The following is a 54,689-nucleotide window of genomic DNA, read 5'->3' on the forward strand; positions in this document are numbered from 1 at the left end:
TCGAGGCAGGGCGGGAACAGCGTCGCCTGATCGCGATCGGCGCCGACAACGAAGCGTCCCATGCCATCCTCCAGACCACCCTGAAGAAGATAGCATGAGCAGGGTTTTGACACAGCCAGGGTCGAAAGCGGACGACGAAGAGCTCCAGTTATCGAAGTGTCCTAGCCAGCGATCGTGTCGTCTGGAGCCGGCCTCGCACACAGGGGCGGTCCACCTACGGCGCTTTGAGGAGCGCGGCGGCCCGCCCCTGTGCACGACCCCGGCCGTCGCGGCGGTGGAACCGAACCCGACGTTTGTGACGTCTGGAGCCGGCCTCGCACACAGGGGCGGTCCACCTACAGCGCTATGGGGAGCGCGGTGGCCCGCCCCTATGCACGACCCCGGCCATCGCAGCGGCACTCACTTCTGTGAAGCGAGTGAAAATTCGCATTTTATCAAGTAGATGGAGCGGTTTAGCCACTCGCTTCAGTTTGCCAATATGTGAAAACAGCTTGACGTCACGGTGAAATAGAGCGCGTCGACGTAGCCGGTGAGGCCGGCTCCCTCGCTGAAGAAGAAGGTGTAGACGAAGCCGGTGGCGAGGAAGAGGAAGGTGAGGAGGTTCACCACCGCCCGCGCCGTGTGCTCGATATGGCCGTGGCCGTTGCGCCGCAGCGGCCGCCACAGGATGCCGGTCTGCGACAGCGACCAGAGCCGCAGGACGCGCAGGAAGGACAGGCTCCAGAGCTGCTCGGGAAAGAGCAGCGTCAAAAGGATCGCGACGTCCAGGAAGACGATCGGCTGCGCCAGCCAGCGCCGCTTCTCGCGCGCCGCGAACAGGCGGGCGCCCATGTCGAGCGCCAGGACCGCCGCGACCGTGTAGTCCACGACCAGGAACCAGTCGGTGCCCCGCAGCACCGGTGTCAGGATGAACAGCGCGATGATCGACAGGTCCACCGTCAGCGCCGCCATCTGGAAGCGCAGGGCTTCGGGCGAGTGGCCGTGGTAGAGCTTGCGCAGGTGGACCTGCGCGCGCGCCAGACCCGACCGCGGATGGCCGCGTACGTGGGACACGAGGCCGCGCTTGGCGGGCCGCGCGGTCGAGGGGCGAGCGGGGTCGAGGGCGGGCGGGGCGCTTGGCTTCGGCACGGATAGGGGACCAACGATGACTGACGACGAGAATAGGCCGCGCATCGCGATCCGCTACTGCACGCAGTGCCAATGGCTGCTGCGCGCGGCCTGGATGGCACAGGAGCTCCTGTCCACCTTCGGCCCCGATCTCGGCGAGGTCGCGCTTAGGCCCGGCACCGGCGGCGTCTTCGAGATCACGTATGACGGCGAGACGATCTGGGAGCGCAAGGCTGACGGCGGCTTCCCCGAAGCCAAGGTCCTGAAGCAGCGGGTGCGCGACCGCTTGGACCCGGAGCGCTCCCTCGGCCATTCGGATCGCTGACCGGGAGGCCTGCGTCCCGAGCGGGCCCTAGCGCACCCGGCAGGGGCTGGGCGGGCGCGCCGCATGGGGAGGGCGGAGCGGGCGCAGCGGCGCCCGCCCGGACCGTTTCCTGTGCCGGCATTCGGATGCCGGGCTCGGCCTCAGCCGACGACGACGCGGAAGTAGCGAGGATCGAAGGCCATGTGGCCGGCGATCGCCTCGACGCCCTCGCGCGGGCTCTCATAGGCCCAGATCGCGTCCTGCGCGCCTGCGCCCTCGGCCGAGATCGACCAGTAGCTGGCCTCGCCCTTGAACGGGCAGGTCGTCGTCTTCGGCGTCTTTTCCAGGAAGGCCATCTCGACGTCGCCCATCGGAACGTAGACGACCGGGTCGCGGCCCTTTTCGTTGAGGATCTGCGAGTTCTTCGTCGAGGCGATCACCGCGTCGTGGAAGGTCACCACGACCGGTCGGTCGCTGGGCTCGATGGTGATGCGCTCTCGCGTTTCGGCCGGACTGGCATAGGTCATGGGGGCAGGTCCCGTGTTGGACTGGTTTTCCAACGAAAAGGCGCAGAGCCATCGAGGTTCCGTCCGGCAAGCGGCTATCGGCGCGTTGACAAGGGCGGCGGCACGTTGTTCGGCTCACCGTCGATGAGCCTCGACCTCTCCAGCCGCAACGCCGCCCCGCCGAGCGCCTCCGCCGCCGATCCGGCGCGGGCGCGGCTCGTCCGCTGTCTCGCCGCCGTTGCCGAGGGCGACAGGACGGCGCTGCGCGAGGTCCATGATCTGACCGTGGCGAAGCTTTTCGGCGTCGCTTATCGTATCTTGGGCGACCGCGAGGAAGCCGAGGACGTGGTGCAGGACGTCTACCTCACCGTCTGGAATCGCGCCGACCGCTTCGATCCCGGCCGGGCGAGCCCGATCACCTGGCTCGCCACGATCGCGCGCAACCGGGCGATCGACCGTTTGCGCCAGATCGGCGGGCGCCGGGCCGCGGCCGGCGGCGTTGAGGAGGCGGCCGACCTGCCGGACGGCGCGCCCGACGCGCTCGCGCTCCTCGAAGGCGCCGATGAGAGCCGGCGCCTCGCCGACTGCCTGGGCGGCCTCGACGAGCGGGCGCGGGGCGCCATCACCGCCGCCTTCTTCGGCGGCCTGACCTATGACGAGCTGGCGCGCCGGGACGGCATGCCGCTCGGGACGATGAAGAGCCTCGTTCGCCGGGGTCTGATGAAGCTGAAGGGATGCCTAGGGGAATGAGCGACGGTGCCGGCCTCGATCGCGATGACGAAGCGGACCTCGCCGCCGAATACGCGCTCGGCGTCCTCGACGGTGCCGAGCGCCGCGCCGCCGAGCGCCGCATGGCGCGCGAGCCCGCCTTCGCGCGCGCCGTCGCGGACTGGGAGCGTCGCCTCGGCCCCATGACCGGCGCCGTGCCGGCCGTTTCACCCCCGGCGGATCTCTGGAGCCGCATCGAGGCCGATCTCGCCCGCATGACGCGCGCCGCGCCCCGGACCGCCGCTGCCCCGGTGGTCGCGCCCGAGCAGCCCCGCGGCCGCCGGGTCTCGGCGATCTGGCAGTATATCGGCCTCGCCGGCATGGGGATCGGCGCGGCGAGCGCCGCGGCCCTCATTCTCGTCGTCGCCGGATCGGGCGGTCTTCTCGGCCCGCCGCCGGGCGTTCGCGACGGCGCCATGACCGCGACGCTGGCCGCCGAAAGCGGCGCGCCGCTCTTCACCCTGGTCTACGACGCGGCGAGCGGCATGGCGACGCTGGTTCCGGTCGCCACCGCCTCGAGCGATCCCGCCCACGTCCACGAACTCTGGCTGGTTCCCCCGGGCGGCGCGGCGCCGCGCTCCCTCGGGATTCTGGCGAGCACGGGGCCGATCCGGATGCGCCTCGACGGGCAGGCCGCGGACATGCCGCGCTCGGCGATCGCGGTGTCGCTCGAGCCGGCCGGCGGCTCGCCGACCGGCCTTCCCACCGGCCCGGTGGTGGCGAGCGGCGCCCTGACGGCGCTATGAGGCGGCGCGCGCGCCGAGCGGGCGCCGAAGGAAAAGTCGCGTCGTGACCAAGGTCCTGTCGGTCCTCCTCCTCTTCGTCATGGCTCTGCATATCTGGCGCCCCCTGGGCCTGCCGGGCCTTCGCCGGCGCGCCGACGCCTGGAAGATCGCCGCCTTCGCCTTCGTGGTTTTCGGGCTGACCATCCTGATCCGCCCCGAATGAGCCGCCTTCGTCGCGCAGATTTGAACAGCCGACCTTGCTGGTGTAGAGAGCGCCGTTCCGCGAGGTGGCAGAGTTTTTGGGATACGCGCGGCGCGTTCCCGACATGAACGGGGATACGCATGGACCGGATTCGCATTCGCGGCGGTAACGAGCTGAACGGCACGATCGCGATCTCGGGCGCCAAGAACGCGACGCTTCCCCTGATGATCGCCTCGCTGCTCACCGACGACACGCTGACGCTCGAGAACGTCCCCCACCTCGCCGACGTCGAGCAGCTCATCCGCATCCTCGGCAATCACGGCGTCGACTACGCCGTGTCCGGCAAGCGCCTCAACCAGAGCCGCGCGGGCGGGCGCACCATCCACTTCACCGCCCGCACCATCGTCGACACGACAGCGCCCTACGAGCTCGTCTCCAAGATGCGCGCGAGCTTCTGGGTCATCGGCCCGCTTCTCGCCCGCTGCCACAAGGCGCGCGTCTCGCTGCCGGGCGGCTGCGCCATCGGCACGCGGCCCGTGGACCTCTTCATCGAGGGCCTCCAGGCGCTCGGCGCGACGATCGACATCGACAGCGGCTACGTCGTCGCCGAGGCCAAGGGCGGTCTCGTTGGCAACCGCTACCGCTTCCCCAAGGTCTCGGTCGGCGCGACCCACGTCATGCTGATGGCGGCCTCGCTGGCCAAGGGCGAGACGGTGATCGAGAACGCCGCGCGCGAGCCCGAGATCGCCGATCTCGCCGCCTGCCTCAACGCCATGGGCGCGCGCATCGAGGGCGCCGGCACCTCCACCATCACCATCCAGGGCGTCGACGCCCTGTCGGGCGCGCGCCACCGCGTCCTGCCCGATCGCATCGAGACCGGCACCTACGCCATGGCTGTGGCCATGACCGGCGGCGACGTCACGCTCCAGAACACCAGCGTCGAGCTTCTCGAAAGCGCCCTCGACACGCTGCGCCAGGCGGGCGCCGGCATCGAGGCGGTGCCGGACGGCATCCGCGTCACCCGCAACGGCAACGGAATCCAGCCGGTCGACGTGATGACCGATCCCTATCCCGGCTTCCCGACCGACCTCCAGGCGCAGTTCATGGCGCTGATGACGCGGGCGAACGGCACCGCGCGCATCACCGAGACGATCTTCGAGAACCGCTTCATGCACGTCCAGGAGCTGGCGCGACTCGGCGCGCGCATCTCGCTCTCCGGCCAGGTCGCGACCGTCGAGGGCGTTTCGCGCCTCGCCGGCGCGCCGGTCATGGCGACCGACCTTCGCGCCTCCGTCTCGCTCGTGATCGCCGGCCTCGCGGCGGAAGGCGAGACTACCGTCAACCGCGTCTACCATCTCGACCGCGGCTTCGAGCGGCTGGAGGAGAAGCTCGGCGCCTGCGGCGCGGAGATCGAGCGCATTTCCGGTTGACAACCGGTCGCGCCTTGCTTTTTCGCCTCTTCCGCACGATTTAGAGGCGACAGCCTCATCGGATTCGAATACAGGCCGCCCCATGCCGGCGGCGTAACGCAGCCTCGCGACCCCGTGCCCCGTGCGCCGGTCTCGCGCCACAATCAGGGTACTGCTCACACATGGCCAAGGAAGAAGTTCTCGAGTTTCCGGGGACGGTCACCGAACTGCTCCCCAATGCGACCTTCCGCATCAAGCTCGAGAACGATCACGAGATCATCGCTCACACGGCGGGCCGCATGCGCAAGAACCGCATCCGCGTTCTCACCGGCGACAAGGTGCTGGTCGAGATGACGCCCTACGACCTGTCAAAGGGTCGCATCACCTACCGCTTCAAGTAAGGCGGCGCGAAACGGCACCGCGGGCGACCGGAAGGGCGACGGCATGGCGAAGCGCGCGCTGAAACTCGTTCTCGCCTCGGCGTCGCCGCGGCGGCTCGAACTCCTGCAGCAGGCCGGTATCGAGCCGGACCGGCTGATGCCGGCCGACCTCGACGAGACGCCGAAGAAGAACGAGCATCCCCGCGCGCTCGCCAAGCGCCTGGCGCGCGAGAAGGCCGAGCATATCCTGTCGCTGCTCGCCGCGCGGGGCGAGGCGGAGGACCGCCTCGTGCTCGCGGCGGACACGGTGGTTTCCGTCAGCCGGCAGATCCTGCCCAAGCCCGAGCTCTCCGAGGACGCGGTCTCGAACCTGCGCATCCTGTCGGGCCGCACGCACCGCGTCTACACCGGCCTCTGCGTCCTCGGCGCCTCCGGTCGGGCCCGCCTGCGCCTCGTCGAGACGCGGGTCCGCTTCAAGCGCCTGTCGCGCGAGGACATCGAGGCCTACGTCGCGTCGGGCGAATGGCGCGGCAAGGCCGGCGGCTACGCCATCCAGGGCCTGGCCGGCTCCTTCGTGGTGCGCCTCGTCGGCTCCTACACCAACGTCGTCGGCCTGCCGCTTGCCGAAAGCGTCGACCAGCTCGCCGGCGCCGGCTACGACATCCATGCCCGCTGGCGCGACGGCGGCCTCATCGAGGCGGTCGGCGCGAACGAGGCGGAGCTCGAAGAGGTCACGGCCTGACGCGGATCGCGGGGCCCTGGATGCCGGATCGAGCTGCTTTTTCGGAACTTCGGGATCATGCCAAAGGACGCCATCGTCACGCCCCTGCGCCCCAAGCGCCAGTGCCCGGAATGCGGCCGCCCCTCGGAGCGCGCCGTTTATCCGTTCTGCTCCGTCCGCTGCAAGGACGTCGACCTGCACCGCTGGCTGACCGGCTCCTACGTCATTCCCGGCGAGGACGCCGAGTCGCCGCCTTCGGACGATGGGCGCTGAGCGCTACTTCTTCGTCGCCGCCACGAGCGCGGTCGCGCCGTCGTCGATGATCGCGTCCCAGCGGCCGCCGTTCACCGGGTTCTGCCGCTTGACGAAGGTGTAGGGCGTCTCGCTCCAGAGCTTCACGCGCCAGTCGAGGTTGTCGAGCACGAAGTCGCCTTGCGTGGTCCGCAGCGTCAGCACCGCGTGGCCCTCGCCGTCGCTCTTCTTCACCACGGTCAGGAGGAGGTTGCCGATGTCGATGCCCGCTTCGACCAGGCGCTTGCGCTTGAGGAGGGCGAAGTCCTCGCAGTCGCCGCGGCCGACGTCGGGAAGCGTCCAGCGCTCCTCGACCCCGTAGACGGTCCGATCGGAGGCCGGCTCGATCGCCGCGTTGATCTCGACGTTGAGCCCCGCGATCTTGCCGATCAGCATGGCGTCCAGGGCGACCGGGACGGGCGCTTCCTTGCCGTGGACCGTGCAGTCGGCCTTGGCCTGCCGGCAGTAGTTGAAGTGCCCGATCGGCTGCGACGTCGGCTTGCCGATCGCCATCGCGAGCTCGGTCGCCGATACCGCACCGCTCGAAACGAGCGAGAAGAGCGCGCACGCAATCGCGGCGCGACGAGCGCTGTGTTTGCCCAATGCTGACCCCCGTCAGACCCTGTTTGCCGTCTTTTTCTTGTTGTTGGGGGGATGGTGTAATTGGGAGCCGGACCTGTCAACGATGCTGACCTACCCGGATCGCGCTCCCGGTCAGTCCCGCGTCAGGATCGGTTGCCAAACCTGCTCGTTTTACGAGCAACGGGTTTCTCGAACGCCACGATTCGCGCCATACTGGCCTCGAAACGCCTGCGATTCCGGCAGGTTGAGCCGTCTTGTTGCGGCAAAGTGACAGGCCGTTCGATTCTGTCGCGGCGCTCCTCGCCGCGTGCGAGGCGTGCCCTAGACCGAGGCCGCTTGCGCCGAGAGTTCCTCCGCGGCGCGCAGCATCCGATCGATATCCTGGGGGCGCGACAGGCGATGGTCTCCGTCGCGGATGAGGGTCGTCACCACGTCGTCGAAGGGCATGAGCTCCACGAGGGCCAGGGCGTGCGCGAAGGGGACGTCGGGGTCCTCCATGCCCTGCAGCACGCGCACCGGCGCGCCGACCTTGATCGGCTGCGTCATGACCGCGGCGTCTCGTCCGTCCTCGATGAGCCGCGCCGTGTAGATCGTCGGCTCGGGGCCGTAAGGAGAGGGCACGGCGAAGAAGCCCTGCGCGGCGAGGTCGGCGCGCTCCTTCGGCGTGAGCTTCGGCTCCAGCAGCCGCGCGGTGAAGTCCGGTGCCGGTGCGATGAGGAGGAGGCCCGCGAGGTTCGGCGCCGGCCCGGCTCGCCCGAGCGCCAGGCGCAGGGCGATCCAGGCGCCCATGGAGGAGCCGACGAGCACCACCGGTTCATCCGGCGTCGACACGGCCGCGAGGACGCGCGCCGCGTCGCGCGTCCAGGACGAGATCGTGCCGTCGCGGAAGGCGCCCTCCGACTCGCCGTGCCCGGCATAGTCGAGGCGCAGGAAGGCTTGCCCGCGATCCGCCGCGAAGGTGTCGAGCGCTTCGGCCTTGGTGCCTGCCATGTCGGATCCGTAGCCGCCCAGCCAGACGAGGCGCGGGCCCCGGCCGTCCCGGCGGCGAAAGGCGAGGCGCGGCATCGCCTCGCCCGCCTCGGATGCGAGGAACTCCGTCGGGGAGGGGGGCTGGGGCTCGGTCATGGTGGATCTCGCGGGCTGAACGAAGGGGCTTCGCGCGTGATTCGTCGCTTCCCGCCCCGCGTCAAGCGATTGACCGGGTGAAATCCGCCGCGCGACGTGTTATATCTGAAGCGGGTGGTCGCCGGACCTCGCCGCATTTGCGGAGTGTCCCAGCGTCATCCCGGGAACTTCGTTCCGGCGTCGAGCGTCTGTCTCGTGCCGGCTGACGGTGACCGGGACCCGGCCGTCCGAGGGATTTTACAGGAGAGAACGACCATTCGCAGACCATTTCGCGCGCCGCCGGTCCAGAAGGAAGGACCGCGCTCCAACCGGGAAATTCGCGTTCCGGCGATCCAGCTCATCGATGCCGAGGGGCAGAATCGCGGGCAGGTGCCGACGCCGGAGGCCCTGGCCATGGCGGAGGAGGCGGGACTCGATCTCGTCGAGATCGTCCCCAACGCCAATCCCCCGGTCTGCAAGATTCTCGACCTCGGCAAGCTGAAGTACGAGAACCAGAAAAAGGCCGCCGAGGCGCGCAAGCGCCAGAAGACCATCGAGGTCAAAGAGATCAAGATGCGTCCCAACATCGACGACCACGACTACGAGACCAAGATGAAGGCGGTCCGCCGCTTCTTCGAGGAAGGCGACAAGGTCAAGGTCACGCTCCGCTTCCGCGGTCGCGAGATGGCGCACCAGGAACTCGGCATGCAGCTCCTGAATCGCGTGCGCGAAGAGACCGCCGACATGTCGAAGGTCGAGGCCGAGCCGAAGCTCGAAGGCCGTCAGATGATGATGGTGCTGGCGCCGCGCGCCTGATGCCGGCCTGAGGGCCTGCCGCCGCGGCTTCGCCTCCGAGGCCCTCTCGCGATGGAACAACAAAAAGGCGGCCTTGCGGGCCGCCTTTTTCGTATCCGCCGACGGGCGGCGTCGGAGCCGGTCAGATGGCCGCGTCGAAGGCGTCGCCCGATTCGAAGCCGTCGACCGGCTCAGCTGCGGAGAGCATCGCGTCGCCCGCCGCGACGGGTCTGCGCGCTGCGCGCACCGAACGCCGTCCCTCGTGGCCCGACAGGTCGGCAAGGGTCGCCATGCGGCCGGGCGAGTGGAAGGTCGCGATCAGCCGGTCGTCCGCCCGGCCGTCGCGGCGCAGGAAGGCCGTTTCCGCGTCGCGGCTGAGCGCTTCAAGGCGAATCGTCAGGCGCTCGCTCGACCAGGGCTGGCCGATGTCGAGGCTGGTGCGCGCGCCCGGGTTCTCGAGGATGCGCTCCACCGCCCGCTGCAGGCGCTCGTCGCCCGCCTTGGTTGCCGGACGCAGCCGGCCCGAGCGCCCCATCGGCCCGAAGAGCCCTCGCACCGCGAACAGGTCGTCGGCGATGATGTTGGCGACCACGGGCCGAAGGCAGGTCGTGATCAGGGCGACGCCGAAGGGCGCCTTGTCCCAGCAGCGCCGGATCGCCCCCATGTCGCCGAGCCCGGCGCCGACGACGTTCCGGCAGGCCGCGAAGCTGTCGCGGATGATCGGCGCGAACCGCGCGAGGAGGGCCGCGAGCGGCGCTTCGAGCCCCGGCGCCTCGGCCTCCGGAAGGTGCACGGCGATCGTCCAGAGCCGGTTCGCCTCGCGGTGGATCACGAGGCCCGCCCCGCCGCAGCGCCCGTCGGGCATCTCGCCCCAGGCGAGCGCCTGCGCCTCGGCGATCTCGCGGAGCCGGAAGACCGTCCCGCTCGCCACGTCGTCCAGGCTGCGCCGGCCGAGCGCCCAGGCGGGCGTGTCCATCGCGGTGCGGTCGAGATCGACGGCCCTGAGGGCCGCGGCTCCGCCGGGGAACATCTCGTCGAGGCGCTTCAGCACCGAGCGCCACTCGGACGGCCAGACGGACGCCCGCACGAGGCTGGCCTCGAGGAGATCCGCGCGGGCGGGAAAGCGATGTACGGCCATGAGGAATCCTTAACGCGCCGTCGGGCACGCCTCCCCGATAGTCTCGGCTGTGACGGAGGGCTTTATTGACCAGTCAGTCAACTCGGCCGGTTTCAGCTATGTAAGAAGTCCATTGTTTCGACAAGATTGCGCCGAGCATTTCCTAAGGGTTGCGGAACGTTTCGCGGGCCTGCGGGGCCGGAAGCCGCCTCGCACGGGGTGCGCCCTTGCCATCCTTGGCCCGGCGGGATATAGGCCCCTCGTTCGAAGCGGGTCGGCCGGCAGGGCATGCCGTGCCGATTCTGAATTGCTGCCGCGAGCATCCCTTCTCATCAAAGGGTTCGGCCAGGGTCCGGTTCGTTCCGGGCCGGGCTTCAGGCGTCGCGGCGTTCCTCGCATGGAGAGCCAAATGCCCAAGATGAAGACCAAGTCGAGCGCCAAGAAGCGCTTCAAGATGACGGCGACGGGCAAGGTCAAGGCCCAGGCCGCCGGCAAGCGCCACGGCATGATCAAGCGTTCCAACGACTTCATCCGCAACGCGCGCGGAACGATGGTGCTGTCCGAGCCGGACGCGCGCATCGTGAAGACCTACATGCCCTACGATCGCTGATCGTCAGAGCCCCACGTCTTTATAAGTTTCAGGAGCATCGATCATGGCACGCGTGAAGCGGGGCGTTACGTCCCACGCCAAGCACAAGAAGACGCTGAAGGCCGCCAAGGGCTTCTACGGCCGTCGCAAGAACACGATCCGCGCGGCGAAGGCCGCCGTCGACCGCGCCAAGCAGTTCGCCACGCGCGACCGCCGCGTGAAGAAGCGGAACTTCCGGGCCCTCTGGATCCAGCGCATCAACGCCGCCGTGCGCGAGCACGGCCTGACCTATGGCCGCTTCATCGACGGCCTGAACAAGGCCGGCATCGAGGTGGACCGCAAGGTTCTCTCCGACATCGCCATCCACGAGCCGGAGGCCTTCGCGGCGCTCTGCGAGAAGTCCAAGGACGCGCTCGCCTACATCAAGGACGGGCAGTTTCCGGGATCCTACGAGCGGGCGGTGGGCGAGAAGCGCGCCGCCTGAGCGGCGACACGCTTGCCTCATCGGCCAAAACGATGAAGACAGGCCCGCGCCGCCGGAAGGTGGCGCGGGCCTTTTCGCATTCGCACGACATCAGGACGGAGACGACACGCCGTGACCGAGGCTGCCAACCTTGAAGCCGAACTCATCGAGGCCGTGCGCGCCGCGCCCGACGAGGCGGCGCTGGAAGCGATCCGCGTCGCCGAGCTCGGCAAGAAGGGCCGCATCTCCGAGCTCCTGAAGGGCCTGGGTCGCATGACGCCCGAGGAGCGCCGCGAGGAGGGCCCGCGCCTCAATGGGTTGCGCGATGCCGTGCAGGGCGCGATCCAGGAGCGCCGCGAGGTTCTGGCCGAGGCCGCCACGACCGCGCGCCTCGCCGCCGAGCGCCTCGACGTGACGCTTCCCCTGCGCGCCTCGCCGCTGTCGCGCGGACGCATCCATCCGATCAGCCAGGTCGTCGACGAGATCACCGCGATCTTCGCCGACATGGGCTTCCGCATCGCGGAAGGACCGGACATCGAGACGGACCGCTACAACTTCACCGCCCTGAACTTCCCCGAAGGCCACCCGGCCCGCGAGATGCACGACACCTTCTTCCTGAAGGCGAACGCGGCCGGCGAGAGGAAGCTCCTGCGCACCCACACCTCCCCGGTGCAGATCCGCACCATGGAGGCGATGAAGCCGCCGATCCGCATCGTCATCCCCGGCAAGACCTACCGCCAGGATTCGGACGCGACCCACACGCCGATGTTCCATCAGGTGGAAGGGCTGGTGGTCGACAGGACGGCCAACATCGCCAACATGAAGTGGGTGCTGGAGGAGTTCTGCAAGGCCTTCTTCGAGGTGCCCTCGCTCAACATGCGGTTCCGCCCGAGCTTCTTCCCCTTCACCGAGCCGTCCATGGAGGTTGACATCCAGTGCGACCGATCGGGCTCCGAGGTCCGCTTCGGCCAGGGCACGGACTGGATGGAGATCCTCGGCTGCGGCATGGTCCATCCCAACGTCCTGCGCGGCGTCGGCCTCGATCCGGACGAGTACCAGGGCTTCGCCTGGGGCATGGGCATCGACCGCATCGCCATGCTCAAATACGGCATGCCGGACCTTCGCGCCTTCTTCGACGCGGACGTGCGCTGGCTGGAGCATTACGGCTTCCGCCCGCTCGACATGCCGACGCTGTTCGGTGGGCTCAGCACCTGACGCGACGACACAAGGGCGGCGCGCTCGCCTCGTCCGCGAACCAGCACGCCGCCCGGCCGTTCGGGAACGAGATCCAGTTTCACCAGGAAGGCGCCACCGACATGACAGCCCGCATGACCGTTCTCGAGATCGTCGCAGTCCTCGCCGGTGCCGTCATCGGCACGCTGGTGCTCGATTTCGCGACCTGGCTCCTCGCCGACGGCACCTTCCTGTCGCACTTCGCCTCGCCCGCCTGGCTCGTGCTGGCGCTCGTCACCGTCGCGCTCTACGCGCTGCTCTACCACAAGCTCCCGGCGACGCCGGCCGTTCTCGGCTCGTTCTTCATCGGCATCCTCGTGCCGAGCGTGATCGTGAAGCTCGGCTTCGACTCGGTTCTGTCCTGGTCGACGCTCTTCATGCTCCACGCGATCTTCTCGCTCGCGAGTCTTGCCACCTACCGCTTCGTCCACGCCAACGCCGCCGTCCGCAAGGCCGTCGGCGAGGCCACCGACGCTTCGCGCTGATCCCTCAGACCTCTTCCAAACGCACGGTTCCCATGAAGTTCACCCTGTCCTGGCTGAAGGATCACCTCGACACCGACGCCTCGCTCGCGCAGATCGTCGAGCGGCTGACGGCGATCGGCCTCGAGGTCGAGCACGTCGACGACAAGGCCGCGCTCGCTCCCTTCCGCATCGCCCGCGTCCTCACCGCCGAGAAGCACCCCGACGCCGACAAGCTGCAGAAGCTGACCGTCGATGCCGGCCCGGAGGTCAACGGCGGCAAGCCCGTCCAGGTCGTCTGCGGCGCGCCCAACGCCCGTGCCGGCCTCGTCGGCGTCCTCGGCCTGCCCGGCGCCTTCGTACCCGGCCTCGGCACCACGCTCACTGTGGGCAAGATCCGCGGCGTCGAGAGCTACGGCATGATGTGCTCGGAGCGCGAGCTGGAGCTCTCCGAGGAGCATAACGGCATCATCGACCTCGGCGAGATCGACGCTCCCGCCGGCATGTCCTTCGCCGACTGGGCAGGCCTCGCCGACCCCGTGATCGAGATCAACCTGACGCCCAACCGCCCCGATGCGACGGGCGTCGCGGGCATCGCGCGCGACCTCGCGGCCTCGGGCCTCGGCACCCTCAAGACCCCGCCGGTCGCCGCGATCGAGGGGGAGGGCGACTGCCCGGTCGCCGTCGCGATCGAGAGCCCCGTCTGCCACCGCTTCGCGCTGCGCCGCGTCTCGGGCGTGACGAACGGCGCCTCGCCGGAGTGGATGCGCCGCCGCCTCCAGGCGATCGGCCTTCGCCCGATCAACGCCCTCGTCGACATCACCAACTACATCACCTTCGACCGCGGCCGGCCGCTCCACGTCTTCGACGCGAAGAAGGTCGCGGGCAACCTCGTGGTGCGCGGCGCCAGGGACGGCGAGACCATTCTCGCCCTCGATGGCCGCACGCACACGCTGCCCGAAGGCACCTGCGTCATCGCGGATGCGAACGGCGTGGAATCGATCGCCGGCATCATGGGCGGCGAGCATTCCGGCTGCGACGAGACGACGACCGACGTCCTCATCGAATCGGCGCTCTGGGAGCCGCTGGCCATCGCGCGCACGGGCCGAACGCTCGGCATCATCACCGACGCGCGCTACCGCTTCGAGCGCGGCGTCGATCCCGCCTTCAACGAGCCCGGCCTCGACCTCGCGACGCGGCTCGTGCTCGACCTCTGCGGCGGCACGCCCAGCCGGGCGACGATCGTGGGCGAGACGCCGGACACCCGCCGCGAGATCCGCCTGCCCTTCACCGAGGTGAAGCGCCTCACCGGCCTCGACGTTTCCGCCGACGAGCAGGTCGCGCTTCTCGGCCGCCTCGGCTTCGCCGTCACCCGTGAGGATGACGCCGCCACCGTCGTGCCGCCGACCTGGCGCCCGGACGTCGAGGGCAAGGCCGACCTCGTCGAGGAGGTCATGCGTCTCGTCGGCGTCGACAACATCGCGCCCCAGCCGCTGCCCTCCACGGGCTCGGTGAACGGCCGCATCCTCACGACGGCGCAGGTCCGCGACCGCCTCGCCAAGCGTACGCTCGCCGGGCGCGGCATGGTCGAGAGCGTGTCCTACTCCTTCATCCCCGAAGCCCACGCGAAGGCCTTCGGCGGCGGCGCCGAGGCGCTGCGCCTGGAGAACCCGATCTCGGCGGATCTCTCCGACATGCGTCCCTCGCTGCTGCCCGGCCTCGTCGCCGCGGCGCAGCGCAACGCCGCGCGGGGCTACGGCGACGTCGCGCTCTTCGAGGTCGCGGCCGTCTACCGCTCGGACGAGCCGGACGGCCAGATCCGCGTCGCCGGGGGCGTGCGCCGCGCGACCGCCGGCCATGCCGGTTCGGGACGCTCCTGGGACGCCAAGGGCGCGGCGCCCGTCGGCGTCTTCGACGCCAAGGCCGACGCGCTCGCCGTCCTCGACGCGCTCGGCGCGCCCGTGGCGAACCTCAACGTCGAGGCGGGCGCCAGCCCCTGGTACCATCCGGGCCGCTCGGGAACGATCAAGCTCGGACCCAAGACCGTCCTCGCCGAGTTCGGCGAGTTCCATCCGAACGCGCTCAAGGTCCTCGACGCCTCCGGCCCCTATGCCGGCTTCGAGGTCTTCCTCGACGCCATCCCGGAAGGAAAGCGCAAGGCGACGCGCACCAAGCCGGTGCTCCAGCTTTCGCCCTTCCAGCCGGTGAAGCGCGACTTCGCCTTCGTGGTCGACGAGGCGACGGAGGCGCTGAAGATCGTGCGCGCGGCGGAAGGCGCCGACCGCAAGCTCGTCGGCGAGGTCCGCGTCTTCGACGTCTTCTCCGGCGCCGCCCTGGGCGAGGGCAAGAAGTCCGTCGCGGTCGAAGTGACGCTCAACCCGACCGACAAGACCCTCGCCGAGGCCGACCTCGAGGCGGTCTCGGGAAAAATCGTCGCGGCCGTCGCCAAGGCCACCGGCGGCACGCTGCGCACCTGATGCGGACCTAACCGCCACGATTCCGGCGGGTTCCAAGTCAACTCCTTCCCGTGCCTCGGGTTTTCGCCCCGGGGCGCGGCAAGCTCCGCGCGATGCCCGCCCCTTAGGCTGGCGCCGCGCACCGGCGAAGGAGAACGAGATGCGGTTGAACCGGGCACGGACATCGACGCGCCGCCTGGGCCTCTCCATGGCCCTGGCGGTCACGCTTCTCGACGCCTCCGGCGCGATCGCCGCGCCTGCCGCCAAGGACCTCTTCGGCGCGCAGCACTCGGCCTCGGCGATGCCGACGGAGAGCATCGGCTTCTATTCCAAGGGGTGCCTCGCCGGCGGCGCGCAGCTGCCGACCGACGGGCCGACCTGGCAGGTCATGCGCCTGGAGCGCGACCGGCGCTACGGCCACCCCGCCATGATCGCGCTGCTCCAGCGCTTCGCCGCGGACGTCACGTCCAAGGACGGCTGGTCCGGCCTTCTCGTCGGCGACATCAGCCAAGCGCGGGGCGGCCCGATGGCCTTCGGCCACGCCTCGCACCAGATCGGCCTCGACGCCGACATCTGGCTGACCCCCATGCCGAACCGCCGCCTGTCGCGCGAGGAGCGCGCCGACATGCCCTTCACCTCGGTGCTGAAGGACGGGACGACCAAGGTGGACGAGCGCAAGTGGTCGCCGACGATCTACCGGATCCTGCGCCGCGCCGCCTCCTACGGCGAGGTCGAGCGGATCTTCGTTCATCCGGGCATCAAGCGGAAGCTCTGCAGCACGGCGCCCGCGAGCGATCGCGCCTGGCTCTCCAAGGTGCGCCCGGCCTACGGCCACGACGCCCACTTCCACATCCGCATGAAGTGCCAGCCGGGCTCGCCCAACTGCGAGCCGCAGCGCGAGAACGCCGGCACGGACGATTGCGGCGCGCCGCTCGACTGGTGGTTCAACGTGGCGCTCAAGCCCGCGTCGCCGCCCAAGCCCGGCGCCAAGCCCCCGAAGCCGAAGCCGCCGATGACGCTCGCAGCCCTTCCCCGGGAGTGCCGGGTCGTTCTCGACGCTCCCGGCCGCACGCCGGACGGCGGCTCCGCGCCGGCCATGATCGCGGCGAGCCCGCCCATTGCGCCCGGCGCGCCGACCGCCGCGGGGTTCGCCCCCGATCCCGGCGGCGCCGGCAGCTTTCCGCCCCTGCCGCTGTCCGGCGTCCCGACGCCGAGCGAGCGGCCCTTCAACTGAGGCGCCGCGATCGGTCCTGCCCGTCGAGGTGGCATCGCGCATCGTCGCTTTGCCTTCCCCGGCGCGATGAACTATGGGCAGAGCCGATCACGACAGCCGAGGCACCGGATCTCCCATGTCCACGACGCGCGACGCCGCCGACGCCCTGAAGTTCCCCATTCTGATCGGCGATATCGGGGGGACCAACGCCCGCTTCGCGCTCCTGCTCGACGCCTTCGCGGAGCCGAAGACCTTTCCCGTGGTCCAGACCGCCGACTTCCCGACGCTCGACGCGGCGATCCAGACGGCCGTTCTCGACAAGACCTCGATCCAGCCGAAGTCCGCCGTGCTCGCGGTCGCCGGTCCCGTCGACGGCGACGAGATCGACCTCACCAATTCTCCCTGGGTGGTGCGCCCGCGCCAGCTGATTGCCGAGCTCGGCCTCGAGGACGTGATCGTCCTCAACGACTTCGAGGCGCAGGCCCTCGCCATCTCGTCGCTTCCCGAAAAGTCGCGCGAGGCGATCGGCGGCGGCGTGCCGCACGAGGGCGCCAGCCGCGCCGTGCTCGGCCCCGGCACCGGACTCGGCGTCGCGGGCCTCGTGCGCGCCCGCCGCATGTGGATCCCCGTGGCGGGCGAGGGCGGCCACATCGACCTCGGGCCGCGCACGGCCCGCGACATTGCCATCTGGCCGCACCTCAAGACCATCGAGGGCCGCGTGTCGGCCGAGCAGGTCCTGTGCGGCCGCGGCCTCGTCAACCTCTACGACGCGATCTGCGCGGTGGAGAGCAAGGAGCCCGTCTTCACGACGCCGGCCGAGATCACCGAGGCCGCCATCAACAAGCGCGATGCGCAGGCGTCCGAGGCGGTGGAGCTCTTCGCGGTCTATCTCGGCCGCGTCGCCGGCGACATCGCCCTCGTCTTCATGGCGCGCGGCGGCGTCTTCATCGGCGGCGGCATCTTCCAGCGCATCATCCCGATCCTGAAGGCCGCGACCATCCGCGAGGCCTTCGAGGACAAGGCGCCCCACCGCGCGCTTCTCGCCGAAATCCCGCTCTACGTCGTGACCGAGCCGCTGGCCGCGCTCGCGGGCCTCGCCACCTTCGCCCGTACCCCGCGCTTCTTCGGCCTGGAAACCACGGGCCGGCGCTGGACGGCCGCGTGACGCGCGCCATCTCAGCCACCCCTGATCCGGCGGGCCCGGCGCATTGAAGAAGAAAAAGATCAAGCTGACCGAGCGGAGCCAGCGCGGCCTCGTCGTCCGGCTCCTCAAGCGCATCTTCGCCGAGAACGGGCGCCGCTTCTTCTGGCCCTATGTCTGGGCGGTCGCCTGCCTCGTCGTGGTCTCGGCCACGACCGCCTTCCTCGCCTGGATCATGCGCGACGTGATCGACGGCATCTTCGTGCAGGCCGACCGGACGCTGCTCGTCGTCCTGCCCTTCGCGATCTTCGTGACCTTTCTCGCCCGCGGCTTCGCCAGCTACTGGCAGGGCGTGATCCTGGCGCGCATCGGCAACAACATCGTCGCGCAGTACCAGCGCCGCCTGTTCACGCACCTGACCAGCCTGTCCGTCGACTTCTTCGCGCAGAACCGATCCGCCCAGCTCGCCGCGCGCCTGAACCAGAACGTGTCCGGCATCCGCGACACGCTGAACCTCACCGTCACCTCGATCGCGCGCGACCTCCTTTCCCTGGTCTTCCTCGTCGGCGTGATGATCTGGCAGGACCCGCTGCTCTCCGGCATCGCGCTTCTCGCAGGTCCTCCCATCGCCATCATGATCGGCGGCCTCGCCAAGAAGCTGCGCAAGGCGACGCGCCAGTCGATCGACCTCAACGCCCGCGTCCTGTCCTCCATGCAGGAGGCGGCTCAGGGCATCGCGGTGGTCAAGGCCTTCACAATGGAGGAGCCGCTCAAGCAGCGGATCGCGAAGCTGATCGACGCGGCGGAAGAGCGCTCCAACCGCATCGCCGCGATCACCGAGCGCTCGGGGCCGGTGACGGAGTCCGTCGCCGGCTTGGCGATCGCCGGCGTCATCGCCTATTCCGGCTACCGCGCCATCGAGTACGGCTATTCGCCGGGCTCGATGTTCGCCTTCATCACCGCGCTCCTTCTCGCCTACGACCCGGCCCGGCGCCTCGCCCGGCTGCAGGTCCAGCTCGAGCGCGCCCTCGTCAATGCCGAGATGATCTACGAGATCCTCGACACGCAGCCCCAGCAGCAGGACAGGCCGGACGCCAAGCCCCTGGCGGTCACGGCCGGCGCGATCCGCTTCGAGGACGTGTCCTTCGGCTACCATCCCGGCGAGGACGTCCTCCAGGCGATCAGCTTCGAGGCGCCCGCCGGCCGGACGACGGCCATCATCGGCGCATCGGGTGGCGGCAAGTCCACGATCATCGCGCTTCTCCAGCGCCTCTACGACGCGAGGGACGGTCGCATCACGATCGACGGTCAGGACATCCGCGACGTCACCAAGCAGTCGCTGCGCGCCCAGATCGCCTACGTCCCCCAGGCGCCGACGCTCTTCGAGGGCACCATCGCCGACAACATCCGCCTCGGCCGGCCCGATGCCGACGACGCGGCGATCCGCGACGCATCGCGTCTCGCCCACGCCGACGAGTTCATCGAGCGCCAGCCGCTGGGTTACGACACGCCGCTCGGGGAGAACGGCGTGACGCTGTCCGGCGGCCAGCGCCAGCGCCTGTCGATCGCTCGCGCGATCGTGCGCGACGCGCCGATCCTCCTCCTCGACGAGGCGACGAGCGCCCTCGACACGCGCTCCGAGATGCTCGTCCAGGACGCGCTCGACACGATCAAGGGCGGGCGCACCGTGATCGTCGTCGCCCACCGCCTGTCGACCATCGTGTCGGCCGACCAGATCATGGTCATGGACGGCGGGCGCATCGCCGAGCGCGGCACCCATGCCGAGCTTGTGGACCGGCCGGGCGGCTTGTATGCCCGCTTCTACGCGCTGCAGACGCGCGACGACCGCGCTGCCCCGGAGGCGATCGCCAGCACGATCAGGGGCTGACAGGCGCGGGATCTGGCCTGAGGGGACGAACGCAGATGAATCTCCTGATTCTGGGCGCCGGCGGCCGCATGGGCCGCAGCCTCGTGCGCGCCGTGTCCGAGACGAACGGCGCCGCGCGCGTGTCCGCCGCCCTGGAGCGCGACGGCTCGCAGCATCTGGGCGAGGATGCCGGCGCGCTCGCCGGCCTGTCGCCCCTCGGCGTGCCCGTCACGGCCGATCTCGATGCGGCCCTCGCCCTCGTCGACGGCGTCCTCGACTTCACCGCGCCGGCCTTCTCGGCCGAGGTCGCGGGCCGTGCCGCGAGCCGCGGGCTCGTCCACGTCCTCGGCACAACCGGCCTCTCCCCCGAGAACGAGGCCGCCATCGCGGCGGCGGCTTCGGGCGCGCGCATCGTGAAGTCGGGAAACATGAGCCTCGGCGTGAACCTCCTCGCTGCGCTCGTCGAGGAGGCCGCCCGCGCGCTGCCGCCAGGCCTCTTCGACCTCGAGATCATCGAGATGCACCACCGCCACAAGGTGGACGCGCCCTCGGGCACCGCGCTGCTTCTCGGCGAGGCGGCGGCGGCGGGGCGGGGCGTCGACTTCACGCAGGCCTCCGTGCGCGTGCGCGACGGTCACACCGGCCCGCGCGTCGAGGGCACGATCGGCTTCGCGACGCTGCGCGGCGGCTCGGTGGTGGGCGACCACAGCGTGATTCTGGCGGGCGAGGGCGAGAGCGTGACGCTCTCCCACCACGCCGCCGACCGGATGATCTTCGCCCGCGGCGCCGTGCGCGCGGCCCTCTGGGCGGCCGGCAAGCCCGCCGGCCTTTATTCCATGCGCGACGTCCTCGGCCTCGCCTGAAGCCGCCATATGGCGGACTTGGAATGAGGTGGCTTCGCGCCTAAGCTTGCGGCGGCGGCCCTGAGAAGCCGTTTGCCGGAGACGATCCCGCATGCGCATCACACGAGCCCTGTTCGGCTTGCCCGTCCTCGCAGCTCTCGCCTGCTCCCTGCCGGCCCTCGCGCAGGAGGACGAGGCCGAGGCGGCCCGCGCCTATGCCCGCGACAACACCGTCTTCACCCTCTACCACGAGCTCGGCCACCTCTTCGTCGACCGCTTCTCGCTGCCGGTCCTCGCCCGCGAGGAGGATGCCGTCGACAACCTCGCGACGTTGCTGGCGCTCGAGGACTACGACAGGAGCGACGACGGCGGCGTCCTCGGCTACGCCGTCTACGGCTGGGAACTGGCGGTCAACGAGGACGGAGAGGACGCGCCCGACGCCTCCACCCTCTACGACGTCCACAGCCTCAACGCCCAGCGCGCCTTCACCATGGTCTGCCTCCTCGTCGGCAAGGACAAGGCGGTGTTCGGCGAGGCCGCCACCTCCTGGGGCATGGACGACGAGCGCCAGGACGGCTGCGCCGAAGACTACGCCCAGGCCAAGGCCAGTTGGGACATGGTGCTGAAGCCCCATCGCGTCGCGCAGGCCGGCCCCGGTGCCTCGATCGAGGTCGTCTACGAGCCCGCGTCGGCCGGCACCGCCGGTGCCAAGCAGATCCTGCGTTCGGGCAAGGTGCTGGAGCGCTTCGCCGCGCGCATGGAAGCGGAATACTCCATGCCCGAGGACGTCGTTCTCAAGGCCGCCGATTGCGGCACCGACAACGCCTACTACGACTCGAGCGAGGGCTCGGTCACCGTCTGCTACGAGCTCGTCGACTACTACGTGAACCAGTACATGCAGGCGCCGGGCGAGGAGGTGACGGACGAGGAGGCGTCCGACGCGGTCGCCGAGGACGACGTCGAGGACGCGCCGGATGCCGGCGAGGAGGCCGTCGGTAAGGATGGTTTCGACGCGCAGGTCCATTTCTCCCGCGGCGCGGTGCCGAACAGGCCGCTCAGCCTCGACAAGTAGGCTGTCCGGGCCCGCGCTTGGCGCGCCGCGGCGCCCGTGCTACCGGGCGGCGAGCGAGTTCCACCCCCTCCACCCGTCCGATCCCAGCAGCGAGCCCAGCCGATGTCCCGCACCCTCGTCCTCGTCCGCCACGGCCAGAGCGAATGGAACCTCAAGAACCTCTTCACCGGCTGGCGTGATCCGGACCTGACGGAAACGGGCGTCGCCGAGGCGCGCGCGGCCGGCCAGCGCCTCAAGGCGGCCGGCCTCACCTTCGACATCGCCTTCACCAGCGTCCTGTCGCGCGCCCAGCGCACGCTGTCGCTGCTCCTGGAGGAGCAGGGCCAGACGGACCTCGAGACGATCCGCGACGCGGCGCTGAACGAGCGCGACTACGGCGACCTGTCGGGCCTCAACAAGGACGACGCCCGCGCCAAGTGGGGCGAGGACCAGGTCCATATCTGGCGCCGCTCCTACGACGTGCCGCCTCCCGGCGGCGAGTCGCTGCGCGACACCGGCGCGCGCGTCTGGCCCTACTACATCCACCGCATCCAGCCGCACGTCCTGCGCGGCGAAACGGTCGTCGTCGCCGCCCACGGCAATTCGCTGCGCGCCCTCGTCATGGCGCTCGAAGGCCTGACCGGCGAGGAGATCGTCGCCCGCGAGCTCGCCACCGGCGTGCCCATCATCTACCGCCTGAACGCGGACTCGACCGTCGCGGAAAAGACGGTGCTCGACGCCTGAGGCTGACGCCTCACGTCTTCGGCGGATAGGCGTGCTCGCGCCCGTTCGGGTCCGCGACGCGCCAGCCGCCGTTCTCGTCGCCGCCGAGATAGGTCGGCCCGACGGGCACCTTGCCGTGCCCGCCGGGAATGTCGAGGACGTAGGTCGGCTGGCCGAGCCCCGACACGCGGCCCCGCAGGCCCCGCATCAGCGCCTGACCTTCGCTGAGCGTCGTGCGGAACTGCGCTGTGCCGGGCGCGAGGTCGCCCTGATGCAGGTAGTAGGGCTTGATCCGGTTCTCGACGAAGGTCCGCATCAGCTGCGCCAGAACCTCCGGCGCGTCGTTGACGCCCTTCAGGAGCACGCTCTGGCTGACCATCGGGATCCCCGCATCCACGAGCCGAGCCACCGCCGCCTTTGACTGCACCGTGAATTCGCGCGGATGGTTGGCGTGGAGCGCGACGAACACCGCTCCGCCGAACCGCTTCAGCGCCGAAACGAGGCGCTCGTCGACGCGCTCCGGATCGACCACAGGGACGCGCGTGTGGAAGCGCAGCACCCGCACGTGGCCCATCGCGCCGAGCGCCTCGGCCATGCGCGCCAGCCGGCGCGGCGACAGGAGAAACGGGTCGCCCCCCGTCACCACCACCTCCCAGATCTCGTCGCGTGCGCCGATATAGGCGAGCGCCGCGTCGAGCTCGGCTTCGCTGAGGCTTCCCGCGCCCTCCGGCCCGACGACCTCGCGGCGGAAGCAGAAGCGGCAATAGACCGGGCAGACGTGGAGCGGCTTCAGGAGCACGCGGTCGGGGTAGCGGTGGACGATGCCCGGCACGGGCGCGTGCGCGGCGTCGCCGATCGGATCGGCCCGTTCCTCCGGTCGCGCGTCGAGCTCGGCCTCGGTCGGCAGGAACTGCCGCCCGATCCCGTCATCCGCGGCTTCGACGAGCTCGGCCATCGCCGGCGTGATCGACACGGCGTAGCGCTCCGCCACCCGCTCCAGCGCCGCCAGCCGTTCCGGCGGCGCGAGCCCCGCTTCGACGAGGTCAGCCGGGCTCTTCAAGGCCTTGGAAAACAAGCGATCGACAGGCGGCACATCCATGCGCGCCTTCTAGAGCCTGTCGCGGAGCATGGCCAGCACGGCGCCCGTTCCGGGTCGGTGACAGGCTCTCGGGCCGATCGAGCTCGCCGAAGGCGCCGCCAGCTTGTCCCGTCCCTTTTCGCGCGACGCGACCCCTGCGATTGACGCCGTCCCGCGCCCGGCGCATCCTCACCCTCGCGGCGTCCGTGACGAGCCGGGCGGAGGCCATGGGATGGACGCGATGAAGAACCTTCTCGTTCCCTGCAATCCGGACGGCGCCATGCGGCCCTCGCTGGAAGCTGCGCGCCTCGTCGCCGGCCTGTTCGGCGGCCATGTCGAGGGCGTCGCCATCGCGCCCGAAGTGCCCGACGTCCTCGCCGCCGAGTTCACGGTGGCCGTCCCCACGCTCGATCCCGAGGCGCGGCGCGACCTCGTCCAGGCCGCCCGCTCGGGCTTCACCCGCTTCATGGCCGAGGCGGGGCTCCATGCCGGCGAGGCGGCGGGCGAGGAGGGCGCCTTCGGCTGGTCCAACGACCAGCTCGTCACCGACCTCCAGCTCGGCAGCTTCGGCCGCCTCTTCGACCTGATCGTCCTCGGCCGGCCCAGCGCCAGCGGCGACCCGGTGCGCACCGCCACCGTCGAGACGGCGCTGTTCAACAGCGGCCGGCCGATCCTCCTCGCGCCCCCGTCGGTGCCCCGCAGCATCGGGGGCACGATCGTCATCGCCTGGAACGGCAGCACCGAGACCGCCCGCACGGTGGCCCTCGGCATGCCCTTCCTCCAGCGCGCCGAGCGCGTCCTCGTCCTGTCCGTCGAGGGCTGGGCGGTGGAAGGGCCGAGCGGTGCGCGCCTCGCCGCGAGCCTGCAGCGAAACGGCATCGAGGCCGAGGCGGTGACGCGGCCGATGAACCGCTCGCCCGGCGAGGCCGTCCTCGACCACGCCCATGCCTTCGGCGCCGACCTCGTGCTGAAGGGCGCCTACACCCAGAGCCGCCTGCGCCAGATGATCTTCGGGGGTGCGACGCGCCACATCATCCACCAGACCAACCTGCCGGTGCTGATCGCCCACTGACGGCGCGCGCTTCTATCGCCAGAAGCCCTCGTGGACGCCGGCGGCCTCGCTTTCAAGCAGCGGGCCGCGGACCTCGATATCCCGCTGCCCGGCGGCGAAGACGTCGCGGCAGGGCAGGTCCATGGTCAGGTTCTCCGGATGCGGACCGATGAGGTCCTTCAGCGCCTGCTCCGACAGGCCGTAGACGACCCGGCCCAGCCCCGCCCAATAGGCGGCGCCCGCGCACATGGCGCAGGGTTCGGCGCTCGTCACCATGGTGCGGCGCTTCATGAAGTCCGCGTCGAAGCGCTTGGTCGCCTCGCTCATCAGGTTGCGTTCGGCGTGTCCCGTGCGGTCGCCTTCCGTGCCGCAGCTGTTCATGGCCTCCAGGAGAAGCTCGCCCTCCGGTCCGAGGAGCACCGCGCCGAACGGATGGTCGCCGCGCGCGCGGGCTTGCCGCGCAAGGCCGATCGCGTGGCGCAGCCAGTCCAGCTCCTTGTCGCCCATCTCCTGCATGGCGCAGCTCCCCACCGGTTCCGTTGCCCTAGAACTGAGACGGGGACGCACGCCGGCAAGTCGCAGCGCCGGCCGGGACGCCTTGGCCGGGCGGCGGTCGACCGTTATATCCTCGTCCATGCCCGCCGCGATCCGCCGCCAGCTCCCGCATCTCCTGTCCAAAGCCCGCGCCCGCCGCATCTGGCTCGCCGCCCAGCGCCTCGACGTCGCCGAGCCTTTCGGCGCGGGGCCGAGCGCCGTGCAGGCGGCGGCCGAGCATCTCGGCTACGTCCAGATCGACACGATCAACGTCGTCGAGCGCTGCCACCACCACATTCTCTGGTCGCGCATCCCGGCTTACGCCCGAGCCGACCTGGAGGCCGCGCAGAGCACGCACAAGTCGGTCTTCGAATACTGGACGCACGCGCTCTCCTACGTGCCGGTCCGGGACCTGCGCTTCTTCCTGCCCGAGATGCGGCGGCGCAAGGAGAGCCCGTCCAACTGGTTCGGAACGGTGACGCCGGCCGAGCGCGCCAGGGTCCTCAAGCGCGTGCGCGAGGAGGGGGCGCTGACGATCCGCGACATCGAAGACGACGTTCTGGAAGAGAAGAATCACCCTTGGGCGAGCCGCAAGCCCTCCAAGCGCGCCCTCCAGCAGCTCTTCTACGAGGGCCGCCTGACGATCTCCGCGCGGTCGGGGATGCTCAAGACCTACGAGCTCGCCGAGCGGCATTTCGGCTGGGAGGTCCGCCCCCGCGCGCCGACCGAGGCGCAGGTTCTCGACTACATGCTGGACCGGGCGCTGCGCGCGCAAGGTCTCGTCTCGCTCGACTCGATCTGTCATCTCGCCCCGCGCCTGAAGGGACCGATGCAGGAGCGCATCGACGCGCGCGTCGCCCGCCGCCGCCTCGTGCCCGTGTCGATCGAGGGCGGCGAACGCGTATCCCACTGGGCCGAGCCGGCAGCCCTCGACGCCGCGTCCGCGGGGATCGCGCCCGTCGTCCACGTCCTGTCTCCCTTCGATCCCCTGATCATCCAGCGAAAGCGCCTGGCGCTGTTCTTCGGCTACGACCACCGCTTCGAGGCCTATCTGCCGAAGGAGAAGCGCGCCTTCGGCTACTTCGCGCTGCCCGTCCTCGTCGGCGACCGCGTCGTCGCCGCTATCGACATGAAGACCGACCGCGCGAACCGCCGCCTTCTCATCCAGCAGCGAACCGACTTCGGCGATCCGCTCCCGGCGCCGGAACGCGCGGCCGTGGACGAGGCCCTCGGCCGCTTCGAGCGCTTCCAGCTGGGGACCTGATCAGCCGCGCTGGCCGAGGCGCAGCGGCATGTGGCGGTTGACGTCCTTGTAGAGGAGGTAGCGGAAGCGGCCGGGACCGCCTGCGTAGCAGGCCTGCGGGCAGAAGGCGCGCAGCCACATGAAGTCGCCCGCCTCGACCTCGACCCAGTCGCGGTTCAGCCGGTAGACCGCCTTGCCTTCCAGAACGTAGAGCCCGTGCTCCATCACGTGCGTCTCGCAGAACGGAATGACGCCGCCCGGCTCGAAGGTGACGATGGTGACGTGCATGTCGTGGCGCAGGTCCGCCGGGTCGACGAAGCGCGTCGTCGCCCAGCGCCCCTCGGTGCCCGGCATCGGCGTCGGGGCGATCTCCGTCTCGTTGGCGACGAAGGCCTCCGGCTTCTCGATGCCCGGTACCCCCTCGTAGATCTTGCGGATCCAGTGGAAGCGCGCCGGCGCATCCCCGTCGTTGCGCAGCGTCCAGCGGCAGCCCGCCGGGAGATAGGCGAAGCCGCCGGGAACGAGCGCGTGGGGCCTGCCCTCGATCGTCACGGTCAAGCGCCCTTCCATGACGAAGAGCGCGCCCTGCGCCGCCGGGTCGCTCTCCGGCGCCTCGCTGCCGCCGCCCGGCTCCACCTCCATGACGTATTGCGAGAAGGTCTCGGCGAAGCCCGTCAGCGGGCGGGCGATCACCCAGAGCCGCGTCTTCGTCCAGAAGGGAAGGTAGCTCGTGACGATGTCGCGCATCACCCGGCGCGGAATGACCGCGTAGGCCTCGGTGAAGACGGCGCGATCGGTCAGAAGCTCGGTCTGGGCGGGATGGCCGCCGATCGGGGCGAAGTAGGTGGGGGCGGACAAGAACCATCTCCTGCGGGACGAAACACAAGCGTTCCAATGACACCCTGGAGGCGAAGCTGTCGAGCCGGCCCGCTTCTTACTCCTCGGGCTCCGTCGTGAACATCAAGGGATAGCCTTTGGCCCGGCCCGCATCGGTCGCCCGCGCCGCCTTGGTCTCGGCGACGTCGCGCGGAAACACCGACACGACGCAGGAGCCCTTCTGGTGCGCGGTGATCATCACGCGGTTGGCCTGGTCCTCGCTCAAGCGGAACTCGCCCTGAAGGATCGTCACCACGAAGCCGCGCGGCGTGTAGTCGTCGTTGACGAGGATCACCTTGTGGAGCTTCGGGCGCTCCGTCTTCGGCTTGACCACGGTCTTGGGCTTGAGGGCGCTGTCGCTCATCGGCGCCGCAGATAGGGCCGGATCGCCTCCGACGCAACCGTCCGGCCGCCTTGCTCCGCGATCAGGCCGCCTGCAGGGTCGCGGCGACCGGCGCATCGGCGGCGAACCCGGTATGCAGGTTGCGGCGCAGGGCCGTCAGCACTTCGAGGGCGCCCGCGACGCGATCGGGCTCGACGCCGGCGATGACGGTCTCGAACAGCTCGGTCGAGCGCTGCGAGAGCGCTTCGAACAAACCCTGCGCGCTGGCAGTCAGGCGGATGATCTTGGCGCGGCGGTCCGTCGGGTCCTGGGTCCGGGTGATCAGGCCGAGCGTTTCGAGGCGCTCCATGATGCTCGACAGCGTCATCGGCTCGATGCCGATGTGGCCGGCCAGGGTCTTCTGCCGCGAGCCGTCGTGGTTGGCGACGGTGACGAGCGCGCGCAGCTCGGCCGGCGTCAGCCGCACGCCCGAGCGCTGCATGGTCTGCTCGATCGCCTGATGGCTGAGGCGGGCCGCGTCGCTTAGGAGGAAGTAGAGTTCGCTGCCCGGAAGCCTGGATGTCGATGTCACGGGGCCTGGATCCTGAAAAGTCGAGTTCCGCCGCGGCAGGCCTTTGGAGGATGCGTCGGCATCGCAGGCGTTCCGGGTCGGATCGAACACATGCTAGCGGATCGAGGAACGCTTGTAGATTCCGTGGTTGTACTGAGCCGCTCCCGCTCGTCTGAACTCCATGGTTGTGCCGATCGGCCGCCTGCACCGTCGTTTCGGCCATTCCGACACTCGTTCTGCGCGAGATTTCTGCGAGCGGGCACGTCCCATGGGCTTGTAGCCGGTGGAAAGCATAATCTGTATGTTTGTCTTAAATTCTGGGATCCCAACGGCAGCATGCGCGAATGGCGGGTTTGAACAGTCTCATCGCCGAGCGCGGAGAGCGGCGCGGCATTCCTTTCGTCACCGAGCCGCCGCCTTTCGACCAGGTGGAGCGCATCGCTGCGCTGGACTGGTCGAGCAGCGCTCTCGGCCCCTTCGAGGACTGGCCGGTGGAGGCCCGGGTGCTCGCCTCCACCGTTCTCGCCGCCAGCCAGCCGATGTTCCTGCTCTGGGGCGCCGAGCGATCGTTTCTCTACAACGCCGCGCATGCGCAGATCATCGGCGCGAGGCACCCCTATGCCCTCGGCCGTCCCTTCTTCGAGGTGTGGACGGAGCTGCGCGACAGCCTCAGCCCGATGGTGGATCGCGTCTTCGCCGGAGAGGCGATTTCCATGGACGACATCGCGCTGACGATCGATCGCGGCGCGGGCTTCGAGGAGCGGCACTACGCCTTTTCCTACAGCCCCGTGCGCGAGAGCGGCGGCGCGGTGGGAGGCCTCCTCTGCGTCTGCACCGACACGACAGCGCAGGTCATGTCGATGCGCCAGCGCAGCGAGGTGAAGAGGCGCCTCGTCGAAAGCGAGGAGAACTACCGCTACGCCGCCGAGCTGAACCCGCAGGTCGCCTGGACGGCCACGCCCGACGGCCGGCTCGACCGCGTCGCGGAGCGCTGGCGCGAATGGACGGGAACGCCCGGCACCGGCACCAGCTGGGCCGATGCGATCCATCCCGACGACCTCAAGCGAACGGCCGACGCTTGGCTGGTCTGCGTCCACAGCGGCGAGCCCTACGCCGTGGAGCACCGCGTCCGGATGCTCGACGGAGGCTACCGTTGGATGCATTCGCGGGCCTTCGCCCGCTTCGACGAGAACTGCTGCATCCTGAAATGGTACGGCTCGACCGAGGACATCCACGAGCGCAAGGTCGGCGAGGAGCACCTGCGCTCGATCCTGGAGACCGTGCCCGACGCCATGGTGGTGATCGACGAGGCGGGCGGCATCCAGTCCTTCTCCAAGGCCGCCGAGCGCCTCTTCGGCTACCCGGCCGGCGCCATGATCGGCCGGAACGTTCGCGCCCTGATGCCCGAACCCTATCGCAGCGCCCATGACGGCTACCTCGCCCGCTACGAGGCGACCGGCGAGCGCCGCGTCATCGGGGTGGGACGCGTCGTTTTCGGCCAGCGCCACGACGGCTCGACCTTTCCCATGGAGCTTTCGGTCGGCGAGGTGCGCACGGCCGGTACCCGCTCCTTCATCGGCTTCATCCGCGACCTCACCGAGAACCGGAAGGCCGAGGAGCGCATGCGCAAGATCCAGGGCGAGCTCCTGCACATGTCGCGCTACACCGCGCTCGGCGAGATGGCCTCGGCGCTCGCGCACGAGCTGAACCAGCCGCTGACGGCGATCTCGAACTACATGCGCGGCTGCTCGCGCCTCCTCGAGAACCTGCCGGGGGCGGAAGGCCGCCTCGTCGCCGAGGCCGTCGAGGAGGCCGCGGCCCAGGCGATGCGCGCCGGCCGCATCATCCGATCGCTGCGCGAGTTCGTGTCGCGCGGCGAGAGCCGGCGCGAGCCGGAGAGCCTGTCGCGGCTCGTGGAGGAGGCGAGCGCCCTGGCGCTCGTCGGGGCCAAGGAAAAGGGCGTGCGGGTCGCCTTCCGGCTCGACCCGGAAGTGCCGACCGTCTTCGTCGACCGCATCCAGATCCAGCAGGTCCTCCTCAACCTCCTGCGCAATGCCGTCGAGGCGATGGAGGGAGCGGTGCGCCGAGAGCTGACCATCACGACGCTCCCCGCACCCGGCAACCTCGTCGAGATCGTCGTGGCCGATACCGGGCCCGGCCTTCTGCCGAGCGTCGCTTCCAACCTTTTCCAGCCCTTCGTCACCACCAAGCGCGAGGGCATGGGGGTCGGCCTCTCGATCTGCCGCACCATCGTCGAGGCGCATGGCGGCCACATCGCTGCCGAACCGAACCCGCCGGCCGGCACGATCTTCCGCTTCACCTTGCGCCGCGCGCGCACCGGCGGGGTCGCCGATGTCCGGTGAGGCGGTGGTCCACGTCATCGACGACGACAAGGCCGTGCGCCGGTCGATCGCCTTCCTGCTCGCGGCCAGCGACATCCCGGCGCGGATCTACGAATCGGCGCAGGGCTTCCTCGACGTCCTGGAGCCGGACGCGGCGGGCTGCGTCCTGTGCGACGTGCGCATGCCCGGCATGGACGGGATCGAGCTCCTGCAGGCGCTGCGCGCCCGCGGCATCGCCATGCCCTTCGTGGTGATGACGGGCCATGCCGACGTCGCCATGGCGGTTCGCGCCATGAAGGGGGGCGCGATGGACTTCATCGAGAAGCCCTTCGAGGAGGGGGCTCTGCTCGCCGTCCTCAGCAAGGGGCTGGAACAGGGAACGGCCGACAGCGAGCGGGCGCGCCGGAAGGGCGCTCTCGGCGAGCGCCTGCGTCGCCTGACCCCGCGCGAGCGGCAAGTGCTGGAGCGCATCGCGGCCGGCAAGCCCAACAAGATCATCGCCCACGAACTCGGGCTCAGCCCCCGCACCGTCGAAGTCCACCGGGCCAACCTCATGGACAAGATGGAGGCGCGCAACGCCTCCGATCTCGTCGCGATCTTCCTGGAAGCGGACGGGCGCGGATAACGGATCCGTCCGCTCCCGCGCGTTTTCAGAAGGTCGCGGTCATCGGGTTCGAGCCGATGCGCCCGTCCCGCGAGTCGAGGCCGGCCAGGGCGCGCATGTCGTCCTCGTCCAGACGGAAGTCGAAGACGGCGGCGTTCTCGACGATGCGGCTCGGCGTCACCGACTTCGGGATCACCACGAGGCCGTTGTCGATGTGCCAGCGGATGATCGTCTGGGCCGGCGTCTTGCCGTGCTTGGCGGCGACGCGCGCCACCACGGGGTCGGCGAGGAGCTGCCCTTGCCCGAGCGGGCTCCAGGATTCCGTCACGATCCCGCGCGCGGCATTGGCCTCGCGCAGCGCGCGCTGCTGGAAGCGCGGATGCAGCTCGATCTGGTTGATCACCGGCGCGACGCCCGTTTCCTCGATCAGGCGATCGAGATGCTCGGCCTCGAAGTTCGACACCCCGATCGAGGTGACGCGACCTTCCTCGCGCAGCCGGATAAAGGCGCGCCACGTGTCGACGAAGAGCCCGCGCCAGGGCGAGGCCCAGTGGATGAGGTAGAGGTCGACGTGATCGAGCCCGAGCCGTTCCAGGCTCTTGTCGAAGGCGCGCAGCGTCGAATCGTACCCCTGGTCCTCGTTCCACAGCTTGGTGGTGACGAAGACGTCGCCGCGCGGCAGGCCGGCCCGCCGCAGGCCTTCGCCGACGCCCCGCTCGTTCTCGTAGACCGCCGCCGTGTCGACGTGGCGATAGCCTGCTTCGAGGGCCGCCGCGACGGCCGTGACAGCCACGTCGTCGGGCGTGCGCCAGACGCCGAGGCCGAGCTGCGGAATGGCGCGGCCGTCGCTGAAGGGAATGCGGGGGGCTTGGTCGGTCATGACGTCGGGTCCGGTGCGGTTGTTCGTGCCGCCTCTGGCGGGCGCCGGGACATGAGGGCCGGGGCCCCGCCCTTCAAGGGCAGGAGCCGCCGCTTCTATAGCCGGCGCAAGGCTTCCGCCGCGGCCTCGCGCTGCGCCCGCAGCCGCGCGTCGAGGTCGGGACGCGCCGCGCGGATGGCGTCGAGCTCCGCTTCCTGCGCGGTGAGGTCGTCGAGATAGCCGCGGGCGAGGGCGCTGCCCTCCGGCACCGCGGCGAGGTTGGCGCGGATGCGCGCCTGCTCGTCCGCGATCGCGTCGCGCCGCGCGTCCGCTTCCTCGATGCGCGCCTCGATGTTCGCGATCTCGCGGCGCGCGCTCGCCAAGTCGGACAGGGCCGCCTTCTGCGCCGGGTCGCTCAGCTCGGAGGCCCAGGAGAGCACCAGGTCGGGCTCGGCATCGTCGAGCGCGATGACCTCCTCGTCCAGCCGCTCGTCCACCGCCTCGATCAGCGCCGACCCGCCCGCGGGCACGTCGGCCGTCAGGCGCCTCACCGTTTCGGTCTCGCCCTCGACCGTGGCGCCGGAAAAGTCCCAGCCCGGCCGCTTCGCGTGCTCGACCACGGCCTTGCGCGGCCCGTCGGCGGCTCCCTCGATCCGGTAGGTCGTGCGGATGCGCGAGCGGAACTCGGCCGAGAGCGCGCCGTCCACGCTCTTCACGCGAACGAGCGAGCGCAGCGGCTCTTCCTCGCGCAGGATGCGCACCTTGCGGTCGAGCGCGAAGGACACGAGCCGCGACTCGCCCGGCGCCGAGCCGAGGAGCTGCGCGTCGCCGAGATGCCCGTCCGCCGCGTCGAAGATCGTGAGGATCCCCGGCGGCAGGCTCGCGCCGGTCCCGTTGACGAGCCTGAGCGCGGCCAAGGGGTGCGGTCCCGTCGCGCCCGCCTGGAACAGCGCGACGCGCTCCGCCTCGACGCTCGCGTCGAGGATCGGCACCGACAGCGTGTCGCCGGCTGCGAGGTCCACCGGCGCGTCGATCGCGAAGGTCGCCGCGAGGTCGCCCTCGGAGCCCGTCGCTGCCTGGACGTCCGCGACGTCCGCATAGGCCATCTCGGCCATGGGCGCGGGAGCGGCGAGCGCCATCGGCGGCGGGGCCGCCTCCATGTCGACGAGCCGCCCGCGCGACTCCTTGGCGGCCCGCGCTGATCCCCCGGCGCCCATCGCGCCCTCGTCGGGCCGCGGCTCGGCGACGCCCGCGACGTCCACCGGCACGTCCGGCCGCTCGCGCCAGTAGCGCTCGAACAGGCGCTGGCGCAGCGTCACCGGCGCGCCCGAGACCAGCGTCAGAGCGACGTCGTCCCACGTCTCGCCGGTCGCGTTCTCCAGGACCGCCCAGGCCTGCAGCCGCGCGGTGCCGGTCGCGCCGTCCGCGACGACGCGATAGGCGGATTTCCAGAGCGGCGCGGCGACGACGTAGGCGATGTCGGCCGTGCCCCCGGCCGGCCCGTCGAGCTTCAGGGTGATGGTGCGCGAGCCCTCGGCCTTGGCGCGGCCGAGCGCCGCGGAGGCTTCGGCGATCTTGGCGCGCACGCCGTCGTCGAGGATGCGCACGAGGACGCCCGGCGCCAGGGGCACGTCGGTGACCTCGCCGGTGTCCGCGACCACGGCGAGAACCGGGGTCTGCGCTCCGTCCGCGCCTTGGCGGGTCGATACGCCGAGAACCGTGCCCGACAGCGGCGCGCCGGCGCCCTTCACCTCCACCGCCACGCCCCCGAGCCGGCCGAGGAGGCTCGGCAGGCCCGTGAGGTCCTCGGCCGAGAAGGGCATGCGCCGGAAGGTTTCCTCCACCGGCGCCGCGCCGCCCAGGCTGAAGGACGACACGCGCGCCGCGCCGCCGATCACCACGAGGCTCTTCAGCACGTCGTCGACCTGCTCGATGGGCACCTCGAAGGACACCTCGCCGCCCCTCGCGACGGGCAGCGTGCGCATCAGCTCCGCGAGCCCCCCGGAGGACAGCGTCACCCGCTTGATCGCTCCGGGCTCGGCGGCCCACGCAGGCAGAACGACGCCCGCCGCCAGGACGGCCGCCAGAGCCAGCGCCACGCGGCGCCCCCTCGTCTTCGGATGCGTCATCGTCCCGTGCTCCCCCTGGCTCCGCAGCGGCGAATCGGTTCGCCGTTTCCGCCAGTCACGCCCGCAACCGCGGCGGCGTTAAGGCCGGCTTGCCGAGCCGGCGCCTCCCGTCGCATCCTTCGCCTCGCTGAGCACCAAGGAGCATGCGGCATGGCGGAGCCGGTTCTGAACTTTTCGCGGGACGAGTACGCGGCGCGGCTCGCCCGCACCCGCGAGGCCATGGAGGAGAAGGGGATCGAGCTCCTCTTCGTCTCCGATCCCTCCAACATGGCCTGGCTGACCGGTTACGACGGCTGGAGCTTCTACGTCCACCAGGGCGTCCTCGTCGGCCCGGACGGCGATCCCGTCTGGTTCGGCCGCGGCATGGACGCGGAAGGGGCCAAGCGCACCGCCTGGCTCGGCGAGGCCGACATCGTCGGCTATGCCGATCACTACGTCCAATCCACCGAGCGCCACCCGATGGACGTCCTCTGCGACGTCGTCGCCGGCCGCGGCTGGGACCGGCTGACGCTTGGGCTGGAGATGGACAATTACTGGTTCTCCGCCGCCGCCTACCGCGCGATCCAGGCGGGCCTGCCCAACGCCCGCATCCTCGACGCCGCCGGCCTCGTCAACTGGCAGCGCGCGGTCAAAAGCCCGGCCGAGCTCGACTACATGCGCATTGCCGGCCGCATCGTGACGGCCATGCACGAGCGCATCGCCGCCGTCATCGAGCCCGGCATGCGGAAGTGCGACCTCGTCGCCGAGATCTACGACGCCGGCATCCGCGGCGTCGGCGGCCATGGCGGCGACTATCCCGCGATCGTGCCGATGCTGCCCTCGGGCGCGGATGCCGCGGCCCCGCACCTCACCTGGGACGACAAGCCGATGAAGGCCGGGGAGGGGACGTTCTTCGAGATCGCCGGCGTTCACAAGCGCTACCACTGCCCGCTCTCGCGCACCGTCTTCCTGGGGAAGCCGACGCAGGCCTTCCTCGACGCGGAGCAGGCCACGCTGGAGGGCATGGAGGCGGGCCTGTCCGCCGCGCGCCCGGGCAACACCTGCGAGGACATCGCCAACGCCTACTACGCCGTCCTCAAGCGCTATGGCATCGTGAAGGACAGCCGCACCGGCTACTCGATCGGCCTGTCCTATCCGCCGGACTGGGGCGAGCGCACCATGTCGCTCCGTCCCGGCGAGCGCACGCAGCTGCGCCCCGGCATGGCCTTCCACTTCATGACCGGGCTGTGGCTGGAGAACATGGGCCTGGAGATCACCGAATCCCTGGTGATCACCGAGACCGGCTACGAGCTCCTGGCCGACGTTCCCCGCAAGCTCCTCGTCAAGGACTGAGGCCGCCATGCGCCCGTCCCCCATCTCGCCGACGATCGACTTCGAGGCCGAGGGCGTCTCCCACGGCCACCTGCGCCTGCCCCACAGCCGCGACGATTCCGCCTGGGGCGCGGTGATGATCCCGATCACGGTGGTGACGAACGGCGAGGGGCCGACCGCGCTCCTCACCGGCGGCAATCACGGCGACGAGTACGAAGGCCCGGCCGCGCTTTTCGACCTCGCCCGCACGCTCGATCCCGCGGCTGTCTCCGGCCGCGTGATCATCGTTCCCGCGCTCAACTATCCAGCCTTCCGCGCCGGCACGCGAACGTCGCCGATCGACAAGGGCAACCTCAACCGGACCTTTCCCGGGCGCCCGGACGGCACGGTCACGCAGAAGATCGCCGACTACGTCCAGCGCCACCTGCTGCCGCTGGCCGACATCGTCCTCGACTTCCATTCGGGCGGCAGGACGCTCGACTTCCTGCCCTTCGCCGCCGCCCACATCCTGCCCGACAAGCGCCAGGAGGCGTCAAGCTTCGCTGCCGTCGAGGCCTTCGGTGCGCCCTTCTCGATGCGGATGCTGGAGATCGACGCCGTCGGCATGCTCGACACGGCGGCCGAGGAGATGGGCAAGGTCTTCGTCACCACCGAGCTCGGCGGCGGCGGCACGGCCACGGCGCGCACCATCGCCATCGCCAGGCGCGGCGCCGCCAACCTCCTGCGCCATGCCGGCATCCTGTCCGGCGCAGTCGAAAAGCCGGACGAGCCCACCCGCTGGCTCGCCATGCCCTCGGACGCCTGCTTCACCTTTTCGGATGTCGAAGGCCTCGTCGAGCCCGCCGTCGATCTCGGCGACGCGGTGCGCTCGGGCGACCTTATCGCCCGCGTCCACCCGGTCCTGCGCACCGGAGCCGCACCGGCCGAGTTCAGGGCGCGGATGGACGGACTTCTGGCCGCCCGCCACTTCCCCGGCCTCGTTCAACCCGGCGATTGCCTCGCCGTCCTCGCCGTGGAGGAATAGGGGTCAGGCGACGCGGAACGCGCTCGGGCAGATGTCCGCCAGCACGCAGGCACCGCAGGCCGGCCGGCGGAAGTGGCAGACCTTCTGTCCATGGATCATCAGCACCTCGTGGTTGTCGTAGATGTCCTGCGCGCTCCAGTCCTCCGGCAGCTGCGCCCGCAGGATCGGGTGCGCCGGCCCGACGTCCACGCGCGGTCCCACCAGCCCCAGCCGCTGCGCGACGCGGTGATGGTGGCTGTCCACCGGCAGCGCCGGCATCCGGAGCGTCGAGAAGGACAGGACCGCCGCGCTCGTCTTCGGCCCGACGCCGGGGATCTCTTCCAGCCAAGCCCGCGCCTCCGGCACGCTCATGCTCCCGAGAAAGTCGAGCGACAGTCCGCCCGTCCGGTCCCGCACCGCCGCCAGGATCTCCTGGAGGCGCGGCGCCTTCAGCTCCGGCCAGCGCACCCCCTCGATCAACGCCTCGACCTCGTCCGTCGGCGCCGCGATCATGTCGGCCCAATCGGGAAAGCGCTCCCGCAGCCGCTTGAAGGCCCGCCCCGAGTCGGCGTTGCGCGTCCGGTGCGACAGGAGCGAGGAGACCAGCTCGCTCAAGGGATCGAGGTTGTGGAAATAGGCGATCGGGCAGCCGTACGCGGCGCACAGCCGCTCATGGACGACCATCGCCTTGGCGGCGAGCGCCGGGTCCGCCGCCGCCACGGCCCTCGCGACCACCCGCTTCGGCCGGGCCCGCGGCTCCGCGGGCGCCGGCGGTGATTCGAACAATCGGCCTTCGCCGGGCGAGGGAGCGCGTGTCTGAGGCATGAAGAACCGAATCCGCCGGGATTCCACACGTTCCCCGCCTGACCATTGCCGAGTCACAATGCCGCGGCCGATCAGAACGCGGCGCTGCTTCCCGCGTCCGCCTGTGGAAGAGGGGGCGCGACGCGCCGGATGAGGGTGTCGGCCGCGAAGTGGCCAAGCGAAGAACTTGCGCCGCGTCCTTCACGAACCACCCTCATCCGCCTGCCGGCACCTTCTCCCGCCGGCGGGAGAAGTGAGCTCGTCGCTGCCGTTTTTCCTCAATACGGCGCGTCGACGCTCCCGAGGTTCACGTAGACGCTCTTCACCTGCGTGTGTGCGTCGAGCGCCGCGCGGCCGTTCTCGCGGCCGAGGCCGGACTGCTTGGCGCCGCCGAAGGGCAGCTCGATGGGGGTGATGTTGTAGGTGTTGATCCAGGTCGTGCCGGCTTCGAGCCGCGCCACGACTCGGTGCGCCCGGGCGAGGTCGCGCGTGAAGACGCCCCCGGCGAGGCCGAATTCCGTATCGTTGGCGCGGGCGATCACCTCCTCCTCGGTTTCGAAGGAGAGCACCGTCATCACCGGGCCGAAGATCTCCTCGCGCACGATGCGCATTCCGTCCGAGCAGCCGTCGAACACCGTCGGCTCGACGAAGAAGCCGCCGCTTCCCTCGGCCGCCCGCGCGCCGCCGACGAGTATCTTGGCGCCTTCCGCCTTGCCCGCCTCGATGTAGGAGAGCACCTTCTCCATGTGCTCGCGCGAGATCAGCGCGCCGACCTGCGTCGCCTCGTCCTCGGGATTGCCGATCCGCATGGCGCGGGTGCGCGCGGCGAGCTTTTCCAGAAAGGCGTCGCGCACGGTTCTCTCGACGAAGACGCGCGTGCCGTTCGAGCAGACCTCGCCCGCGGAATAGAAGTTGGCGAGCATCGCCCCGCCGACCGCGTCGTCGAGGTTGGCGTCGGAAAAGACGATCAGCGGCGACTTGCCGCCGAGCTCCAGCGTCACCTGCTTCAGCGTGCTTGCCGCGTCCGCCATCACCTTGCGGCCGGTGCCGACCTCCCCGGTCAGCGAGATCTTGGCGATAGCCGGGTGGCGCGAGAGCAGCCGCCCGGTCTCGGCGGCGCCCTGGACGACGCTGAAGATGCCGGCCGGAACGCCGGCTTCGGCCATGATCTCGGCGAGCTTGAGGGCGGTCAGCGGCGTCAGCTCGGCCGGCTTGAAGATCATCGCGTTGCCCGCGGCGAGCGCGGGCGCGGCCTTCCAACAGGCGATCTGGAGGGGATAGTTCCAGGCCCCGATCCCCGCGACGATTCCCAGCGGCTCGCGTCGGGTGTAGCCGAAGGCGGACGGGCCGAGGTCCACGTGCTCGCCGACCAGCGAAGCCGCGAGCCCGGCGAAGTATTCGATGCAGTCGGCCCCCGAGATCACGTCGACGACGCGGGTCTCCTGCACCGGCTTGCCGGTGTCGCGCGTCTCGATCAGCGCCAGCTCGTCGTTGCGCGCGCGAAGGAGGTCGGCGACGCGCTTGAGGATTCGCCCGCGCTCCGTACCCGTCATCGCGCCCCAGGCCGGCTGCGCGGCCTTGGCCGCCGCGACCGCCGCCTCGACCTCGGCCTCGCCGGCGGTCTCGATCTCGGCGAGAACAGCGCCCGTCGCCGGGTTGATCGTCCGGAAGGTCGCGAGCTGCGGGTTCGGCCGGTAGGCGCCGGCGATGTGGCTGGCAAGGCGCGGCGGGGCGGCGGGGGAGGGAGTGCTCATGGGGAACGGCCTCGTCTGGCGGACTTCGTGCCCCCGGAATACGCCTCTCCCCGCCGCGGTCAAACCACGGCTGCGACCTCGCGCGTCGGTCCCGGCGTGGCAATGCGGGCGGCCACCGTCTGGGCGAGGCTCGCGCACTGCACGCGGATGTCGGGGATCGCCGTGATCTCCCAGAACCGCGCCTTGGTGAGCGGCCCGACGGCGAAGATCCGCGGTGAGGCCTGTCCGTCCCCGTTGATGAGCGCGCAGCTTGCGTCGACGTCGAGCCCGAGCCGCAGCGGATCGGTGCGCGCGAGCCCGCGCGACACGAGCCGGCCGGCGAGGCTCGACGCGTCCGCCGCCGGGTCGCGCAGGATCCCCGTGCCGTCGAGGACGTGGTGGAAGCCGCGCACCTCCTCCGCGCCCCCGCGCAGTCGGATGCGCGCCGCCTTGCGCCCGTCCTCGCCCGCCTCGACGCCGAGGAGGCGGCCGGCGCGGATCGCCAGCCGTTCGGTCGCCACGGCCGCCCGGATCGACTGCTCGGCTTCCGGCGGCATGCGGTGGCGGTGCACCTCCCAATAGGTGCGGGCGTGGCGGATGAAGCGCGTCTTGGCGCTCAGCGGCAGGGCCTGCCAGAGGGTCTGCGTGTGCGGGCGAAGCGCGTCGACGACGTCGCGCCAGTCGCGTCCCTCACTCGCCGCCCAGCGCACCGTGTCGCGCAGCCAGTGCAGCAGGAAGGAGGTCTGGGTGCCGAAGGGGATATCGGCGGCGTCGAGCTTCAAGGGATGCGAGCGGCGGTGGACCTGCGGCAGGAGCCCGTGGCGCGACAGCGCCAGGATGCGCCCGCGGTGCTTGGCGCGCGACAGCGCCACCACCGTGTCGATCATCGAGAGCCCGGTGCCGAGGATCAGGACGTCGTCCGTTTCATTGACGCCGAGTTCGGCCGGCGAGGACCAGCAGCTTCCATAGGGCGCGCTCGCGCCGGCCGCGGGAACCGCGTGGCCGGTGGCCAGCACCGCCGCCTGGCCGATCTCGGTCCGCCCGTCATCGAGAACCACCGCGACGCCCGTCGCGGTCTCCGACACATCGACGGCGCTTGCCTGGATCCATTGCAGCCGCCCGTCGCCGCCGAGCTCCGGCAGCCAGGGCGCGACGAGGTCGGCGAGATAGCGCCGGTAGAGCCGGCGCGACACGAAGCAGAAGGGATCGGAGCAGTCGAGATCCGCCGCCGCGCCGCTCTGGAGGAGCCAGCGCCAGAAATGGTCGGGGTCCTCGGGATAGGCGCTCATCGAGCCCGCGCGCGTGTTGAGGAGGTGGGCGGGCTCGTCGGTGGAATAAGCGAGGCCGGCGCCGATCGCCTCGCGCGGCTCGATGATGGCGACGCGCAACCGTCCACCGGTCTCGCCGAGAAGGCGGGCGGCGAGGATGATCCCGCTCGCGCCTCCGCCGACGATCACGACGCGGCCGGCGCTCACGACCGGCCTCCCGCGGATGCCGGGATCAGGCGTTCAGCGCGAGTTCCCGGGACTGCGAATCCTCGTCCAGGAGACCCGGCATGGCCGCGAGTTCCGCGAGCGTGCGATTGTCGAGCACCGCCGAGATGGCGTTGCGCACTTCCAGCATCACGAGGCGCACCGCGCAGGCTTCCTCGTCCCGGCAGTCGTCGCAGCGTCGATAGGCGGTCCGGCTGGCGCAGGGGATCGGGGCGAGTGGCCCGTCGAGGACGCGCAGGACGTGGCCAACCCGGATGTCCGCCGCCGAGCGCGACAGGGCGTAGCCGCCCCCGCGCCCCTTGCGGGCGTGAACGAAGCCGGCATTCCTGAGCTCGCCCAGGATCGCGTCCAGGAACTTCTTCGAGATGGAGTGCGAGCGGGCGATCTCCTCCGACAGCGTCAACCGGCCGTCCGGGGCGCCGGCCAGGTGCACCATGGCCTTCAGCCCGTACTTGCCCTTCATCGTCAGCATCGTCGTCCTGCCTGCACGCGAACTCGAACGTCCCTTCTATCGAGTTCGCATATAGACAATTGCGTAGGGATGCGCCAGCGCCGGGGCTGCGCGGACCGCCGGAAACGGTGGATGCCTGCCCGAGCCACGACAGCCAGAGGCGAAAACCGCCCGCCGCGGCCATCAGTCGGCAAGCGCCGCGAGCGCGGTGTGCGCCCTCGGCTCCGGATGGCTCTCGGCCTGCCCCGGGGCCAGGCCGAAGAGGAGCGTGAGGATCAACCCGAAGGAGCCGGCCGTCCAGGCGAGGTCGCGCCAGAGGCCGGCGGCAGGCAGGGCCGCCCGGCCGCCGCGCGAGCGCGAGGCGGCGGAAGCGGATGCAGGCCGGTCGATGGTGTCTGACATGGTCGCTCAGTCCCGTCGTTGAACGTTTATCAAACGCTACGCAGCCCGATGCCGGGCGGAAAGAAACGAAATGTCTATTCAGGTGCTATAATGAGTAGCCTTTTTCCGTCGATGGGCAAGGGGGCGCTTCGCAGCGGACAAGAATGCGCGTCCCCTGCGCGGGGATCCCGGTCCCCGCCGCCGACCGGCCATTTCGCCCCATCCCCTTCCTTGAGCCATCCCCGTCCGCCCGCTACGCTCGCGTCGCCGCGCCGGATCGCGCGGCCAAACGAGACGCGAACGAACGGCGCCCTTGGTGGAAATGGAATACGACTTCATCGTTGCGGGGGCGGGCTCCGCCGGCTGCGTCCTCGCCAACCGCCTGTCGGCGAACCCCAGGCATCGCGTGCTGCTCCTGGAAGGGGGCGGGCGCGACAACTGGATCTGGTTCCACGTCCCCGTCGGCTATCTCTTCGCCATCGGCAATCCGCGCGCCGACTGGATGTTCAAGACCAGTGCCGAGGCGGGCCTCAACGGGCGCGTCCTCGCCTATCCCCGCGGCAAGGTGCTCGGCGGCTCCTCGGCCATCAACGCCATGATCTACATGCGCGGGCAGGCCGCCGACTACGACCACTGGCGCCAGCTGGGGCTTCCCGGCTGGGGCTGGGACGACGTCCTTCCCGTCTTCAAGGCGCTCGAAGACCACATGGATGGGCCGAGCGCGTTCCACGGCTCAGGGGGCGAGTGGCGCGTCGAGCACCCGCGCGTCACCTGGGACATCCTCGACCGCGTGCGCGACGCGGCCGAAGCCGCCGGGGTCCCGAAGATCCCCGACTTCAACACCGGCGACAACGAGGGCTCCTCCTATTTCCAGGTGAACCAGCGGAACGGCCGCCGCTGGAGCGCCGCGCGCGGCTTCCTCAAGCCCGCCCTGAAGCGCCCGAACCTCCACGTCGAGACGGGCGTCACCGTCGACCGGGTGCGCATCGAGAACGGTCGCGCGGTCGCCGTCGAGTACCACGTCGGCTCCGAGCGGCGGGTGGCCAAGGCGCGGGCCGAGATCGTCCTCTCCGCCGGCGCGGTCGGCTCGCCGGCGATCCTGGAGCGCTCCGGCATCGGCGACGGCGCGCGCCTGGGCAGCCTCGGCATCGAGACCGTCCACCACAGCCCCGGCGTCGGCGAGAACCTCCAGGACCACCTGCAGATCCGGCCGATCTATCGCGTCGACGGCATCCGCACGCTCAACTCCGACTACGCCAACCTTTTCCGCCGCGCGATGATGGGCGTCGACTACGCGCTCCGCCGCCGCGGCGCGCTGACGATGGCGCCGAGCCAGGTCGGCGCCTTCGTCAAATCCTCGCCGCGCTACGCCACGGCCAACCTCGAATTCCACTTCCAGCCGCTCTCGCTCGACAGCTGGGGCTCGGGGCTCCACCCCTACGGCGCCTTCACCGCCAGCGTCTGCAACCTCCGCCCGACGAGCCGCGGCAGCGTCCACGTGACCGGAGCGGACGCCGCCGAGCCGCCCGTCATCGCGCCGAACTACCTCGCGACCGAGGAGGACCGCGAGGTCGCGGTCGACAGCCTGAAATGGGCGCGCCGGATCGTCGAGCAGCCGCCGCTCGCGCCCTATCGCCCGCAGGAGATGAAGCCCGGCCCGGAGGTCGCGACCGACGCCGAGCTGCTGCGCGCCGCGGGCGACCTCGGCACCACGATCTTCCACCCCGTCGGCACGGTGCGCATGGGCGCGGAGGGCGATGCCGGCGCCGTTCTCGACGCGCGGCTGCGGCTGCGCGGCGTCGAGCGCCTGCGCGTCGCCGACGCCTCCGTCATGCCGACCATCACCTCCGGCAACACCAACTCGCCGACCATCATGATCGCGGAGAAGGCGGCGCGGATGATCCTGGAGGATGCGAGGGCCTAGCCGCCCCGCCGGCCGCGCCGCGGGGCCGGCTCGCCGGAGCTGACCTTCCGCGTCGGGGCGTGGAAGTCCGGCGGCTTGCTCGCGATCCAGTCGAGGAAGCGCGCCATCTCGGGATCGTCCGACAAGGGCTCGCCGCTCTCGGCGCGGCGGGCGAGCTCGACATTGGTGAAGCAGGCGTGGATGGTGCGGTGGCAGATCGGGTGGACCGGCACGGTCTCGCGCCCGCCGCGGCTCTTGGGGAAGGGGTGGTGCCACTCCACGCGCTTGCCGAGCGGCCGTCCGCAGAGCCAGCAGGGCTCGGGAACCGGCGCCTCGCGCTGTCCCGGCCAGCCGTCCTCGAACCCCCGATGCTTGCGCGCCATGCCCGCTCCCCATTGCCGCCGCTTCGATAGGTGCGGCGCGCCCTTTCCCGGATCAATGCGACACGCCGCCCGCCGTTGCTGATGGGGCGGACGGGGCTATCTTCCGCCGGCCGGAGCCGGGTGCCCTCCGGCCGCTTCGTTTCTCCTCCGGCGCCGGAACGGGCATGACATGGCAGGCACGTGCGACGTCGCGATCATCGGAGCGGGAGCGGCGGGCCTCGGCGCGGCGCGGGCCCTGTCGGGCCACGGCCTCGGCGTCATTCTCCTCGACGCGCGCGACCGGCTCGGCGGGCGCGCCCACACGGTGACGCTCGGCGAAGGCCTGCCGCTCGACCGGGGCTGCGGCTGGCTCCACTCGGCCGACCGCAATCCGCTGGCGCCCCTCGTCGAAGCCGCGGGCTTCGCGATCGACCGCACCCGTCCCGCCTGGTCCCGGCAGAGTTTCGACCTCGGCTTCCCCAAGGCCGAGCAGGAGGCCTTCGCGGCCGCCTTCGACGCCTTCGAGGAGCGTCTCGAAGCCGCGGCCGCGACGGGCGAGGACGCTTCCGCGGCGGACTGCTTCGAGCCGGGTGGTCGCTGGAACCCGCTGATGGACGCCGTCAGCTCCTATTACAACGGCGCCGAATATGACCGCGTCTCGGTCATCGACTATGCCCGCTACGTCGATACCGGCGTCAACTGGCGGGTGCGCGACGGCTACGGCGCCGGCCTCCTGGCGCTCGCATCGACGGGCGCGCGCGCGGTTCTCGACTGCGCCGTGTCGGATCTCGCGCTGACGGCCGAGGGCGTCGCGATCGAGACGGCGCGCGGCACCCTGCACGCCCGCCGCGCGATCGTCGCTGTCCCGACGCCGCATCTCGCCAGCGGACGCGTTTCGCTGCCGCGGGAGGCCTCCGACAAGGCCGATCTCGCCGCCGGCCTGCCGCTCGGCCTCGCCAACAAGGTGTTCCTCGCCCTCGACGCGGCCGACGTCGAGGCGCTGCCGTCGGACGGGCACCTCTTCGGACGCACCGATCGCGCGGAGACCGGGAGCTACCATCTGCGGCCGTTCGGGCGGCCCTACATCGAATGCTTCCTCGGCGGCCGCCACGCCCGGACGCTCGAAGAGGCCGGGGAGGGCGCGGCCGGCGCCTTCGCCGTGGAGGAACTGACGGCGCTGCTCGGCGCGGATCTCGGCCGGCGGCTGCGGGTTCTCGGCGAGACCGCCTGGGGGCAGGACCCATACGCGCTCGGCTCCTACTCCCACGCCGAGCCCGGCCGGGCGGAAGACCGCGAGGCGCTGGCGCAGCCGGTCGCGGATCGCTTGTTCTTCGCGGGAGAGGCGACGCACCCCCAAGCCTTTTCCACGGCGCACGGCGCCTGGGAAACCGGCTTGCGGGCGGCGAGGGAGGTTCTGGCGTCGCTCGGCGCCACGCGCTGACGAGGCGGTGAACCAGGGCGCGGCGGCCGCGGGCTCGAAGGCCCGCGCGCCGCCGCATCCTCGTCGTCGGGACCGAGGGGCAAGAACGGCCGACCCGGCGAAAGGTGCCGGACCCGCCTTGGGCGAAGCTGACTTAGATTGGTGTCCTTACTGACTGTCCGGCGAGTGCCGCCGGTTCAGCGCCCCTTCGCGGCGGTGACGAGCGGCGTCGTGCGGCGCACCGTGACGCGACGATTGGCCTGGGAGGCTCCGTTCGTCTTCACTTTTAGGAAGTCCTCGCCGTAGCCCTGCGTGTAGAGGTTCTGCGCCGGCACGCCGTAATAGCGCGTCAGCGCCTCCGCAACGGCGCGGGCGCGCCGGTCCGACAGGACGAGGTTGTCGCGGGCGCTGCCGACGGCGTCGGTGTGGCCCTCGATCAGGAAGGTCTCGGCCGGGTTGGCGCGAATCTGCTTCAGCATCGCGGCCGCCATGCCCTTCAGCCCCTGCGCCTGGCGCTTGTCGATCTTGGCCGAGCCCGTGGCGAAGCTCAGCTTGCCGAGCTCGACGCGGGGCAGCGTGTCGCGAAGGCGGGCCGAGCGCTTGACCTCGTCGATCGAGTAGAGGCGCCGCGCCTGCTCCACCGGCGGCTTCGACAGGAAGCGGTAGACCTCGTCCGCGTCGGTATCCTCGTAGGCGAGGACGTAGTAGCGGGCGGGGAAGCGCGGGCGCAGCGGGGGCAGGCGCCGGCCAACGTCCTCGTAGGTGATGGGACCGGCCGAAACGTCGTACCAGGACAGGACGTACGGATTGCCGTAGCGGTCGTAATAGGTCCGCTCGACGATGTTGCCGTAGGCGTCGTAGACCGTCGTCACCACCGAGCCGTCGCGGTTGGTCGCCGCTTCCGAGTAGTAGCCGCCGTCGAGCCGCCGATAGGCGAAGTCGTCGTAGCCCCAGGCGGTCAGCCGCTCCTCGTAGCCGCGGTAGTCGTTGACGATCAGCGTGTCGTTCGACTCGTAGATGACCGTGTTGTTGATGGTGGTGGTGTTGATCGTCGTGTTGGTCTCGTTGACGATCACCGTCGTGTCGCCGGAGGGCTGGGCGAACTGCGGCGGCGTCGCCAGCGTCTCGCCGGGGGCGAAGCGTTCCTCGGCGAAGCTCTGGGGCAGGGCGAAGGCCTGAACCGCCGCGTCCGAGGTCGGCGGGGGCGCCTCGCTGGCCGCGTCGGGCTCGGCTTGCGGCGCCTCGTCCAGCTTGGCGCTGTCGAAGAGCGGGGCGACGTCCTGCGGGGCGACGTCCTCGCCCACGGGCAGCGTTTCGGCGATCTCGCCGTCCGCGTCGAGTTCCGGCGCTTCCTCGGCCGCAGCTGCGACGTCGGCGGCGATTTCGTCGGGCGACACCGCCGCCTCGGCAAGCCCCTCGTCGGCGAGAACGGTTTCCGCTTCTTCCGGCGCGTCGGGAGCCTCTTCGATCAGGGGCTCGCCGGCTTCCGCTTCCACCGTGGCCTCGACGGCCGCGTCGTCGGCCGCGGGGGACTCATCGCTCGCGCTCTCCTCGGTCGCGGCGCCCGTGTCGGATTCCGACGCGGCATCGGCTTGCGCGGGTTCCTCCGCGGCATCAGCGGGCGCTTCGTCGGCGGCGGCTGCGTCGGCATCGGCTGCATCGGGATCGGCGGCGGCATCCTCGCTCGCCGGCTCCTCGGCCTGCGGCTCGTCCGTCGCGGTCTCGGCTTCAACCGGCTCGTCGGCCGCCGGCTCGCTCGCGGCGGGCTCTTCCGCCTGCTGTTCCTCTTCGACGGCGGGCTCCTCGGCCGCAGGCTCCGCCGCCTGCTGTTCCTCGAAGGACGGCTCCTCGGCGGGCGCGGGCTCCTCGTAGGCCGGCTCGTCCGGAGCCGCCTCCTCGATAGGGGCGGGCTCCTCGTAGGTCGGCTCGTCCGGAGCCTCCTCCTCGAAGACCGGCTCCTCCTGGGCGGGCTCCTCGTAAGCGGGCTCTTCCTGAACCGGTTCTTCGTAGGCGGGCTCCTCGGAGGGAGCGGGTTCCTCATAGGCCGGTTCGTCCTGAGCCGGCTCCTCGTAAACGGGCTCCTCGGCCGCCGGCTCCTCGTAGGCCGGTTCCTCGTAGGCCGGCTCGTCCTGGACGGGCTCTTCGTAAGCCGGCTCCTCGACGTATTCGCCACCGTCCTCCTGGGCCATCAGGAGGGGAGCCGGCCGGGCCGGGAAGGCGGCCGGGCCGAGATCGGGCATGGCCGTGCGCGCCCAGAGCGGGGCGGGCGCGAAGCTCGCGCCGAGAAGGAGGACGAGCGTCAGGCGCTGCAGGCGTGAGGACGGCATGGAGGAATCCGGTGCTGGAAAAGGGCGCAGCGCGAGAACGGCCGCCCGCGCGGACGGCATCGCGCCTCGGCTCGCAGGCGCGTCGACGAGCCGGGACGTTCGCGAAAAATGCTCGGAAGCGGCCGGCTCAGTCGGCCAGGCGCGTGCAGGCGAAGTTGTCGCCGCTCTCGTGGCTGAACCAGCCCATCTCGTCGCCGGTGAAGCCGGACAGGGTGATCATGTAGTCGTTGTCGAAGAACAGCGTGTAGGAGCCGTCGGTGCCTTCCTGGACCTCCCGGATCGGCAGCACCTCGGCGCCGTTATCGTAGGTCGTATCGGTGAAGGCGAACTCGGCCACCTCGCAGTTCCAGCGCCCGACGAAGGGCAGCTCGTCTCCGCCTTGCCCGAGGGCGGCGCCCGGCGCGCAAAGGCCGGCAAGGATGCCGAGCACGGGAACGAGGGTTTGCATGCGCTGCATCGGACAGGCCTCCCAGCCGGGACGAGCCGAGCGCATTCCGCAGACGGCTTCGCAGCCACGTCTTTAGCCTGGCGACGATCCGCCCGCCATGTCCCGGTCGGACCGGCGGCGCGGATTCTTCGCTGGAATGGTTGAAGACCTGCGGACCTGCCGCGCGGACCGTTCAGAGCTGTTCGAGAAGTGCCGCGGCGCCCGAGGTTTCCGCCTTGCCCGGCGAGTCTTCGACGTTCACCGCCTTCACCACGCCGTTCTCGACGATCATCGAGAAGCGCTTGGAGCGGGTCCCCATTCCGGCCGCGCTCATGTCCATGTCGAGGCCGAGCGCGCGGATGAAGTCGGCATTGCCGTCGGCGAGAAACAGGATGCGGTCGCCCGCTTCGACGGACTTGCGCCAGGCGTTCATCACGTGGACGTCGTTGGCCGCCACCACCGCGATCGTATTGACGCCCTTGGCGCGGATCGCGTCGCCGTGCTCCAGGTAGCCCGGCAGGTGGTTCATCGAGCAGGTGGGCGTGAAGGCGCCGGGTACGCCGAACAGGACCACCTTGCGACCGGCGAAGATCTCGTCGGTGGTGATGTTGGCCGGGCCGTCCTCGAGCCGCGTCTTGAGTGTCGCTTCCGGAATGCGATCGCCGATGCTGATGGTCATGGGTGCTCGAAGCTCGAAGAAACAGGCCGGCGTCGGATGGGCCGGAACGCGGGTGAGATGGTTCGCCCAGCGGCACCGGCCAGGACGAAAGCGTGGCGCCGCCTCACCGAATCGAGAGACTCGACGCGGTTACGGCCTTGTCGCCCGAAGACAGGACGATGTCGACCCCGTCCGGCATGGCCTCGGGGCTCGTTCCACCGGGGCGGGCGGTGATCGGAACGAGGAAGAGCGCTCGTCCCGCCTCGTCGCCTTCCGCCTCGCGCCGCGGCGGTCCGAAGCGCCAGCCGGGCGCGGCCGAAACGAAGAGATCGGCGCCTCCGTCCTCGGCTCCCACCGCGACGCGCAGGAGGCGGCCGGCCTCGCCCTCTGCCGGGGGCAGGAGCGCGATCCGGCCGGGCGCGGCCGGCGCGGGGAGGCCAGCGAAGGCGGCGCGCACCGCCCGCTTGTCGGCGAGCGAAGGCTCGGCCTCGACGCTCGCCTCCAGCCTCGCCGACACGGGAACGCAGATCTCACGGCAGACCCCGATCAGGAGATCCACCGCCACGTGCCCGCCCTCGGCCGGCGCATCCGGCAGCGTGACGGCGAAGGCCGTGCGCCCTTCATAGGCGTTGACGCTGAGCGCTCCTTCCGGGATGCGACGCGGCGCCGGCTGGCTCCAGGACGCCGCGAGCGCCGCGCCCGCATCGCTCGAGAAGTGCAGGATCGGCGCCAGCCCCGCTTCGCCGGGATCGCGCCAATAGGTCGTCCAGCCGGGTTCGAGATCGACGAGCAGCGCCCCCCGGAGCGGGCCTTCCGCCCCGTTCCGCGCGTCCAGCACCCATTCCAGCCGAACCGCCTCGTTGCGAAACACGGCATTCTCGTTCGCTCTGGCTGGCGCCGAAGCAAGGCCGGCCACCGCGGCGAGGGCGAGAATCACGAAGCGCATCGAACGACACCATCAACGGACAGGGTGCTGAGCGGCCTTCCTGCCACGGCCGCCGCGTTCGGGACCATCCCGGACCCGACACGCTGTCGTGATTCGATGCGTCCCGCACGGGTGCGCCCCTCTGGGAAACGAAAGCTCGGGCCGACCGAGTCCGGCTGCGGCGAATGCGCCGGACGGCGACGATGACCGGAACGTGAGCGAACGATCGTGCGCGACCGTGGTTTGACGCGGCCCACTCCTCGCAAGATCGGATCCGCGTGCCTCTCAACCTTCTCGTCGTCGCCAGCGAAACGCCGGACCAGTGCGAGGCGCGCCGGCGCTCCGTCGGTGCCGCCTCGCACGAAACCTTCGCCTCGACCCTCGCCTCCCTGGATCCGGAGGCGACAATGTCGCACCTGTCCTGCGTCGACGGCACGCCGACGCCCATGGCGGCGGCCCTGCAGCGCTTCGACGGCGTCTTCTTCGCCGGCTCGCCGATCCAGATGCACGAGGAGAGCGCGGAAACGCGCTCGGCGGCGGATTTTGCCGCGCGCATCTTCGAGGCCGGCGTTCCGGCCTTCGGATCCTGCGCGGGGCTCCAGATCGCGACCGTCGCGGCCGGCGGCACCTGCAAGGCGCGCGAGGGGACCATGGAGGCCGGCTTCGCGCGCGGCATCGTCGCGACGCCAGCGGGGCGGAGCCACCCGCTCCTGCGCGGCCGGCCCCTGGTCTGGGAGGCGCCGGCCATGCATTCGAGCATGGTGGAGGCGATGCCGCCGGGCGGCACCGTCCTCGCGAGCACCAAGACGACGCCGGTCGAGGCCGCCGAGATCCGGTCGGGCAACGGCGTCTTCTGGGGCGTCCAGTATCATCCGGAGCTGACGATCGCGGAGATCGCGGCGTCGCTGCGCCGTCAGAGCGACGACCTGATGGAACAGGGCATGGCGCGCGATCGATCGGCGGTCGAGGCCTATGCGCGCGCCCTCGAGGCCCTGCACGAGGATGCCGGGCGCCTCGACATCGCCTGGCAGATCGGGGTGGACGAGGAGGTCACCGATCCCGACCGGCGCATGCGCGAGCTGCGCAACTTCCTGACCCTGATCTCGTCGACCTGATCCGCCGGAGCCGGGCTGCGACGCAGGCTGTCGTGGGGGATGCGGCCTTTGCTCTCGGCGAGCGCTCCGGCCGCTCGATCTTGCGCGAGGCATGAGGCGTCGCCGTGCGCGCGTTGTTTCGAACCGGATTCGGAGGCACAAGCGGAGCGAGTCCGCCGACCGGGTCCGCAGCCATGACGCTCTTCGAACGCGACCATTCCTTCTTCGAGCGCGCGGGCGAGCACGACACGCTTCTGGTGCTCTTCAACTATCTCGATCAGCCGCTCGAAGCGCGCTCCCACCGCCGCTTCATGGACGGCCTGGCCTGCAACAGGCTGTTTCTCCATTCCGGACGCAACGACTGGTTCCAGAACGGCATCCCGGGGATCGCCGACAGCTTCGACGAGCTGATCGACTTCTGCCGGACCCTGCCCGAACGGCTCGGCGCTTCCCGCGTGCTCTACCTCGGCCATTCCATGGGGGCGTTCGGCGCCCTCGGCTGCGGGCTCGGCGCCGGTGCGGAGCGCATTCTCGCCTCCGTGCCCGAGATCGACCTGTTGCGGCCGGGCAGCGTCAGCGCCACCCGGCTCGTCTCCGAGGATCTGCGCTTCTCCTCCGTTCGCCCTCTTCTAGAGGCGAACGGGCACATACCCGTCCACGTCGTCGCCGGGCGCAATTGGTCCGCCGACATGGAGGCCGTGCGCTCGATCGAGACCCAGCCGAACGTTACCGTGTCGCTTCTCGACTGCAAGCACGAGACCTTTCCCTATCTGCGGGACCAGGACCGCCTGGCGCCGATGATTCGCGCCTTCGTCGAGGGCGAGGATGTCGGGGCCGTCCTCGACGGCCTGTGACGGCCGCTCAAAAGGCAGCGCGAGGATCGTGGCGGGCGAGGCGGGCGAGGAGGTAGTCGACCTCGGCGCGCGCTGCCGGGGTGAGGGCGCTGCCCGGCTTGCGCTGGGCGTCCGAAGCGATGGCGCCGCGCTTCATCAGGACGTATTTGCGCACGGCGAGGCCGACGCCCTGCTGCTGCTCGTAGCGGATGAGCGGCAGATGCGCGTCGAAGAGGTCGTGCGCCTCGTCGCGCCGCCCGGCGCCCGACAGCTTGACGACGTCGGCGAGCATGTCGGGAAAGGCATAGCCCGTCATCGCGCCGTCGGCGCCGCGCTCCATCTCGAAGTCGAGAAACAAGGCGCCGTTGCCGGTGAGGATCGAGAGCGCGCGCATCGAGCCCTCGGACTGGAAGCGGCGAAGCGCGGAGATCTTCTCGAGGCCCGGCCAGTCCTCGTGCTTGAGCATCACGCAGGAGGGATGGGCCTCGACGATGCGGCGGATGAGGCCGGGCGTCATCTGGACGGTGAGCGTCAGGGGATAGTCCTGGAGGACCCAGGGCACGTCCTCGCCCACCGCTTCGACGGCGCCGGCGAAGTAGCCGGCGATCGAGTCGTCGGTGCGCAGCTGCGGGGTCGGCGCGATCATCACGCCCGCCGCGCCGAGGTCCATGACGCCGCGCGCGAGGCGCCGCATGGCCGAGAAGCCGGGCGCCGAGACCCCGACGACGACGGGCACGGCGCCGGCCCGGGCAATCACCCGCCGGGCGACTTCGAGGGATTCCTCCGGCTCGAGCTTCGGCGCCTCGCCCATGATGCCGAGGATGGTGAGGCCGGTCGCGCCGCAGGCGAGATAGAAGTCGGTGAGGCGATCGAGCGAGTCCCAGTCGAGCGCGCCGTCTGGCCGGAAGGGCGTCGCGGCGATGGCGTAGACGCCGGAAGCGGTCGCGTCGAGGCGCGCGCTCATGCCCGTCCCTCCGCCTTGGCGGCCTCGTAGCGGGCCTTGGTCTCGGCGTTCATCGGGTAGAGGCCGGGAAGCGGCACGTCGCGCTCGACCTCGGTCATGATCCAGGCCTCGGCGCGCTCCTGCTCGGGCGCTTCGACGAGAACCTCGGCAAGAAGCGCCGCGGGGATGACCACCGCGCCGTCCTTGTCGGCGACGATCACGTCGTTCGGGAAGACGGTGACGCCGCCGCAGCCGACCGGCTCCTGCCAGGCGACGAAGGTGAGGCCGGCGACGGAGGGCGGCGCGGCGATGCCGCTCCCCCAGATCGGCAGACCCGTGCCGAGAACGCCGACCGCGTCGCGCATGACGCCGTCGGTGACGAGGCCGGCGACGCCGCGCTTGACCATGCGGGCGCACAGGATGTCGCCGAAGATGCCGGCATCGGTGACACCGCCGGCCGCGTCCGCGACCACGACGACGCCCTCCGGCATGGCCTCGATGGCCGCCCGGGTCGAGATCGGCGAGGCCCAGCTCGCGGGCGTGGCGAGATCCTCGCGCGCGGGCACGAAGCGCAGCGTGAAGGCGGGGCCGACGACGCGCGGCTGGTCGGCGTCGAGGGGGACCGTGCCCCGGAGCCAGACGTTCCGCAGGCCCTTCTTGAGAAGAACGGTGGTGAGCGTCGCGGTCGACACGCGCTTCAGCGTCTCGATGGCGGCCGCGTCGAGGCCGGGAGTGGGTGTGGTCATGCTTCGGGTCCTTCGGAATGCTCGGCGGCAGGCCGGCGCCGGCAGCGCGCCGTCGCATGGCTTGCGCCATTGCGTGTCAAAAGGAAATCTGCCGCTTCCTAGCTTCACTGAATAGGAAAACTTCGCATGGACCTGCGCTTTCTCCAGAGCTTCCTGCGCGTGGCCGAGACCGGCTCCATGGCGGCGGCGGCGCGCGACCTCGGCGTCACGCCGGCGGCCGTCGCGCAACGCATCCAGGCGCTGGAGGCGGAGTTCGGCGTGCCCCTGCTGGTACGCGCCGGCCGGCGCATGCGCCCGACACAGGGCGGCAGCGCCATCCTGGCGCCGGCGCGCGAGCTCCTGCGCGGAGCGGACGCCCTGCGGGCGCTCGCGGCCGGCTCGGACCTTGCCGGCGTGTTGCGGGTGGGGGCGATCTCGACCGCGCTGACCGGGCTCCTGCCGGCGATCCTCAAGCGCTTCGTGGCCCTCGCACCGAGGGTCGACACCTATGTGGTGCCGGGCAGCTCGGCCGAGCTGTTCCGCAAGCTCTCGGCCGAGGAGATCGACGCCGCGATCCTCGTGGACCCGCAGTTCGTCCTGCCCAAGACACTGGAATGGCGGCTCCTGCGCGAGGAGCCGCTCGTCGTTCTCGCGCCGGCGGCGCTCGCCAACGAGGCGCCGGGCGATCTTCTGCGACGCGAGCCACTGATCCGCTACGATCGCAACCATTGGGGCGGGCGGCTCGCCGACGCCTATCTCCGGCGCCTGCGCATCCGGCCGAAGGAGCGGCTGGAGCTCGACTCCCTCGAAGCGATCGCGGTCATGGTCGGGGAGGGACTCGGCGTCTCGATCGTGCCGGACTGGGCGCCGCCATGGCCCGAGGGCCTCGCGGTTGCCAAGCTGGCGCTGGAGGCCGACGCGCCGCGCCGCCGCGTCGGCCTCGTCTGGCCGCGCGCCTCGCAGAAGCAGGCGTTGCTCGGAACCTTCGCGCGGGCCGCGGTGAACGATCCGCCGAGCCGTCAAGGCCGGTGATGTGCCGATCCTCGCCCGGCGTCATCGGCTCGGCGTGCCGGGGCTCGCGGCGGCCCGCCGGCGGTGCGCCGCGACGGCGAGGAGCAGTGCGAGGACAGCGGCGCCGACGACTCCGACGAGGAGCCAGAGGTGGGCGGGAAGGCGGCCGAAGATCGCCTCGATGCCCTGGCCGAAGACATAGCCGAGCGACACGAAGAGGAGCGCCCAGATCGCCGCGGCCGCGGCGTTGATCAGAACGAAGCGGCTCGCCGGCAGCTGCGTCGTGCCGATGGCGACGGGGCTGATCGTGCGCAGGCCGTAGACGAAGCGGAAGCCGAAGGTGAAGAGCGTCGGGCGCTTGTCGAACTCGGCGATCGCGCGCGCGAAGAAGGGCTTCTCGTGCAGCCGCGCCACGAAGCGGGACTCGCGGAAGTATCGCCCGCAGGCGAAGAAGATCTGGTCGGCGACGAAGGAGCCGATCGCCACCGCCGCCGTCACCTGCCAGAAGGGCAGCGTGCCGCGATGGGCGACGACGCCGGCGAGAATGGCGACGGTTTCGCCTTCGGCGCCAGCTCCGAAACAGATGGCCGGCAGGCCGTAATCGGCGATGAGGGTTTCGATCGTCATCGCTCCGCCGCCTTTCGTGCCGGGTCGCCCCGCCGCTCCGATCGGAGACCGGATCATCCGGGAGATGGCGGAGGAGAACCTCTTCGTCGAGGGGCGCGGTGTCCGCGCTTTCAGACCGTGCGCAGGCCCTGCCTGGTGCCCCGGGCCTGGTCTCGCGGCCGGACGCCGAGGCGATCGCGGATCTGCGCGGCCGGCATCGGGCGGCCGATGACGTAGCCCTGCGCCTGCGACCAGCGGTTGGCGCGCAGCCAATCCAGCTGCTCGCGCGTCTCGACGCCTTCCGCCGTGGTGGTCATCGACAGGGCACGGCCCAACTCGCCCGCCGCGCGCAGGATCGCCTCGGACTGGGGCGAACGGCCGATGTCGCTGACGAAGCTGCGGTCGATCTTCAGCTTGTCGAAGGGGAAGACCCGGAGATAGGAGAGCGAGGAGAAGCCGGTGCCGAAGTCGTCGAGCGAGATGCGCACGCCGATCGCCTTCAGCGCGTGCAGGATGCGCATGTTGCGCTCGCTGTCCTGGAGAAGCACGGATTCGACGATCTCCAGCTCCAGGCGCCCGGGCGGCAGGTCGGAATCGGTCAGGGCCTTCATCACCTTGAG

57 protein-coding genes (1 of these 57 running past the window's edge) are annotated in these 54,689 nt (G+C 70.7%); 31 read left to right on the forward strand and 26 right to left on the reverse strand.

Annotated elements, in window-relative coordinates:
- Positions 1-465 precede the first annotated feature (465 nt).
- Complete coding sequence (locus tag FZN60_RS24715; protein WP_158876283.1) at positions 466-1,053, reverse strand: hypothetical protein; 588 nt, start codon at positions 1,051-1,053, stop codon at positions 466-468.
- Between the two features lie 91 nt (positions 1,054-1,144).
- Between FZN60_RS24715 and FZN60_RS24720 the strand changes: the two genes are divergently transcribed.
- Positions 1,145-1,432, forward strand: a complete 288-nt coding sequence (locus tag FZN60_RS24720; RefSeq protein WP_158876285.1) for an Rdx family protein — start codon at positions 1,145-1,147, stop codon at positions 1,430-1,432.
- Positions 1,433-1,572: 140 nt separating this feature from the next.
- On the opposite strand, the gene FZN60_RS24725 is transcribed toward FZN60_RS24720, so the two are convergent.
- On the reverse strand, positions 1,573-1,938 hold the full coding sequence (locus tag FZN60_RS24725; protein ID WP_158876287.1) for a DUF427 domain-containing protein: 366 nt from the start codon (positions 1,936-1,938) through the stop codon (positions 1,573-1,575).
- Positions 1,939-2,061: 123 nt separating this feature from the next.
- On the opposite strand from FZN60_RS24725, the gene FZN60_RS24730 reads away from it, so the two are divergent.
- The 7 genes from FZN60_RS24730 (at position 2,062) to yacG (ending at position 6,395) form a co-directional block, all read left to right on the forward strand.
- Positions 2,062-2,667 (forward strand): sigma-70 family RNA polymerase sigma factor, encoded by a 606-nt coding sequence (locus FZN60_RS24730; protein WP_158876289.1) that lies wholly within the window; start codon positions 2,062-2,064, stop codon positions 2,665-2,667.
- Entirely contained in the window at positions 2,664-3,431 is a 768-nt protein-coding gene (locus FZN60_RS24735) for an anti-sigma factor (RefSeq protein WP_158876291.1), read from the forward strand. Before FZN60_RS24730 ends, FZN60_RS24735 begins: the two co-directional genes overlap by 4 nt.
- Positions 3,432-3,474: 43 nt before the next feature.
- Positions 3,475-3,633, forward strand: coding sequence for a hypothetical protein (locus tag FZN60_RS28705; RefSeq protein WP_199266646.1), 159 nt, complete (start codon positions 3,475-3,477; stop codon positions 3,631-3,633).
- 119 nt (positions 3,634-3,752) lie between these two features.
- Positions 3,753-5,042 carry a UDP-N-acetylglucosamine 1-carboxyvinyltransferase gene (murA, locus tag FZN60_RS24740; protein ID WP_158876293.1) on the forward strand — a complete coding sequence of 430 codons (1,290 nt, stop codon included), beginning with the start codon at positions 3,753-3,755 and terminating at the stop codon, positions 5,040-5,042.
- A gap of 161 nt (positions 5,043-5,203) precedes the next feature.
- Positions 5,204-5,422, forward strand: coding sequence for a translation initiation factor IF-1 (infA, locus tag FZN60_RS24745; protein ID WP_158876295.1), 219 nt, complete (start codon positions 5,204-5,206; stop codon positions 5,420-5,422).
- Between the two features lie 43 nt (positions 5,423-5,465).
- Positions 5,466-6,143, forward strand: coding sequence for a Maf-like protein (locus FZN60_RS24750; RefSeq protein WP_158876297.1), 678 nt, complete (start codon positions 5,466-5,468; stop codon positions 6,141-6,143).
- Positions 6,144-6,200: 57 nt separating this feature from the next.
- Complete coding sequence (yacG, locus tag FZN60_RS24755; RefSeq protein ID WP_158876299.1) at positions 6,201-6,395, forward strand: DNA gyrase inhibitor YacG; 195 nt, start codon at positions 6,201-6,203, stop codon at positions 6,393-6,395.
- Between the two features lie 3 nt (positions 6,396-6,398).
- On the opposite strand, the gene FZN60_RS24760 is transcribed toward yacG, so the two are convergent.
- Together FZN60_RS24760 and FZN60_RS24765 are read right to left on the reverse strand one after the other, a co-directional pair.
- A complete protein-coding gene (locus FZN60_RS24760; protein WP_158876301.1) occupies positions 6,399-6,926 on the reverse strand; it encodes a transglutaminase-like cysteine peptidase in 528 nt (175 codons plus the stop codon).
- A gap of 390 nt (positions 6,927-7,316) precedes the next feature.
- Positions 7,317-8,120 (reverse strand): alpha/beta hydrolase, encoded by an 804-nt coding sequence (locus FZN60_RS24765; RefSeq protein ID WP_158876303.1) that lies wholly within the window; start codon positions 8,118-8,120, stop codon positions 7,317-7,319.
- Between the two features lie 255 nt (positions 8,121-8,375).
- Here FZN60_RS24765 and infC point away from each other — a divergent pair, with 255 nt between their 5' ends.
- Positions 8,376-8,915, forward strand: a complete 540-nt coding sequence (gene infC, locus FZN60_RS24770) for a translation initiation factor IF-3 (RefSeq protein WP_158876407.1) — start codon at positions 8,376-8,378, stop codon at positions 8,913-8,915.
- Positions 8,916-9,036: 121 nt separating this feature from the next.
- Here infC and FZN60_RS24775 read toward each other — a convergent pair whose 3' ends face one another.
- Positions 9,037-10,032: a hypothetical protein gene (locus FZN60_RS24775; RefSeq protein ID WP_158876305.1), complete on the reverse strand. Its 996-nt coding sequence runs from the start codon at positions 10,030-10,032 to the stop codon at positions 9,037-9,039.
- A 388-nt stretch (positions 10,033-10,420) separates the two neighbouring features.
- Between FZN60_RS24775 and rpmI the strand changes: the two genes are divergently transcribed.
- The 11 genes from rpmI (at position 10,421) to FZN60_RS24830 (ending at position 22,071) form a co-directional block, all read left to right on the forward strand.
- A complete protein-coding gene (gene rpmI, locus FZN60_RS24780; RefSeq protein WP_158876307.1) occupies positions 10,421-10,621 on the forward strand; it encodes a 50S ribosomal protein L35 in 201 nt (66 codons plus the stop codon).
- A gap of 43 nt (positions 10,622-10,664) precedes the next feature.
- Positions 10,665-11,084 carry a 50S ribosomal protein L20 gene (gene rplT, locus FZN60_RS24785; RefSeq protein ID WP_158876309.1) on the forward strand — a complete coding sequence of 140 codons (420 nt, stop codon included), beginning with the start codon at positions 10,665-10,667 and terminating at the stop codon, positions 11,082-11,084.
- Positions 11,085-11,195: 111 nt separating this feature from the next.
- On the forward strand, positions 11,196-12,278 hold the full coding sequence (gene pheS, locus FZN60_RS24790; RefSeq protein ID WP_158876311.1) for a phenylalanine--tRNA ligase subunit alpha: 1,083 nt from the start codon (positions 11,196-11,198) through the stop codon (positions 12,276-12,278).
- 101 nt (positions 12,279-12,379) lie between these two features.
- A complete protein-coding gene (locus tag FZN60_RS24795; RefSeq protein ID WP_158876313.1) occupies positions 12,380-12,781 on the forward strand; it encodes a hypothetical protein in 402 nt (133 codons plus the stop codon).
- 32 nt (positions 12,782-12,813) lie between these two features.
- Positions 12,814-15,234, forward strand: coding sequence for a phenylalanine--tRNA ligase subunit beta (gene pheT, locus FZN60_RS24800; RefSeq protein WP_158876315.1), 2,421 nt, complete (start codon positions 12,814-12,816; stop codon positions 15,232-15,234).
- A gap of 139 nt (positions 15,235-15,373) precedes the next feature.
- Entirely contained in the window at positions 15,374-16,447 is a 1,074-nt protein-coding gene (gene mepA / locus FZN60_RS24805; RefSeq protein ID WP_199266647.1) for a penicillin-insensitive murein endopeptidase, read from the forward strand.
- Between the two features lie 115 nt (positions 16,448-16,562).
- Positions 16,563-17,591 (forward strand): glucokinase, encoded by a 1,029-nt coding sequence (locus FZN60_RS24810; protein ID WP_246727158.1) that lies wholly within the window; start codon positions 16,563-16,565, stop codon positions 17,589-17,591.
- A 43-nt stretch (positions 17,592-17,634) separates the two neighbouring features.
- Positions 17,635-19,455, forward strand: coding sequence for an ABC transporter ATP-binding protein (locus tag FZN60_RS24815; RefSeq protein WP_158876319.1), 1,821 nt, complete (start codon positions 17,635-17,637; stop codon positions 19,453-19,455).
- 35 nt (positions 19,456-19,490) lie between these two features.
- Positions 19,491-20,297, forward strand: a complete 807-nt coding sequence (dapB, locus tag FZN60_RS24820) for a 4-hydroxy-tetrahydrodipicolinate reductase (RefSeq protein ID WP_158876321.1) — start codon at positions 19,491-19,493, stop codon at positions 20,295-20,297.
- 91 nt (positions 20,298-20,388) lie between these two features.
- Complete coding sequence (locus tag FZN60_RS24825; protein ID WP_158876323.1) at positions 20,389-21,348, forward strand: DUF4344 domain-containing metallopeptidase; 960 nt, start codon at positions 20,389-20,391, stop codon at positions 21,346-21,348.
- 102 nt (positions 21,349-21,450) lie between these two features.
- Positions 21,451-22,071, forward strand: coding sequence for a 2,3-bisphosphoglycerate-dependent phosphoglycerate mutase (locus FZN60_RS24830; protein ID WP_158876325.1), 621 nt, complete (start codon positions 21,451-21,453; stop codon positions 22,069-22,071).
- A 10-nt stretch (positions 22,072-22,081) separates the two neighbouring features.
- On the opposite strand, the gene FZN60_RS24835 is transcribed toward FZN60_RS24830, so the two are convergent.
- Positions 22,082-23,149: a lysine-2,3-aminomutase-like protein gene (locus FZN60_RS24835; RefSeq protein ID WP_199266648.1), complete on the reverse strand. Its 1,068-nt coding sequence runs from the start codon at positions 23,147-23,149 to the stop codon at positions 22,082-22,084.
- Positions 23,150-23,360: 211 nt separating this feature from the next.
- Between FZN60_RS24835 and FZN60_RS24840 the strand changes: the two genes are divergently transcribed.
- Positions 23,361-24,200: a universal stress protein gene (locus FZN60_RS24840; protein ID WP_246727159.1), complete on the forward strand. Its 840-nt coding sequence runs from the start codon at positions 23,361-23,363 to the stop codon at positions 24,198-24,200.
- 12 nt (positions 24,201-24,212) lie between these two features.
- Here the strand turns inward: FZN60_RS24840 and FZN60_RS24845 are convergent, their stop codons facing one another.
- The gene (locus tag FZN60_RS24845; protein WP_199266649.1) at positions 24,213-24,695 is read right to left on the reverse strand and encodes a nucleoside deaminase; all 483 of its coding nucleotides are present in this window, start codon (positions 24,693-24,695) and stop codon (positions 24,213-24,215) included.
- Positions 24,696-24,813: 118 nt separating this feature from the next.
- Between FZN60_RS24845 and FZN60_RS24850 the strand changes: the two genes are divergently transcribed.
- Positions 24,814-25,977 carry a winged helix-turn-helix domain-containing protein gene (locus tag FZN60_RS24850; protein ID WP_158876327.1) on the forward strand — a complete coding sequence of 388 codons (1,164 nt, stop codon included), beginning with the start codon at positions 24,814-24,816 and terminating at the stop codon, positions 25,975-25,977.
- Here the strand turns inward: FZN60_RS24850 and FZN60_RS24855 are convergent, their stop codons facing one another.
- The 3 genes from FZN60_RS24855 to FZN60_RS24865 all read right to left on the reverse strand — a co-directional run bounded on the left by FZN60_RS24855 (position 25,978) and on the right by FZN60_RS24865 (position 27,746).
- On the reverse strand, positions 25,978-26,814 hold the full coding sequence (locus tag FZN60_RS24855; protein WP_158876329.1) for a bifunctional allantoicase/(S)-ureidoglycine aminohydrolase: 837 nt from the start codon (positions 26,812-26,814) through the stop codon (positions 25,978-25,980). It abuts the gene before it with no gap.
- 76 nt (positions 26,815-26,890) lie between these two features.
- Complete coding sequence (gene clpS / locus FZN60_RS24860) at positions 26,891-27,196, reverse strand: ATP-dependent Clp protease adapter ClpS (protein WP_158876331.1); 306 nt, start codon at positions 27,194-27,196, stop codon at positions 26,891-26,893.
- A 61-nt stretch (positions 27,197-27,257) separates the two neighbouring features.
- On the reverse strand, positions 27,258-27,746 hold the full coding sequence (locus FZN60_RS24865; protein WP_158876333.1) for a MarR family winged helix-turn-helix transcriptional regulator: 489 nt from the start codon (positions 27,744-27,746) through the stop codon (positions 27,258-27,260).
- Positions 27,747-28,078: 332 nt separating this feature from the next.
- Here FZN60_RS24865 and FZN60_RS24870 point away from each other — a divergent pair, with 332 nt between their 5' ends.
- Entirely contained in the window at positions 28,079-30,088 is a 2,010-nt protein-coding gene (locus FZN60_RS24870) for a PAS domain-containing sensor histidine kinase (RefSeq protein WP_158876335.1), read from the forward strand.
- On the forward strand, positions 30,078-30,692 hold the full coding sequence (gene fixJ / locus FZN60_RS24875; RefSeq protein ID WP_158876337.1) for a response regulator FixJ: 615 nt from the start codon (positions 30,078-30,080) through the stop codon (positions 30,690-30,692). Before FZN60_RS24870 ends, fixJ begins: the two co-directional genes overlap by 11 nt.
- A gap of 25 nt (positions 30,693-30,717) precedes the next feature.
- Here fixJ and FZN60_RS24880 read toward each other — a convergent pair whose 3' ends face one another.
- Complete coding sequence (locus tag FZN60_RS24880; protein WP_158876339.1) at positions 30,718-31,551, reverse strand: aldo/keto reductase; 834 nt, start codon at positions 31,549-31,551, stop codon at positions 30,718-30,720.
- 95 nt (positions 31,552-31,646) lie between these two features.
- A complete protein-coding gene (locus FZN60_RS24885) occupies positions 31,647-33,659 on the reverse strand; it encodes a DUF4139 domain-containing protein (protein ID WP_158876341.1) in 2,013 nt (670 codons plus the stop codon).
- Between the two features lie 150 nt (positions 33,660-33,809).
- Between FZN60_RS24885 and doeA the strand changes: the two genes are divergently transcribed.
- Together doeA and doeB are read left to right on the forward strand one after the other, a co-directional pair.
- The gene (doeA, locus tag FZN60_RS24890; protein WP_158876343.1) at positions 33,810-34,991 is read left to right on the forward strand and encodes an ectoine hydrolase DoeA; all 1,182 of its coding nucleotides are present in this window, start codon (positions 33,810-33,812) and stop codon (positions 34,989-34,991) included.
- A 7-nt stretch (positions 34,992-34,998) separates the two neighbouring features.
- Entirely contained in the window at positions 34,999-35,994 is a 996-nt protein-coding gene (gene doeB / locus FZN60_RS24895) for a N(2)-acetyl-L-2,4-diaminobutanoate deacetylase DoeB (RefSeq protein ID WP_158876345.1), read from the forward strand.
- A 3-nt stretch (positions 35,995-35,997) separates the two neighbouring features.
- Here doeB and FZN60_RS24900 read toward each other — a convergent pair whose 3' ends face one another.
- From FZN60_RS24900 to FZN60_RS24920, 5 genes are all read right to left on the reverse strand, one after another.
- Entirely contained in the window at positions 35,998-36,657 is a 660-nt protein-coding gene (locus FZN60_RS24900; protein ID WP_158876415.1) for an endonuclease III domain-containing protein, read from the reverse strand.
- Between the two features lie 398 nt (positions 36,658-37,055).
- Positions 37,056-38,531, reverse strand: coding sequence for a betaine-aldehyde dehydrogenase (gene betB, locus FZN60_RS24905; RefSeq protein WP_158876347.1), 1,476 nt, complete (start codon positions 38,529-38,531; stop codon positions 37,056-37,058).
- A 59-nt stretch (positions 38,532-38,590) separates the two neighbouring features.
- Entirely contained in the window at positions 38,591-39,985 is a 1,395-nt protein-coding gene (locus FZN60_RS24910; RefSeq protein WP_158876349.1) for an FAD/NAD(P)-binding protein, read from the reverse strand.
- A 25-nt stretch (positions 39,986-40,010) separates the two neighbouring features.
- Positions 40,011-40,475 (reverse strand): RrF2 family transcriptional regulator, encoded by a 465-nt coding sequence (locus FZN60_RS24915; RefSeq protein WP_158876351.1) that lies wholly within the window; start codon positions 40,473-40,475, stop codon positions 40,011-40,013.
- Between the two features lie 162 nt (positions 40,476-40,637).
- Positions 40,638-40,856, reverse strand: coding sequence for a hypothetical protein (locus FZN60_RS24920; RefSeq protein WP_158876353.1), 219 nt, complete (start codon positions 40,854-40,856; stop codon positions 40,638-40,640).
- 301 nt (positions 40,857-41,157) lie between these two features.
- Between FZN60_RS24920 and FZN60_RS24925 the strand changes: the two genes are divergently transcribed.
- Positions 41,158-42,759 (forward strand): GMC family oxidoreductase, encoded by a 1,602-nt coding sequence (locus tag FZN60_RS24925; RefSeq protein WP_158876417.1) that lies wholly within the window; start codon positions 41,158-41,160, stop codon positions 42,757-42,759.
- On the opposite strand, the gene FZN60_RS24930 is transcribed toward FZN60_RS24925, so the two are convergent.
- Positions 42,756-43,121 carry a hypothetical protein gene (locus FZN60_RS24930; protein ID WP_246727164.1) on the reverse strand — a complete coding sequence of 122 codons (366 nt, stop codon included), beginning with the start codon at positions 43,119-43,121 and terminating at the stop codon, positions 42,756-42,758. The two genes, FZN60_RS24925 and FZN60_RS24930, sit on opposite strands and share 4 nt — an antisense overlap.
- A 169-nt stretch (positions 43,122-43,290) precedes the next feature.
- Here FZN60_RS24930 and FZN60_RS24935 point away from each other — a divergent pair, with 169 nt between their 5' ends.
- Complete coding sequence (locus tag FZN60_RS24935) at positions 43,291-44,541, forward strand: flavin monoamine oxidase family protein (RefSeq protein WP_158876355.1); 1,251 nt, start codon at positions 43,291-43,293, stop codon at positions 44,539-44,541.
- A gap of 176 nt (positions 44,542-44,717) precedes the next feature.
- Here FZN60_RS24935 and FZN60_RS24940 read toward each other — a convergent pair whose 3' ends face one another.
- From FZN60_RS24940 to FZN60_RS24955, 4 genes are all read right to left on the reverse strand, one after another.
- Complete coding sequence (locus tag FZN60_RS24940) at positions 44,718-46,847, reverse strand: OmpA family protein (RefSeq protein WP_158876357.1); 2,130 nt, start codon at positions 46,845-46,847, stop codon at positions 44,718-44,720.
- Positions 46,848-46,974: 127 nt separating this feature from the next.
- Positions 46,975-47,304, reverse strand: coding sequence for a hypothetical protein (locus FZN60_RS24945; protein WP_158876359.1), 330 nt, complete (start codon positions 47,302-47,304; stop codon positions 46,975-46,977).
- A gap of 163 nt (positions 47,305-47,467) precedes the next feature.
- Entirely contained in the window at positions 47,468-47,953 is a 486-nt protein-coding gene (locus FZN60_RS24950) for a peroxiredoxin (RefSeq protein WP_158876361.1), read from the reverse strand.
- 103 nt (positions 47,954-48,056) lie between these two features.
- Entirely contained in the window at positions 48,057-48,878 is an 822-nt protein-coding gene (locus FZN60_RS24955) for a protein-disulfide reductase DsbD domain-containing protein (protein WP_158876363.1), read from the reverse strand.
- 257 nt (positions 48,879-49,135) lie between these two features.
- Here FZN60_RS24955 and FZN60_RS24960 point away from each other — a divergent pair, with 257 nt between their 5' ends.
- Both FZN60_RS24960 and FZN60_RS24965 read left to right on the forward strand, forming a co-directional pair.
- Positions 49,136-49,972, forward strand: coding sequence for a glutamine amidotransferase-related protein (locus FZN60_RS24960; protein ID WP_158876365.1), 837 nt, complete (start codon positions 49,136-49,138; stop codon positions 49,970-49,972).
- Between the two features lie 173 nt (positions 49,973-50,145).
- Entirely contained in the window at positions 50,146-50,805 is a 660-nt protein-coding gene (locus tag FZN60_RS24965) for a hypothetical protein (RefSeq protein WP_158876367.1), read from the forward strand.
- Positions 50,806-50,812: 7 nt separating this feature from the next.
- On the opposite strand, the gene FZN60_RS24970 is transcribed toward FZN60_RS24965, so the two are convergent.
- Together FZN60_RS24970 and FZN60_RS24975 are read right to left on the reverse strand one after the other, a co-directional pair.
- Positions 50,813-51,748, reverse strand: coding sequence for a dihydrodipicolinate synthase family protein (locus FZN60_RS24970; RefSeq protein ID WP_158876369.1), 936 nt, complete (start codon positions 51,746-51,748; stop codon positions 50,813-50,815).
- Positions 51,745-52,473: a ribonuclease activity regulator RraA gene (locus FZN60_RS24975; protein ID WP_158876371.1), complete on the reverse strand. Its 729-nt coding sequence runs from the start codon at positions 52,471-52,473 to the stop codon at positions 51,745-51,747. The genes FZN60_RS24970 and FZN60_RS24975 overlap by 4 nt, the downstream gene beginning before the upstream one ends.
- 126 nt (positions 52,474-52,599) lie before the next feature.
- Here FZN60_RS24975 and FZN60_RS24980 point away from each other — a divergent pair, with 126 nt between their 5' ends.
- A complete protein-coding gene (locus FZN60_RS24980) occupies positions 52,600-53,484 on the forward strand; it encodes a LysR family transcriptional regulator (protein ID WP_158876373.1) in 885 nt (294 codons plus the stop codon).
- A gap of 21 nt (positions 53,485-53,505) precedes the next feature.
- Here the strand turns inward: FZN60_RS24980 and FZN60_RS24985 are convergent, their stop codons facing one another.
- Positions 53,506-54,090 carry a DedA family protein gene (locus FZN60_RS24985; protein ID WP_158876375.1) on the reverse strand — a complete coding sequence of 195 codons (585 nt, stop codon included), beginning with the start codon at positions 54,088-54,090 and terminating at the stop codon, positions 53,506-53,508.
- Between the two features lie 110 nt (positions 54,091-54,200).
- Positions 54,201-54,689, reverse strand: partial view of a bifunctional diguanylate cyclase/phosphodiesterase gene (locus FZN60_RS24990; protein ID WP_158876377.1) — the 3' end only. It continues 2,505 nt past the right edge of the window; the window shows 489 of its 2,994 coding nt (coding positions 2,506-2,994); its start codon lies off the right edge, out of view; the stop codon is at positions 54,201-54,203.

It is taken from the genome of Antarcticirhabdus aurantiaca (genome assembly GCF_009765365.1).
Taxonomy (GTDB): Bacteria; Pseudomonadota; Alphaproteobacteria; order Rhizobiales; family Rhizobiaceae; genus Antarcticirhabdus; species Antarcticirhabdus aurantiaca.

What these genes read in the sequence shown, in the direction of transcription:
- FZN60_RS24720 (WP_158876285.1), top strand. Translation starts at nt 1,145, where the DNA reads ATGACTGACGACGAGAATAGGCCGCGCATCGCGATCCGCTACTGCACG.
- FZN60_RS24725 (WP_158876287.1), bottom strand. Translation starts at nt 1,938, where the DNA reads ATGACCTATGCCAGTCCGGCCGAAACGCGAGAGCGCATCACCATCGAG.
- FZN60_RS24730 (WP_158876289.1), top strand. Translation starts at nt 2,062, where the DNA reads ATGAGCCTCGACCTCTCCAGCCGCAACGCCGCCCCGCCGAGCGCCTCC.
- FZN60_RS24735 (WP_158876291.1), top strand. Translation starts at nt 2,664, where the DNA reads ATGAGCGACGGTGCCGGCCTCGATCGCGATGACGAAGCGGACCTCGCC.
- murA (WP_158876293.1), top strand. Translation starts at nt 3,753, where the DNA reads ATGGACCGGATTCGCATTCGCGGCGGTAACGAGCTGAACGGCACGATC.
- infA (WP_158876295.1), top strand. Translation starts at nt 5,204, where the DNA reads ATGGCCAAGGAAGAAGTTCTCGAGTTTCCGGGGACGGTCACCGAACTG.
- FZN60_RS24750 (WP_158876297.1), top strand. Translation starts at nt 5,466, where the DNA reads ATGGCGAAGCGCGCGCTGAAACTCGTTCTCGCCTCGGCGTCGCCGCGG.
- yacG (WP_158876299.1), top strand. Translation starts at nt 6,201, where the DNA reads ATGCCAAAGGACGCCATCGTCACGCCCCTGCGCCCCAAGCGCCAGTGC.
- FZN60_RS24760 (WP_158876301.1), bottom strand. Translation starts at nt 6,926, where the DNA reads ATGGCGATCGGCAAGCCGACGTCGCAGCCGATCGGGCACTTCAACTAC.
- FZN60_RS24765 (WP_158876303.1), bottom strand. Translation starts at nt 8,120, where the DNA reads ATGACCGAGCCCCAGCCCCCCTCCCCGACGGAGTTCCTCGCATCCGAG.
- FZN60_RS24775 (WP_158876305.1), bottom strand. Translation starts at nt 10,032, where the DNA reads ATGGCCGTACATCGCTTTCCCGCCCGCGCGGATCTCCTCGAGGCCAGC.
- rpmI (WP_158876307.1), top strand. Translation starts at nt 10,421, where the DNA reads ATGCCCAAGATGAAGACCAAGTCGAGCGCCAAGAAGCGCTTCAAGATG.
- rplT (WP_158876309.1), top strand. Translation starts at nt 10,665, where the DNA reads ATGGCACGCGTGAAGCGGGGCGTTACGTCCCACGCCAAGCACAAGAAG.
- FZN60_RS24795 (WP_158876313.1), top strand. Translation starts at nt 12,380, where the DNA reads ATGACAGCCCGCATGACCGTTCTCGAGATCGTCGCAGTCCTCGCCGGT.
- pheT (WP_158876315.1), top strand. Translation starts at nt 12,814, where the DNA reads ATGAAGTTCACCCTGTCCTGGCTGAAGGATCACCTCGACACCGACGCC.
- mepA (WP_199266647.1), top strand. Translation starts at nt 15,374, where the DNA reads ATGCGGTTGAACCGGGCACGGACATCGACGCGCCGCCTGGGCCTCTCC.
- FZN60_RS24810 (WP_246727158.1), top strand. Translation starts at nt 16,563, where the DNA reads ATGTCCACGACGCGCGACGCCGCCGACGCCCTGAAGTTCCCCATTCTG.
- dapB (WP_158876321.1), top strand. Translation starts at nt 19,491, where the DNA reads ATGAATCTCCTGATTCTGGGCGCCGGCGGCCGCATGGGCCGCAGCCTC.
- FZN60_RS24825 (WP_158876323.1), top strand. Translation starts at nt 20,389, where the DNA reads ATGCGCATCACACGAGCCCTGTTCGGCTTGCCCGTCCTCGCAGCTCTC.
- FZN60_RS24830 (WP_158876325.1), top strand. Translation starts at nt 21,451, where the DNA reads ATGTCCCGCACCCTCGTCCTCGTCCGCCACGGCCAGAGCGAATGGAAC.
- FZN60_RS24835 (WP_199266648.1), bottom strand. Translation starts at nt 23,149, where the DNA reads ATGGATGTGCCGCCTGTCGATCGCTTGTTTTCCAAGGCCTTGAAGAGC.
- FZN60_RS24840 (WP_246727159.1), top strand. Translation starts at nt 23,361, where the DNA reads ATGGACGCGATGAAGAACCTTCTCGTTCCCTGCAATCCGGACGGCGCC.
- FZN60_RS24845 (WP_199266649.1), bottom strand. Translation starts at nt 24,695, where the DNA reads ATGCAGGAGATGGGCGACAAGGAGCTGGACTGGCTGCGCCACGCGATC.
- FZN60_RS24850 (WP_158876327.1), top strand. Translation starts at nt 24,814, where the DNA reads ATGCCCGCCGCGATCCGCCGCCAGCTCCCGCATCTCCTGTCCAAAGCC.
- clpS (WP_158876331.1), bottom strand. Translation starts at nt 27,196, where the DNA reads ATGAGCGACAGCGCCCTCAAGCCCAAGACCGTGGTCAAGCCGAAGACG.
- fixJ (WP_158876337.1), top strand. Translation starts at nt 30,078, where the DNA reads ATGTCCGGTGAGGCGGTGGTCCACGTCATCGACGACGACAAGGCCGTG.
- FZN60_RS24880 (WP_158876339.1), bottom strand. Translation starts at nt 31,551, where the DNA reads ATGACCGACCAAGCCCCCCGCATTCCCTTCAGCGACGGCCGCGCCATT.
- FZN60_RS24885 (WP_158876341.1), bottom strand. Translation starts at nt 33,659, where the DNA reads ATGACGCATCCGAAGACGAGGGGGCGCCGCGTGGCGCTGGCTCTGGCG.
- doeA (WP_158876343.1), top strand. Translation starts at nt 33,810, where the DNA reads ATGGCGGAGCCGGTTCTGAACTTTTCGCGGGACGAGTACGCGGCGCGG.
- doeB (WP_158876345.1), top strand. Translation starts at nt 34,999, where the DNA reads ATGCGCCCGTCCCCCATCTCGCCGACGATCGACTTCGAGGCCGAGGGC.
- FZN60_RS24900 (WP_158876415.1), bottom strand. Translation starts at nt 36,657, where the DNA reads ATGGTCGTCCATGAGCGGCTGTGCGCCGCGTACGGCTGCCCGATCGCC.
- betB (WP_158876347.1), bottom strand. Translation starts at nt 38,531, where the DNA reads ATGAGCACTCCCTCCCCCGCCGCCCCGCCGCGCCTTGCCAGCCACATC.
- FZN60_RS24915 (WP_158876351.1), bottom strand. Translation starts at nt 40,475, where the DNA reads ATGCTGACGATGAAGGGCAAGTACGGGCTGAAGGCCATGGTGCACCTG.
- FZN60_RS24920 (WP_158876353.1), bottom strand. Translation starts at nt 40,856, where the DNA reads ATGTCAGACACCATCGACCGGCCTGCATCCGCTTCCGCCGCCTCGCGC.
- FZN60_RS24925 (WP_158876417.1), top strand. Translation starts at nt 41,158, where the DNA reads ATGGAATACGACTTCATCGTTGCGGGGGCGGGCTCCGCCGGCTGCGTC.
- FZN60_RS24930 (WP_246727164.1), bottom strand. Translation starts at nt 43,121, where the DNA reads ATGGCGCGCAAGCATCGGGGGTTCGAGGACGGCTGGCCGGGACAGCGC.
- FZN60_RS24935 (WP_158876355.1), top strand. Translation starts at nt 43,291, where the DNA reads ATGGCAGGCACGTGCGACGTCGCGATCATCGGAGCGGGAGCGGCGGGC.
- FZN60_RS24940 (WP_158876357.1), bottom strand. Translation starts at nt 46,847, where the DNA reads ATGCCGTCCTCACGCCTGCAGCGCCTGACGCTCGTCCTCCTTCTCGGC.
- FZN60_RS24945 (WP_158876359.1), bottom strand. Translation starts at nt 47,304, where the DNA reads ATGCAGCGCATGCAAACCCTCGTTCCCGTGCTCGGCATCCTTGCCGGC.
- FZN60_RS24950 (WP_158876361.1), bottom strand. Translation starts at nt 47,953, where the DNA reads ATGACCATCAGCATCGGCGATCGCATTCCGGAAGCGACACTCAAGACG.
- FZN60_RS24955 (WP_158876363.1), bottom strand. Translation starts at nt 48,878, where the DNA reads ATGCGCTTCGTGATTCTCGCCCTCGCCGCGGTGGCCGGCCTTGCTTCG.
- FZN60_RS24965 (WP_158876367.1), top strand. Translation starts at nt 50,146, where the DNA reads ATGACGCTCTTCGAACGCGACCATTCCTTCTTCGAGCGCGCGGGCGAG.
- FZN60_RS24970 (WP_158876369.1), bottom strand. Translation starts at nt 51,748, where the DNA reads ATGAGCGCGCGCCTCGACGCGACCGCTTCCGGCGTCTACGCCATCGCC.
- FZN60_RS24975 (WP_158876371.1), bottom strand. Translation starts at nt 52,473, where the DNA reads ATGACCACACCCACTCCCGGCCTCGACGCGGCCGCCATCGAGACGCTG.
- FZN60_RS24980 (WP_158876373.1), top strand. Translation starts at nt 52,600, where the DNA reads ATGGACCTGCGCTTTCTCCAGAGCTTCCTGCGCGTGGCCGAGACCGGC.
- FZN60_RS24985 (WP_158876375.1), bottom strand. Translation starts at nt 54,090, where the DNA reads ATGACGATCGAAACCCTCATCGCCGATTACGGCCTGCCGGCCATCTGT.